Origin of the sequence: Kitasatospora sp. NPDC101176, from assembly GCF_044768035.1 — a bacterium.
In the GTDB taxonomy this organism is placed as follows: Bacteria; Actinomycetota; Actinomycetes; order Streptomycetales; family Streptomycetaceae; genus Kitasatospora.
This window is the reverse complement of record NZ_JBIWPA010000027.1, coordinates 1-57671: the sequence shown is the minus strand read 5'-3', so window position 1 is coordinate 57671 and position 57671 is coordinate 1. Positions and strand designations below refer to the sequence as shown.

The window sequence follows — 57671 nt, the reverse complement described above, 5'->3', positions numbered from 1 at the left end:
CCCGGTCGGGTTCTCGAACGGGTGCGCCGAGTTGGCGTTGAAGAAGCCGCCGCCGTTGGTGCCCAGCTCCTTGATGACCTCCTGGGAGGCCACCGGTCCGCCCGGGATCTTCTGCACGTCGCCCGCGAGGTTGGTCACCTCGTGGAAGCCGTGGAAGTTCTGGACCACACCGTTCGCCACCAGGACGAGCGCGAAGACGAACGCGATCGGGAGCAGCAGGCGCAGGTTGATCCGGACCAGGTCGACCCAGAAGTTGCCGAGGCGGTCGGTCCGGTTCCGGGTGAACCCGCGGATCAGCGCCGCCACGATGGCGATGCCCACGGCCGCGGAGACGAAGTTCTGCACGGCCAGGCCCGCCATCTGCACCAGGTGGCCCATCGCGGACTCACCGCTGTAGGACTGCCAGTTGGTGTTGGTGACAAAGGAGATCGCGGTGTTCCAGGCCTGGTGGCCCTCCATCTGCTGGACGCCCAGGTTCAGCAGCAGGTAGCCCTGGAGCCGGATCAGGCCGTACAGGAAGAGGACGGAGACCGCCGAGAAGGCCAGCACCGAGCGCAGGTACACCGGCCACCGCTGATCGGCGTCACCGTCGACGCCGATGACCTTGTAGATGCCGCGCTCGACTCTGAGGTGCTTCGAGGTGGTCAGGATGCGGGCGATGTAGTCGCCCAGGGGCCGGTAGCACAGGGCCAGCGCGCCGACGAGGGCGAGGGCCTGCATCCAGCCCGCGAGAGTGGAGCTCATGTCAGAACTTCTCCGGGTAGATCAGCGCGAGAATGAGGTAGCCGACGAGTGCGACGGCGACGATGAGACCTGCGACGTTCTCGGCGCTCACAGCTTCTCCACCCCCCGCGCGATCAGGGCGATGACGGCGAACACGGCGACCGTGACACCGACGTAGATGAGATCGGACATGGGCTCCACCTGGGTGGCTGAGGGGACGTACCCGTGAACGGGCCCGAGGGCCCACACGGCACCGGCGGAAGACCGGCGGGAGCAGCCAACCAGCCTCCGGGGGCGCGCAGCGCGTCCCTGATGCCGTCCATACGGGTGCTCCGGAAACATTGACGCGGCCCTTATGTCGGCGTCATTCATCCGAGACCGCGGATTGTCCTGAACGTTTCGACGAGGCCTGCCGACACGCCCCCTCACCTGCCTACATCCGCATCCGCAGTCGGCAGACCACCGCGTCGGTGTGCCGGCGCAGTGCGCGGTCGATCACGGCGCCGCGCCGGTTCTGCAGCGCCCGCTGCCACCAGTGGGCGGGCTCCACCTCCGGGATCAGCACGGTCAGCCGGTCGTAGACGTGCTCCGCCCCCAGCTCGTTGACGAAGTCGGCGATCGGCCGCCCCAGCCGGCGGTGGCCGTCCGGGATCTCCACCAGCGGCACGCCCGGCCGCCACAGCTCCCAGTCCCGGCGCAGCGCCTCCGCTGCGGTCGGCTCGTGCACCACCGTCACCGCCATGACCTCGTCGCCCAGCGAGAGCGCCGCCGACAGGCCGTCCCGGGTGAGCCGGGTGATCGCCGTCACCGGGACGACGACCAGGCTGCGCTGCCTGGTCACCGGGCCGGGCACCCGGCCCAGCTCCAGCCGCTCGCCGATCCGCCGGTAGCTGCGGTGGACCGCCTCGAACAGCACCACCAGCAGCGGCAGGGCCACCACGATGCCCCAGGCGCCCTCGGTGAACTTGGTGCCGGTGACGACCAGCGCCGCGACGCCGGTGAGCAGCGCGCCGAAGCCGTTCAGCGCGGTCTTCCACCGCCAGCCGGCCTGGCGGTGCAGCCGCCAGTGCCGGACCATGCCGACCTGGCAGATGGTGAAGCCGACGAACACCCCGATCGAGAACAGCGGCACCAGGCTGTTGACGTCCCCGCCGGAGCCGACCAGCAGCAGCGCCGACACGGCGGCCAGGAACAGCACTCCGTACCGGTACACCTGGCGGTCGGCGCGCAGCGCGAACACGTGCGGGAGGTGGTTGTCCCGGGCGAGCAGGTCGAGCAGCACCGGCAGCCCGCCGAAGGAGGTGTTGGCGGCCAGGCCGAGCAGCACCACGGTGGCGAACTGGACGACGTAGAAGCCGGCGCCGTGGCCGAGCGAGGCGTCGGCGAGCTGGGCGAGCACGGTGACGCCCTCGACCGGCTGGAGGTGGAAGCGCCCGATCAGCACGGCCAGCCCGATCAGCATCACCCCGAGCAGCGCGCCGAGCGCGATCTCGGTGTGCTGCGCGCGCCTGACCCGCGGGGTGCGGAAGGAGGGGACGGCGTTGGCCACCGCCTCCACGCCGGTCAGCGCGGAGCAGCCGGCCGCGAAGGCCTTGAGCAGCAGCAGCGCGCCGACGGCAGTGGCGTTCTCGGCGAGCACCGAGGCGTGTCCTGCGGCGGCCGCGGTGCTCGCCGGGGCCGACCAGAACAGGCCGACCACGATGATCGCCATGATGGCGAGGACGAACACGGCCGTCGGCACCATGAACCAGCGCGCCGACTCGGCGATCCCCCGCAGGTTCACCGTGGTGACCAGGGCCAGCACGCCCAGGCAGAGCCAGACCCGCTGGTCGTACAGGCCCGGCACGGCCGAGGTCAGCGCGGCCACGCCGGCGGTGACCGAGACCGCGACGTTCAGGATGTAGTCGATCACCAGCGAGGCGGCCGCGGTCAGCGCCGTCCGGCGGCCCAGGTGCGCCTTGGCGACCGCATAGGCGCCGCCGCCGTCCGGGAAGGCCGCGATCACCTGCCGGTAGGAGGCGACCAGCACCGCCAGCAGCACGGCGATCGCCGCAGTCACCGGCAGCGTGAAGCCCAGCCCGTACCCGCCGGCGGCGGCCAGCACCAGGACGATCGACTCCGGCCCGTACGCGACCGAGGCCATGGCATCCAGCGAGAGCGCCGCCAGCCCGCCGAACACACTCAACCGATGCCGCTCGTCGCCCGCGCCGGTATCCGGCGGCTCGGGCTCGGCCGCGACATTCGGAATCGTGGTCTCTGGCATTCCTGGCTCCTCGATCGTGATGCTGACGATCGTGGAGCCACCCGGGGCAGCGTCCTCCGCTTCCTACACACCCTTGATGTCGGCAGCACCGGCCTTGATGCGATCTTGACGCCCCGGACAACGACTCGGCCCCCGGGGCGCCGCCGGTCCGCACAGCCGGACGGCGGGCCTCAGGGGCCGAAGGGGTGCACCCGGTGCCGGTGGCACGCGGCACCGGGTGGGTCTGTCGGGTTACTGCCCGGGCTTGCGGCCGTGGTTCGCCTTCTTCTTCCGCCGGGCCTTCTTCTTACGGGCGCGCTTGGACATCGTGCTCTTTCTCGCGGTACGTGGGTTGGGGAGGTTCAGACGGCCTGGCCGACCAGCTGGTCGGCGAGCTTGGCCAGCCGCTTCAGCGAGCGCTCCTCCTGGGCGACGGCCGCGGTCGACGAGATGACGCCGCCGTCGAAGTAGGCGCCGTTCGCGACGACCGTCTCCGGCAGGCAGAGCCGGACGACGGCCGCCGCGCCCTCGGCGGCCGGCGCGCCGACCCGCCCGTACAGCGGCAGCAGCGCCGTGTCGCACAGGCCCGGGTTGACGCTGACGGCGGTGATGCCGGAGCCGGCCGGGGCCATGTCGGCGGTCGCCATGGTCAGGGCGAGCTGCGACTGCGCGTATGCGGCGACCCGCGAGTACTTCTTCACCCGGTGCGGGTCCGACCAGTTCATCGAGGCGGTGCGGTGCAGGGAGGAGGAGACGTTGACGATCCGGGCGTCGCCGGCCGCCGACAGCGGGGCGCGCAGCAGCTTCGCCAGCAGGTGCGCGGCCAGGAAGTTGACCTGCAGCGAGACCTCGTTGCCGTCGTCGGTGAGGGTGCAGCGTTCGGGCGCCATCGCGGCGGCGTTGTTCACCAGCAGGTCCAGCGCCGGGTAGTGCTTGACGACCGTACCGGCCAGCACGGCGACCTCGGACAGCTTGGTGAAGTCGGCTGCCAGTTCGACGAGTTGGTCGCGGCGGGCTCCTGCGGCGACCAGGCGCTCCACGGCATCCTCCGCCTCGGCGGTGGTGCGGGCGTGCACGAGCACGGTCGCACCGTGCCCGGCGAGGAGCCGGGCGGTCTCCCAGCCGATCCCCGACGAAGCGCCGGTGACGAGGGCGGTGCGGGCGGACAGAACAGCGTCGGACATGACCCATCCAAGGGTGGAAAGGCATCGGCGGGGTGCGGGGGCGACGCGGCACGAAGCCGCTCGCCACCGGGGCCACCGATGCGAGAAGGGTGTGTTGCGAGGGAAGGCTCGTCCGTCCCCTGGCCCCCGGAGCCGGTCGGGGCAGGGGACGGACGGCGGTGATCGGCACGGGCCGGACGAACGGCACCCGGCCCGTGCCCGCGGCCGGCGGCGAGCGGGGTAGTGGCTCGGTCCTACCGGACGGCGGCGGCGACCGCGACAGCGCCGATCCGCGGCCGGCTATGCGGCGGGCGGTCGTGGTGGCGTGTCGAGCGGTGCATGCCCTCCATCAAAGCCTCCCCCCGATGCCGGGGGCAAGCTCGTTCACCCTCCCTGACGAAGCCCTGACGCGCGGTCGACGCGTCGTTGATGCTCAGGCTCCTGGACCCGGGGTTCTGCGAAAGTCCAGGGCTTCCGACCCGGTACGACGCGTGATCCAATGAGCCCATGGGGGACAGGCCTGCTCGGCGGCCTGCCCGGTCCCTTCAAGGGACGTGGGGGTGGCCATCTCAGCATGACCCTCCGCCACCCTTACGAGGAACGGAAGCTGACCTTCGACCGGCACGCCGAGTGGTACAAGTCGACGCACGTCCTGCTCCTGGCCGAGCTGATGACGCAGACGGTCGCTGCCGGCGACGCTCACCGGCTCGGCGACGCCGACTGGCTTGAATGGGCGGTCGGGCGCTTGGAGCTCGTGACGTCCTGGCCGATCGGCAGCCAGCCGGCGGCAGTGGTGCGAGCGGCCCTGAAGGACTGACCAGCTCTCGTCAGGAGGGCAAGCGATCATTCATCGTGCATCTCGAATAGCACAGCGGTGACCAACCGCAGGAGCGAGATCGCCAAGGTTCCGTCAGCAAGAGCCCTGTCGCTGCCAGGCTTTCGTCAACAAGCCGACACCTGTCGGCCGCGGTCTGCCGTACTGGACGGATGTCCGTCACCGTTCCGCCCATCACCGACTGGTTCACCCCCGAACAGCCCGGCGCGAGTGTCCTGCCCGGCCACGTCGGACGGAGTGCCCACGGCGGCTGGTGGGCGGACGACCCCGACACCGTCCGGGCACTCCTGGTGCACTGTGGGCCGGAACGGCTGCTGCACGGAGATCCCGGACATCTGGACCCGAGCGTCCTCGCCCGCTACGGGCGCGGGCAGTTCCACGCCCCGGACCGCTTCCTTCCCCTGTTGGGGCGCACCTTCAGTCACATCACCCCGTGGATCCGCGTGCTGCACGTCCACACGGAGCAGGCTCGGCCGGTCTCCCGCAACACCGCAGCCTGGGTACGCCCGCTGAACTCCGCCGACGAGACCCACCTCGACCGGTTCGCCCGCCGCGCCTTCTCCGCAAACCGCCCGGGGCTCCCGCACTGGGTCGCCGAGACCTGGGGCGGCCATCGCGCGCTCGCGGCGAGCGGCTTCGCCTGGGGTGCGTTCCTCGGGCCGTACCTGGCCTCGCTTGCCTGCGGCTACCTCGCCGGACGGAACCACCTGGACATCGCGGTGGCGACCGACCCGGCGTTCCAACGGCTCGACCTCGCACTCGCCTGCGTCCGTGCCGCCACGACCGCCGCCCGCGCCCAAGGCCTCGTTCCGACCTGGTCGGCGCCGCGGAGCAACCACGCCAGCCGGGCCCTCGCCGGAGCTGCGGGCTTCCGGCCCGTGCGACAGGAGGTGGTGTACTGGGCCGGCCCGGCCGCCACTCCTTGACGAACACGTGCCCGATGGGACGTCAGGGAGCTGTCAAGGAAGCGGCGCCGCACGCCAAGTCGCCGTCAAGGCGGGCATGTCGTGTGAAGATCCGGTGCTTCGCTGTCCGGCGTTCCCCCGTCGTTCCCCGAACCGCCGCCCCTCTCCCGGGCGGCCCGGAAGGTCCCCGAGACGATGCGCCGTTCGGCCCTCACCCCACCGGACACCACCCCCGACCAGCAGAACTGGTTCCGCCGCCCGGACCCCGTACCCGAGGAGCCGCCGCAGCACGCAAGCCACCGGCCCACCGGCCCGAAGGGGCGCCGTCGGCTCATCACCCGACGGCAGCTGTCCGAGGCCCTGCCCGCCGCCGCCCGCAAGCTCCACCCGCGCATGATGATGCGCAACCCGGTGATGCTGGTGGTCGAGACCGGCTCCGCCCTCACCACCATCAGCGCTGTCATCCACCCCAGCGTGTTCGCCTGGGTCATCAGCTTCTGGCTCTGGCTGACCGTGCTGTTCGCCAACCTCGCCGAGGCCGTCGCCGAGGCACGCGGCAAGGCCCAGGCCGACTCACTGCGCCGAGCGCAGGCCGGGACGACGGCCCGGCGGCTGCTGCACTGGCGGGTCGGCACCCGCGACCACCGCCACGAGGTCATCCCCGCCGAACAGTTGCTGCTGCACGACATCGTCCTCGTATCCGCCGGTGAAGTGATCCCGCAGGACGGCGAGGTGGTCGAGGGGGTCGCCACCGTCGACGAATCGGCGATCACCGGGGAGTCCGCACCCGTCATCCGGGAGTCCGGCGGCGACCGCACCGGCGTCACCGGCGGCACGAAGGTGCTCTCGGACCACCTCGTCGTCCGGGTCACCTCCCGGCCCGGGCAGAGCTTCGTCGACCGGATGATCGCCCTGGTCGAGGGCGCGAACCGGCAGAAGACCCCGAACGAGATCGCGCTCAACATCCTGCTCGCCTCGCTCACCATCGTCTTCCTGCTGTCCGTGGTCTCGCTCCAGCCGATGGCCATCTACGCGAACGCGCCCCAGACCACCATCGTGCTGGTCGCGTTGATGGTCGCGCTGATCCCGACCACGATCGGCGCTCTGCTCTCCGCGATCGGCATCGCCGGGATGGACCGCCTGGTGCAGCGCAACGTGGTCGCCCTCTCCGGCCGCGCGGTGGAGGCCGCCGGGGACGTCGACGTGCTGCTGCTCGACAAGACCGGCACCATCACCCACGGCAACCGCCGGGCGGTTGCCCTGCACCCGCTGCCCGGCGCGACCACCGAACAGCTCGCCGAGGCCGCCCAGTTGGCCTCCGTCGCGGACGAGACCCCGGAAGGGCGCTCACTCGTCGAGCTGACCAACCGTCAGTACTGGGTGCCGCGCCGCTCCCCAGGTGAACTCGGCGAGCAGCAGCCCGTCCCGTTCACCGCGCACAGCCGGATGAGCGGCGTCGACCTCGCCTGGCCCGACGGCAGCACCTGCCTGATCCGCAAGGGCGCCGCGAGCGCCGTCGCCCGCTGGGTGGTGGACTCCGGCGGACGGCTCCCGATCGAGGCCAAGCCGCTGGTCGACCGCATCGCCGAAGCCGGCGGCACCCCGCTGCTGGTCGCCGTCCACGACCGGCACGGCGCCCGCGCACTCGGCGTCGTCGAGCTCAAGGACGTGGTCAAGGAGGGCATCGCCGAACGCTTCGCCGAACTGCGCCGCATGGGCATCCGCACGGTGATGGTGACCGGCGACAACCCGCTCACCGCCAAGGCCATCGCCACCGAAGCCGGCGTCGACGACTACCTCGCCGAAGCCACCCCCGAGGACAAGCTCGCCCACCTGCGCCGCGAGCAGGCCGCCGGCAACATGGTCGCGATGACCGGCGACGGCACCAACGACGCCCCCGCCCTCGCCCAGGCCGACGTCGGCGTCGCCATGAACTCCGGCACCCCCGCCGCCAAGGAGGCCGGCAACATGGTCGACCTCGACTCCAACCCCGCCAAACTGATCGACATCATCCGGGTCGGCAAACAGCTCCTCATCACCCGCGGAGCGTTGACCACCTTCTCGATCACCAACGACGTCGCCAAGTTCTTCGCGATCATCCCCGCGATGTTCGCGACCGCCTACCCCGGACTGCACCACCTCAACATCATGGAACTGCACAGCCCCACTTCGGCGATCGCCTCCGCGATCATCTTCAACGCCCTGATCATCGTCGCGCTGATCCCGCTCGCCCTGCGCGGTGTCCGCTACCAGCCCGCCTCCGCCACCGACCTCCTGCGCCGCAACCTGCGCGTCTACGGCCTCGGCGGGCTCATCCTGCCCTTCCTCGGCATCAAGGCCATCGACCTGCTCATCCAGTTCGTCCCCGGCCTCGGATAGCGGACCCGCCCGCCGCCTCCGGAACGACACCGAGGCGGCGGGCGGGCATCAACCGACGCGACGCCCGGCCCCGTCGCCCGCCGAAAGGCGCTCGACGCGGATCGCCCGGCGCGGCAACGCAGCGGGCAGGGAGAGCAGCAAGGCAGCGGCAGTGAAGAGGACGAAGTGCTCGCTCTCGATCTCCACGCCGGACCAGCCGAGCTCGGCATGGCGGTGCTCGACGAAGGCGTTGCAACACACCCACGCCGCCAGGCCGACCAGCGGCGCGGCCAGGGGCCGGGAGCAGGCTCCGGCCAGCGCGGCCAGTGCGATGTACGCGATGTACGGGAACCAGCCGGCGTGGAGCTCGCCCAGCCGGCCGAGGCCGAGCGCGAGTGCGCCCCCGGCGACCAGGGCCACGGTGACCGACACCGCGATCGGCAAGCGGTCGAGGACGGGGTGGTACCGACGGCCGCCGGGGCGGGCGGAGTACATGCGCATCGTCCTGTCCCAGCTTCGCCGCGAGTTCGTTCGAGGCCAGCAAACCGACGGGCCCACGGCCCCTCGCCCCGCGTTGACGAGATCCTTACGCCGACGCCCGGATTCACAACGCGATCTTGACGCCCCGGATCGCCGACCGGTCCGCGCCATCGGATCAGGCCACCGCGCGGACCAGGCTGATCACGTAGGCGGTACCGCCGCCCGGTGCCTCCTCGACGGCCAGCTCGCCGTTCATCGCCTCCACGAAGCCCCGTGCCACCTCTGGCCCCGCCCCCTCCCGACCGACGGTCTCGCCGCCGTGGACGGTGACCCGGACGTCCACCCGCCCGGCCACCGGGCCGGCGTCGACCGCCACCGGCCCTGCTCCCGCCGCTCCCAGGGCCAGGAGGTCCGCGAACGCCCGCTCCAGGAGCCCGGGATCGGCGAGCACCCGCGGCAGCTCCGACCCCAGGTCGACCCGCACGCCGGGCAACCCCTCGGCTGCGGCCCGCACCACCTCGGCTACCGCCGTCGGCCGCAGCACCACCGGCATCACCCCGGCTCGCAGCCGGCTCAGGTCCAGCAGGTTGGCGATCAGCCGCTCCATCCGTTCCACCTCGCTGCCGATCCGCCGCCCGTTCGGGTCCGGCATCCGCTCGGCCGCCCGACGCACCGCCGCCAGCGGCGCGCGCAGGTCGTGTCCGACGGCTTCCAGCAGCGCGGTGTGCAGCGCGTCGGCGTGCGCGAGCACCTCGGCCGCCGATGCCTGCGCGAACAGGCGTTCCCGCTCCCGGGCCAGCTTCAGCTGGGTGACGTACGGACCGAGCAGCCGGGTGTCCTCCTCGGTGAGCGGCGTACCCCGCAGGACGAGGACCGCCTCGTCCCCCAGGTCGACGGAGAACGACGCCTCGTCGGGCAGCAGCGGCACCTCCGCCCCGGCCGAAGCCGCCGGTTGCCAGAGCGCGCCCGTACGAACGAGTACGGCAGCCGCGTCCAGCCCGAAGACCTGCCGCAGCTCCGCCACCAGATCGGAGGACACCCGTGCCCCCGATTCCACCGTCTCGCCCGCCAGCCTGGTGAGAACGGCCGCCTCCGCGCGCGCCCGGTCCGCCTGCTGCGAGCGACGCGTCAGACCGTCGATCAGATGGGAGATCACCCCCGCCACCGCGAGGAAGACCAGCAGCGCCGCGACGTCAGCACCCTGTTCCACCGTCAGGCTGTACCAGGGCGTGGTGAAGAAGTAGTCCGCCGCCAGCGCCCCGGCCGCCGTACTGCCCGCGGCCGGCAGCAGCCCGCCCAGCCGGGCCGTCCCCGCCACCACCAGCAGCAGGCACAGCAGCACGCCGGACAGGCCGAGCGAGTCGCGCAGCGGCGACAGCGCCCAGGCCAGGGCGACCGCCCCGGCCGACCCGAGCAGCCACGCCAGTCGGCGCCGCCGGACCGGGACCAGCGCCGGGCGGCGCCTGCGGGGCGCGGGCGGCACCGTCAGCAGTCCCGGCTCCGGCGGCGGCAGCACACGCACGTCGATCGGGCCGGCCAGCCGGATCACCCGGTTGATCACCGAACCGGAGACCAGCTCGCGCAGCCTGCTCCGGCTGGTGGGCCCGAGCAGGAGCTGCGTGGCGCTCTCCGAGCGGGCGAAGTCCACCAGCGTCCGGGCCACGTCGTCGCCGCTCACCTCCACGTAGGTGCCGCGCAGCTCCCGGAGCAGCTCCCGCTGCGGCACCAGGCCCGGCGGCTCGCGCTCGACCGTGCCGTCGTCCAGGCGGACGTGCACGCCGATGAGGTCCCCGTGCACCCGGGTCGCCGTGCGGGCGCCCCGGCGGATCAGGTGCTCGCCCTGCGGGGCGCCGTTGAGGGCGACCATGATCCGTTCCTTGGTCTCCCAGGGCGCCCGGATGCCGTGCCGGGCGCGGTAGTCGGCGAGCTCCTCCTCCACCCGGTCCGCGAGCCAGAGCAGCGCCAGCTCTCGCAGCGCGCCGAGGTTGCCGGCCCGGAAGTAGTGGTCGAGCGCCACGTCGATGCGGTCCGGCGGGTAGACCTCGCCCTGCGCCATCCGCGCCCGCAGCGCGTCCGGGCTCAGGTCGACCAGCTCGATCCGGTCGGCGGCGCGGACCACCTCGTCGGGGATGGTCTCCCGCTGGGCGACGCCGGTGATCTGCTCGACGACGTCGTTCAGGCTCTCCAGGTGCTGGATGTTGAGCGTCGTCGCCACGTCGATGCCGGCGTCCAGCAGTTCCCGCACGTCCTGCCAGCGCTTCGTGTTCCGCCCGCCGGGCACGTTGGTGTGCGCGAGCTCGTCCACCAGGGCGAGGGCCGGGCGGCGCGCCAGCAGTGTGTCCAGGTCGAGCTCGGTCAGCTTCACGCCCCGGTACGACACTGGCCGCCGGGGAAGCACCGGCAGGTCCCTCAGCTGCTTCTCCGTCCCGTGCCGTCCGTACGTCTCGACCAGGCCGACCACCACGTCCAGCCCCTCACCGCGGAGCCGCCGCCCCTCCCGGAGCATGGCGTACGTTTTCCCGACCCCCGGCGCCGCTCCCAGGAACACCCGCAGCTTGCCGGTCACCGCCGTCCCGCCGCCTCTCTCCGCTTTCAGGTCCATGCTCCGCCCCTTTGTCGACAGAGGCTCTACCCGACGTGGACGCGCGGGCGCCGGGAGGGGTCCGGCTCCGCTTCGCGCAACACCTCGCGGGTGACGGGGGCGACCTCGCCCTGGCCGAACAGGAAGAAGCGCAGGAAGTGGCCGACCGGGCCGCCCTCGGTCCACTCGAAGTAGATGTGCGGGATCTGCCCGGTGCGGTCCCGGATCGTCAGCAGCAGGGCCGCCAGGGCGTTGGGGACGCTGGTGCTCTCCAGCGACAGCACCCGGTACCGGTCGTGCAGCACCTCGCCGTGCACGTCGAGCACCGACTCGAACTCCGACGGGTCGCGAACCGTCACCTCGACGAAGACCAGGTCCAGGTCGGCCGGGATGTCGTGGTGCGCCCGGATCTCCCGCTTCTTCTCCTGGTACTCCGCCAGCGCGCGGTCGTTCGGCTCGTTGGCGATCAACCGCATCGGCCGGTAGGTGTAGTCGCGGACGAACCGCTCGGCGGCCTCGTCCAGCACCACGTGGGTCACGCGCAGTTCGAAGGCCCGCTTGAGCCGGGACAGGAGGGAGACGAGGACGATCCCGCCGATGAAGCAGGCGCCGATCTTGACGCCGTCGGGCCGTTCGGCGATGTTCGCGCCCGTCGTGTACAGGAACACCGCCGCGATCACGGCGAAGCCGATGGTCCAGTTCCGCTGCCGGGCCTTGTGGGCGGCGATGGTGACGGCGATCGCGGCCGAGGAGATCAGTACCAGCACACCCGTCGCGTACGCGCCGCTCTGGGCGTCCACGTTCGCGTCGAAGAGCCATGTCACCAGGAACCCGATCAGGGTCAGCACGATCACCATCGGCCGCACGGCCCGCGCCCAGTGCGGCGCCATGCCGTACCGCGGCAGGTAGCGCGGCAGCAGGTTGAGCATCCCGGCCATCGCCGACGCCCCGGCGAACCAGAGGATCGCGATGGTCGAGATGTCGTAGACGCTGCCGAAGGCGCTGCCCAGGTTCTCATGGGCCAGATAGGCCAGGGCACGGCCGTTGGCCGGCCCGCCCGCCTCGAACGCCGCCTTGGGAATCAGCACGGTGGTGATGAAGCTCGTCGTGATCAGGAACGCGCTCATGATCAGCGCGGCGGTGGTGAGCAGCTTGCGGGCGCCCCGGATCCGGCCGGTCGGCCTCTCCTCGGTATCCTCCGGATCACCCTCGATGTGCGGCATCACCGCGACGCCGGTCTCGAAGCCGGACAGACCCAGTGCGAGCTTCGGGAAGACGACCAGCGCGACGCCGATCATCGCGATCGCGTTGCCGTGCTCGGCGGTCAGCGCGTCCGTCCAGTCCGTCACGACGTCCGGGTTCTGCAGCACGTGCCAGAACCCGTTCACCACCACGACGACGTTGAGCGCGAGGTAGACCCCGACCAGGAACACCGCCAGGCCGATCGCCTCGCTGAACCCCTTGAGGAAGACGCCGCCGAGCAGCGCGACCAGCAGCAGGGTGATCAGCATCTGCTTGCCGGACAGCGCACTGTGCAGACTCGGGTTCTCCACCAGGTGCGCGGTCGCGTCCGCCGCCGACAGGGTGATGGTGATCATGAAATCGGTGGCCGCGAAGCCGAGCAGCGCGAGGACGAACAGCTTCCCCTGCCAGAACGACAGCAGCCGCTCGAGCATCGCGATGGAGCCCTCGCCGTGCGGGCTCTCCTGCGCCACCCGCCGGTACACGGGCAGCGCACCGAACAGTGTCACGATCACCAGCACGACCGTCGCCACCGGCGACAGCAGCCCGGCCGCGAGGGCGGCGATGCCGGGCTGGTAGCCGAGCGTCGAGAAGTAGTCCAGGCCGGTCAGGCACATCACCCGCCACCAGCGCTGGCCCTTGTGCTCGACCGGCGCCTCCGCGTGCGGCCCCGGGTACTGCTTCGCCATGTCGGACAGGCCCTCCAGCAGCCACGCCCGAAACCTCGTCCGCCGCGTCGACGCAGCCGCACCCGACGAACTCACCCTGCGCCCCTGTCCTCGTCCCCGAACCCGGCGCCACCGAGGCGGCGGCAGGGCGAAACGCTATGTGGCCAGCCGCTTCGCTCCCGGCAACCGCCCGCACGATGTCGCCCCATTGGTCCAGTGGCCACCCAGCACACCGACAACCTGACGGGCCATCGGCAACGTCAGCACCGAGTCGGCATTGGTCCGACTAGGGTGCGTCCAGTCGACGTCGGGGCAGGCCCGGACGGCCCAGCGTGCGACCACCCGCCGGGCCACGGGACTCAGCCGTACGGGGCGTCCTGCGGCGTCTGCGGCTCGGGCGTACGCGTGGGGCCACTGAGTCACCGGGTCCGTGAAGCCGACGGCGACCTTGGCGGCGCCCTGGATCATGTCGGTGAGCTTGGCCGCGAGGCGGCGTCGGGCGTCCGAGGCCGGGCAGGCCGGGGTTCCGCTTGGTATGGCGGGCATGCGATACTCCGTGCTTCGTAGGAGCGTGCGCGGCGGTCCTCGTGCGAAGAAGTCCCGCTGCGCGCGTGGTTGTGAACGGCGCCTTCCGGGGCGCCGGGCCCGGCGTCCGGAGTTGGTAGCTCCAGGACGCCGGTCTCATTTCAGGGCTCGACCAGCCAGTCCTCCGTGCCGACCTCCCCTTCGCCCGCCGCCGGTGTCCGTGGCGGGAGCAGCACCATAGGGGCACAGCTTCGACAGATCCAGCCCGTTCCCGGGCCCTCGGTGCGCCCGGCCATGAGGGCGAGCACCTTGTCACTCACCGTGAGTCCGGGTTCCGCGCCATGCCCCCACGTCAAGGGAAATTCGGGCACCAAACGATCTCCGACCCAGCTGAACGTTCATTATGTGATTCCTCATCAAACGGACCCGGCGAGTCCGTGGCGCGATGAATACATTAGGTAGCGGGCCGCTTTTCGGTCAATAAATTCGGGCGTCTACGCGGGTAGGAGCCGCGCATTTTCGGAGACTGAGAAACGATCTTCCCTACCCTCGAAGCCAGGGATCTGCCAGCAAAGAACCCAGTCGCCACAGGCTCCGACCTTGGATGCTGACCGTGAGCAGGCAGCTGATTTCGGCAACTCAGCGTGACGTGATGAATACCACGTGCCATACTCTGTAGGGCTGTACCCCTATATGCGCGGACGAAATAGCCGTTCCCGGCGACGGGTATATTCGCTGTCCGGGGTCGTCACCGAGGGCCCCGGGAAAGCACATAAAATATCTAGGATTGAACAACATGCGCGCAATAGCCGTGCGGGAGTTCGGCGGCCCCGAGGTTCTGGAGCCGACCGAGATGCCCGAGCCGGAGCTCCGCCCCGGCTACCTCCGCCTTCGGACCCGGCTGGCCGGCGTCAACTACGCAGACATCCATCTCCGCGAGGGCACGTACCCGGCTCCCATGCCCGCCCCGTTCATCCCCGGCAACGAAGTACTCGGCGTCGCCGAGGACGGCCGCCGATACGTCGCCCTCAGCCGCGGCGGTGGCTACGCCGAGACGACGCTCGTCCACCGCAAGCTCAGCTTCGAGGTCCCGGACGGCGTCGCCGACCACGACGCCGTCGCCCTTACGCTGCAGGGCAACACGGCCTGGCACCTGCTCTTCACCGACCTGCGTGTGACCGCCGAGGACACCCTCCTCGTCCCGGCCGCCGCCGGCGGTGTCGGCTCGCTCGCCGTCCAGCTCGCCAAGCACGTCGGCGCGAAGGTCGTCGCGATGGCCTCCAGCGAGGAGAAGCGCCGAACGGCTCTCGGTCTGGGCGCGGACGCCGTCGTCGACTCCTCCACCACCGACGGCCTCACCGAACGGATCGTCGATGCCGCAGGCGGCCCCGTGTCCGCCGCCCTGGAGATGACCGGCGGCGACGTCTTCCACGCCACCCTCGCCGCCCTCACCCCCCGCGGCAGGATGTCCGTCTTCGGAGCCGTCACCGGAGTCGAGGGGCTCGTGCCCATCACCAGCCTGCTCGCCGGGTCGAAGGCCGTGAGCGGCTTCTGGCTCCCGAACCTCTACCCCTCGCGCACGCACCTCAAGGACTCGATGTCCGCGCTGTTCGCCGCGGTCGCCGACGGCTGGCTCAAGCCGCTGAACGGTCCGGTCTACAAGCTCGGGCAGGCCCGCCAGGCCCACCATGACCTCGCCGCACGCCTCACCACCGGCAAGGTCGTCCTTGACGTCGACTTCTGATCGACTGCTCACCCGCCTGTCTCGCATGCCCTCGTCCGACGGGTTATCGCGGAACACCGCCCTCACGCCGCCGAGCGGCGGCACGACCCACTCGGAACCACCCATGAAGATCAGCACCACGTCCGCGATCGCCGCCGTACCGGAACAACGGCAGAACGACGCGCCGAGCAAGCCACCCTCCTCCCTCGCGGCCCGCGCCTTCGCCGTCCAGCAGGCCTTCACCCGCCTGCCCGGCGACGTTCACTCGCTGCGCGCCATCGCAAACGCCGCCGGCCTCGACGACGCCACCACCCACCGCATCCTGCAGACCGGCGTCAGCGACGGCGTCTTCGAGCAGGTCAGCCGCGGTCGCTACCGCCTCGGCACCGGTACCGCCCGCGCCGGCGTCCAGGCCATGGCGCACTCACCCGGCGCCGCCTCAACCCACGGCGTCCTCGAACGCCTCCACCAGGCCACTGGCGGACTCGCCCTGCTCTACGTCCTCGCCCCCTTCGGCGGCGCGAAGCGGCTCTGTACCGACTACGTCATCGGCGACATGGACCCAGCCGAAGTCGGTATGTCCGCCGCCGACGTCGTCTCCGTCTCCCGCTCCCTGCGCACCGGAGCCTCCGGCCGCGTCATCCTCGCGTATCTGCCCCAGACCATCCAGGACCTCGTCCTCGCCGAAGAGGTTCCACCCACCGCCGGGCCCGGTGTCATCCGCGACAACGACGCACTCGCCGCGACCCTCGACGAGATCCGACAGCTCGGTTTCGGCGTCGGCCGCCAGGAGTGCATGCCCGGATGGGACTCCGTCGCCGCGCCGGTCCTGTGGCACGACTCCATCATGGGCGCCGTGCTCCTGCTCAAGCGCTCCAGCGAGATGCCGGCCGACCTGCGCCCGTTGATCTACCACACCCGCAAGGCCGCCGAGTACATCAGCGAGCTGACCGCGCGCCCTCTCCCGGCCGCGATGTAGGCCAACGACTGGCCCTCGGGAAACCGTTGATTTCACCCGGTCGAACGGCTGGAGCTCAAAGGCGGTCGCAGGGTGTTCAGATGACGGCCCGGTGCTCTGCGAACCAGGGAGCGCCGGGCCGTGTCCCACCGCATGGGACGGCGGGTACCTTCGCGGTACAGCGACGCACCAAGAAGGGATTCATCATGGCGCAGTCACGCGACACTGCCACGCCTCCGTCCACGTATCGGGGCCTGATCCTGGACTTCGCCGGGGTCCTGACCACGGATGCGCTTGAGGTGCACCGGGAGTGGTGTGTCCGTGAGGGACTCGACTCCGAGGCGTGGCGGCGCACACTGAACACGCACCCCGTGGTCCGGCAGCTGTACGTCGACCTTGAGCGGGGAGCACTGAGCCAGGCGGAGTGGAACCGGCAGGCGGCACCGTACCTCGGGCTGAGCGATCACGAGAATCTGATGGGCCGGGCGTGGGCCGACGTCCGGCCGGCGGTCGAGATGGTGGCTCTCGCCAAGGCCGCCCGCGAAACCGGGTACATGGTTGCGATGCTGTCGAACAGCTTCGGCCTGGACCCGTTCGACCCGTACGCCGCCTGCGGGGTGTGGGAGCTGTTCGACGTGACGGTGGTGTCCGAGCGGGAGGGTCTCGCGAAGCCGGACCCTGCGATCTACCGCCTGACGCTCGATCGCATGGGGCTTCCCGGTGAAGCGTGCGTGTTCGTTGACGACCATCCGGTGAACCTTCCGCCGGCCGAGGAACTCGGGATCACGACGGTGCTCGCCGACGGGGAGCCCAGCACCACTGCCCGGGTGGCGGCCCTGCTCGGCATCGGTGCCCGTGTCTGAGTCACTTGCCGACTGGCCACGCCCCGCACGTCAACTGACGCACGGGGCGTGACCGTTCTCTGTCATACCCCCACCCTGCGGGGGTACCGTCCCGGGAAGGCCACAACCTGAGACGGAGTCAGCCTATGACCCTCTGGGCGGAACGCACCACGGCAGAACGAGTCAAGATCCTGCGCGGCAGAGCCGTGACACAGGAGGCCTTGGCAGAGAAGTCGGGGGTTTCCCTCGGCACGATCCGGAAGCTGGAACAGGGCGGCAACCTGTCGCTGCCATCGCTGCTGAAGGTGGCCGTCGGCCTCGGCACGGACGTGTCGGTGATCCTCGGTCAGCAATCTCCTCGGCGGGGCATGGAGCTGGACGAACGCGCCGCCCTCCGGGCGGTCTCGGCGGCCGTACACGACACCGGCCTCGGCATCGGCACCGACGTGGAGCCCGGCAGCCTGGACGACCTGCGGCACGCTGCGCGGCAGGCGGACGCCGCGTTCTGGAACGCCCGGTACGTGGAGCTCGGCGCGATCCTCTCCCGGCTGCTGCCCGAGGCGTGGGCCCTCTACGACGTCGCCGGGCCCGACCGGCGCGAAGCCGCCGGCGGGGTGCTGGCCGACGCCTTCCAGACCGCCGCCGTCATGGCCAACGTCCTCGGTGCCCGCGACCTCGGGTACACGGCGATCACCCACGGCCGCAACGTCGCAGAGCGAATCGGCGACGATTTGCGGTCGGCCCATCTGATGGCCTCGCTGTCGTGGATCTGTCTCCGGGACGGCCATACGGCCAAGGGCGTTCAGGTCGCGGAGCGCGCTGCGGCCAAGGTGGAACCGAGGATGTCCGACAGCGACCCTGACCGGCTCAGCGTGTACGGGCAACTCGTCACCAACGCGGCCGTCGCCGCCTCTCGCGGCGGCGCGAAGGCGGACACCGCCCGCGACTACCTGAGCCAGGCCCACGCGGTGGCCGCGCGGCTCGGACAGGAACATGCCCGCGGCCATCAAGGTCAGCCGTTCGGGCCGGCATATGCGGCCACCCAGGCCATGTCAGTGGCAATGGCACTCGGCGACACCTCCGCGGCACTGCGGCTGATCCAGACAACCCGTCTACACCCGGAGATGCCCTTGGCGACCAGGGCGCGGTTCCACCTGGACGTAGCGCTGACACGCACCGAGACGCGGCAGTGGGAGGCCGCCGCAGCGGCCTTGAAGGAAGCATGCCGGATGGCCCCGACATGGGTGCGGCACCAGGCACTTCCCGGCGTGATCACGGACCGGATCGCGGACGTGTCGGTGTCGATGGCGCGCAGTGTCGCGCAGGCCGCCGGCGTCCCACTGGTCATCAGATAGGGACTATGTCGGGACGTGGTGCCGCCGCAAGCAGCGGGAACGCGCCGCTACCACGGTCCGTGGCACCCTGCCGACGACGTCCCAACGGGTACCACGGAGCGTGGTAGTCGGCCCTCCGCGACTTCGGTTGCTACCACGCTCCGGGTCTTCACTGACGGTGATGAGACAGTGACAGTGGTCTGCATGACCAGCGATCACCAACGAACGGTCGGCTGCGTCCCCGTCGCGATCTACCTCTGCGCCGGCGACGCACCCGCCGCCGATCTTCTCGCGGCTCACGTCCGTGACTTCGCCGAAGCCCGTCAGTGGACCGTGGCCCTGCTCGCGGTGGACGTCGACGCCACGGAGCCCCTCATCGCTCGCCCCGGTTGGCAGACCGTCACCGACGCACTGTCGGAGCACATCGTCGCCGGAGTCGTCACCTGGACGCGCGGCATGGTCCACGACGACCCCATGGCCACCCCGCACCAGCAGACCGCCGTCTTCGACCGGCTGGCGACCGTCCTGCGCGAGCGCGGAGCGTTCCTCGCCGTTGCTACTCGCCCTGCTGCCCCCGCCGACGCGATTCCGCCTCGCCGCTCCCCGGGCGACCACTGGCGACGGCGAGAGCTCACGTCCTCGGCCGTCGGCCTGTTCACCCCACGCCGCGCTGCCGGACTCGGCTCCGACCCGAGGGCCACCGGATGCTGACCCCGACGGGCGCTGGGCGACCCGCGTGGACCGTGCGATGACCACCACCCTGGAACTCGCTACAGGGACCGCCGAGGTGCCCTCGCCGGCGCCGCCGGGCCCGGCGACTTTGCGCCTGCCGTACGCCGCGGAGTCGGCCGCAGCGGCCCGCCGCCTCGTCCGCGCCAAGCTCACCGAGTGGGAGCTGCCCGACCTCGTCGACGACGCTCTGTTGATCATCTCCGAGTTGGTTGCCAACGCGGTTGGCACCGGCTGTCAGACGCACATGGTCGTCGCCATCCGACGCCCGACCGACCGCACGGTGCGGCTGCTGGTGTCTGACGGGTCGGCGTCCCTGCCCGTACGGATCGACGCCGGCCCCGACGCCGAGTCCGGACGTGGCCTCGACCTGGTCCACAAGCTCACGAATGCCAAGTGGGGGGTGCAACTCTGGCCCCGGGGAAAGGTCGTCCACGCCGACCTGCCTACCACGCATGCCTGGCGGTGCTCCGAGGGATCGAAAGCCGGGCCTTCTGCCTGACGCTCGTCTCCTCAGCACCCGCTCGGGCTCCCGAGCCTGGCATGCCCGTCTGCCCCGCGCCGGCAACCGGGAGCCACCCGGCCCCTGCCGCTTCCGGTCAGTGATCCAGATGATTGCGCTCCACATGGAGCGGCACCCCACCGCGCACCGCCTTGGTTCTGGCTCAAGGCGAGCCACCCACGACTTCAAGGGATGTGGTCTGCTGTGTTCACCAGTGTCCCGCCGCAGTGGAGATCAGGCAGCTATCTCGGCTCTCAGCTGCTCCAGAGCTCCGCCCGCCTGTTCCCTGACTTCGGGCAGACGTCGGCCGGCCCGGACCACGCGCTGGAGCTGGTGCGGCAGGCGGTGGAGGGTTGCGCCGTCGACCGCGGCGCTGAGCTGTTGCGCTGCGCCGGTCGGGTCTCCCTTCCGCAGCAGCACCTCACCGGCGGTGATCGCCGCGATGATCCGCCACTGGGACGTCGCTGCGAGACCGGTGGCCGGTGCCCGGTCGAGCTGCCGGACCGCCTCAGCGACCCGTCCGGTGGCCATGAGACCTCGAAGGCGGACTTCGTGGAGTGTGAACTCGGAGAACAGGGCGGTAGGCGTCACATCGTTCAGCAGCCGGCGGCCCTCATCGACAGCGGCGTCGAAGACGGCAGGGTTCCCTGCGGCTCCGGCGGCGCGGGCGAGCAGCACGATGGCCTCGGCGCGCTCGGTGGCGGTACGGGAGATGTCGCGTGCCTGCCCCAACCTCTCCAGTGCGCGAAAGTGCAGGCCGGACTTGCGAAGTTCGTTGCCGTGGTGGCGCAATGCGTGAGCGTGCAGGCCCGGATCACCCAAGCGCCGGGCGACGCTCAGTCCCTTGCCGGTCCAACGGGCTGCGGCAGCCAGGCGCTCTTCCGGGAGCACGTGACCGAGCGCGACGCCGAGGCCCACGCGGGCCCTCGCAAGCAGGCGCAGGGTGTCGAGGTCGGCGTGGCCGTCGGCGGTCCGGGCCTCCAAACGAGCGACCAGCGGCCACAGCTCGGCGACCGCAGTGGTGGCCTGCCCGGCCTGGCGGGCGACCTCGGCCAGACGCAGCACGGAGTCGGCGAGCTGGATCAGGAGTTGGTGGTCTCCGTCGGCGTCGTCGGTGATGCCGAGGCAGTGCGGCGGGAGGCCGAGGCGTTCGGCGATGTGGCGCAGGGCACCGATGTCGGTGATGGTGCGCGAGCCGGTCTCGATGCGGGAGACGTAGCTGGTGGAGTAACCGAGAAGGTCCGCGAGCCCCTGTTGCGGCAGGGCGTGGAGTTCGCGGTAGAGCTGGAGGATTTCGGGCAGGGCACGGCGGCGCAGGATGCCCTGGGCTCTGGGTGTGGTCCAGTGCCAGCGGATTCCGCCGTAGGGGTCGATCCCAGCCACGGGTCAGGCCTGGTCGTGTTGTTCGTACCAGCGGGCGATGGAGTCCTTGTAGCCCTGCGGCATGACCAGCCCGGGTACCTGGTCGCGGCGGAAGAGGCCGGCTTCCTTGTGCTCGTGGCTGACGACCGGGGCCCGGTGTGCGTCACTGGCGGTGCAGCCGTAGGTGACGATGAAGACCTTGCGGCCGGGGATCGGCTCGTACATCCACACGTCGAGCAGCGGACCGGCAGTCGCCGTCCAACCACTCTCCTCCTGGATCTCGGTGACCACCCGCTGCTCGGGCGTCTCCGTCCCCTCCAACTTCCCACCGGGCAGTTCCCATTCCTGGCGCTCGTTCTTCAGCAACAGCACTCGTTGCTGCGGGTCGAGCACGACGCCCTTGACGGAGATCGGGAAGGTCGGTGGCACGTAGGGCTGTTCTTTCTGTCCGGTCATCGCTTCTTCCGGGGCGCGCAGGCAGTCACGGGCCCGTCGAAGGTAGCAGTTGCGCGCTCGCGTGACGCCTTGCTTCCCCGTGATCGCAGTTTGACAATTTGTCACTTTCCATCCGGTCGCGGAGCGGTGGAGAGTGTGTCGCCTCCCACCCACCCAGTCCCATGAGGGAGAGACCATGCCGTCTTCCGACTCCAACGGCCCCAGCGGCGACGGGTTCACCGCGTGCATGCTGGACGGAAAAGCGCGCGAGCGCGCGGCAGCGGTGCTTCGCGAACACGGGATGCTCCGGCTTGCCAGGCTGGGTGGGCGCGACGACGTGCTCCGCGTCGCCAGTCGGCTGATGTCCTCGCTGTGGCAGCACCGGGATGCCGACCCGGACGGTCTGACCGTGATCCGCGACACCGGCCGCCACGACGGACGGCCGGGCTTCGCGGGGCTGGGACGCGAAGCCCTGGCCCTGCACACCGAGTGCGCACAGCACCCGGCTCCGCCGCGGCTGCTCCTGCTGGCGTGTGCGCGGGCCGGAGACGCGGGCGGCGAGAGCCTGCTGGTGGACGGCCGGGCCGTCCTGGCCGAGCTGGCTGCGCACCACCCGGCCGTCATCGAGGCGTTCGCCGGGGATCGGGCTGCCTACTTCGGCGGATCGAGCGGCCTCTTCGCCCCGGTCCTTCAGCAGTTGCCAGGCAGCCGCTGGCGGTTGCGGTTGCGGCAGGACGACTTCGCCCGCTTCTCACCCGACGCGGAAGCGCACCTGCCCGCCCTGCGCCAAGTCCTCGACCGGAACACCAAGCGGTTGCGCCTCGTGCCCGGGCAGGGCGTCGTGCTGGACAACCACCGTCTGCTGCACGGCCGCACCGCCTTCTCGGGGGAGCGGCTGATACTGCGCGCGCTGGGCGAACCGCACCCCGAGCTCGGTCTCGATCCGGGCTTCCTCGCGTCGTGCCCAACGCCGCGCGCCCGAACAGCCGGCCTGCGGGAAGCGTGAGCGACCAACTCCCACCGCAGCCCAGCCGAAAACCGACAGGCGGCACTGCCGCCCCACCGTCTCCTGGTGACGCGAGGCGCACCCGCGCCACGGCTCCAGGTCCCGTAAGGGAAACCCACGACAAGGAGAAGCCCCATGGCCCAGAAGATCACGGTCGAGTCCAGGACCACCACGCCCGCCGCCGTCGGCGACGAGTTCGACCTCGACGTCCGCACCGTCGAGACCGCCGACGCCGCGAGCCTGCAGGTCCTCACCGACGACGGCTGCGGCAGCACCTGCGGCGCCTGCACCACCGGCCTGCACTGACCCGGCCGGCCGGTGCCCCGGGAACAGCGTCCCTGGGCACCGGCCGCCACACCGTCCCGTCCTGTCTCCGACTGCGAGGTCCACGCCCATGCGCCCTCCCGCTTCCACGGCTCCCTACCGCGCCGCGAAGGTGGCGCTCGTACGTGCCGTTGCCAGACCCGATCTGCGGATTCCCGCGTGGCCGGACCTTGACGGCGACGATGCCACCGCCGTCGATCGCCGAGTGCGGTGGCTGCGTGCGGTATGGGCGGACCCGCTGCTCGCCCAAGGTCTCGGCTTGGCCAGCCCCGCTCTTGCCCGGCGCATCGTTGAGCTGACGGCTTCCCCTTCGCCCTCACCGCGAGACGTGCGGCGCGCTGCTCTGTCCACCGCCCGCTACCTGGTCCGTGCGGCAGGGCGCCCGACCCCGTTCGGCCACTTTGCCGGGGTGCAGGCCGCGCCGTTCGGAGCGTCCTGCGACCTGCGTTGGGGCGACGAGCACCACGCGGTCACCCGCGCCTCAGCCGCCCATCTCGCCCGGACGATCGAGCGGTTGGAGTGCTGTCCCGCCCTGCTGGCCCGTCTGGAGGTGACGGCGAACACCACCGTCCAGGTGCGTGGCGACCGTCTCGTCGTCCCCCATCGCCCGCTCGAACGGCCCGGTGGCGGCACGACGTCAGCCGAGACGACCCTGCGCCACACCCGGCCTGTCGCCTTCACCATCGCCTCCGCCCGCCACCCGATTCGATTCCAGGAGCTGGCCGCCAAGGTCCAGGCCGAGTTCCCCAGCGCGGCCCCGAAGAAGGTGTCCGGTCTCCTCTCCGAGCTCGTCGCCTTGCAGGCGCTCATCACGAATCTGCACGCGCCGGCGACCGATACCGATCCGTTCGGTCATCTGCTGGCTGCCCTGGAGGCCGCCGACGCCGACGAAGTCACGGAGGCCGCCGAGCCGTTGGCTGTCCTCCGCGATGCTGGCACCGCCGGGGACGACCGGCTCGCGGCCGCCGTGGACCTGCGGCTGGACGCCGACCTCGTCCTTCCGGCCGCGGTGGCCGATGAGGCCGCACGCGCAGCCCACCTGCTCGCCCGGCTCAGCCCGGCGCCCAACGGCACCGAAGCGTGGCGTTCCTACCACCAGCGGTTCTACGAGCGCTACGGCCGCGGCGCCCTGGTGCCGCTGCTCGATGTGGTCGCCGACAGCGGGATCGGCTGGCCCGACGGGTATCCCGGCACCGTGCCCGCCGAGAAGCCCCGCTTCGACGAGCGTGACAGGACCCTGGCCACGATTGCCCAACAGGCTGCTCTCGACGGTGCGCACGAGGTCGTCCTCGACGAGTACTTGCTGGCCGCACTCGACCTGGGCCCGACCGAACCCCGTCTGCCCCCGCACCTGGAAGTCGTCGCCCGCATTCACGCTCCCAGCCAAGAAGCGCTCGACCGGGGTGACTTCCGGCTGGAGGTCGTCTCGGCGTCCCGGGCCGCCGGGGTCTCCGTCGGCCGCTTCCTCCACCTCCTCGAATCCCGCCACCGGAGGGCTTTCACGGAGCTGCTGACGGACCTGCCGACGATGGACGAGCACGCCGTCACCGCCCAGCTCTCCTTCCCGCCGCTGGACGCGGCGACCGGCCACGTCGCCCGAAGCCTGCCGACGGGCCAGCTGGTGATCAGCCTCGCCGAGCACCGCCCCGCGGCCGACGGCGCCCTCGGTCCCGAAGACCTGGCGGTGGGCTGTGACGGAAAGCGCATGTACTTGGCAGCACCGGCGCTCGGTGTCCGGATCGAAGCCTCTGCCACCCATGCTCTGAACCTCCGTCATCACACCCCGCCGCTCGCCCGGCTGATCACCGAGCTGTCCCGCGCGCAGGCCGCGCAGGTCACACGCTTCGACTGGGGTGCGCTCCATTCCCTGCCGTTCCGGCCACGGCTGCGGCACCGGCGCGTCATCCTCTCCCCAGCAGCATGGCGGCTCACTTCAGCCGAACTCCGCTGCTACAGGGCCCCGCAGGACCAATGGGACCAAGCCCTCGCTTCGTGGGCGAGACGGCGCCGCGTCCCGCGGCACGTACTGCTGGCCGCCGACAGCCAGGGCCTGCCACTCGACCTCGATCACCCCGGTCACCGCGTCCTGCTGCGCGAACACTTGCGCTCGGGCGCGCACGCGCTCCTCGTCGAGGAGCCCCACCCGGCCGCTCTCGGCTGGGCCGGCGGCCGGGCCCACGAGATCGTGGTCCCGGTCACCGCAACCCGGACTGCGGCCTGGCCACGCCTGCCCAAGCCCACCCCGGCCCGCATTCTGCGGCGCGACCACGGCTACGCCCCCGGCACCTCACGGGTGCTCCTCGCCTCCCTCTACGGCGACCTGGACCGCCAGGACACCGTCCTCGCCCGGCACCTGCCCGACCTGCTGGAGCGCCTCGGCAACCCGAAGTGGTGGTTCGTCCGCTTCCGCGACCCGCGCCAGCACCTGCGGCTACGCATCGCCCTGCCCGACCCGGCCGCCTTCGGCCCCGCCGCCACCATGGTCAGCACCTGGACGGCCGAACTCCACCAGGCCGGACTGCTGTCGGAGGTGGTGTACCCGACCTCGTACGCGGAGACCGGTCGGTGGGGCGAAGGGCCAGCCTGGGCTGCGGCGGAAGAGGTCTTCCGCGCTGACTCCGCGACCGCCCTCGCCCAGCTGATCCAGTCTGCGCTGCCCGGCCGGCAGGCGCTGCTCGCCGCCCACGCGGTCGCCATCGCGGCCGGGTTCACCGGCTCGGCGACCGCTGGGTTGCGCTGGCTCGTCGCCAACGTTCCCTCCCGCGCCCCGGCAGCCATCGCCCGGCCGGTGTTCGCCGAGGCGATCCGTCTCGCGGACCCTGCCGACGGCTGGACCGCGCTGCGCGAAGAGCCTGGGGGAGCCGAGATCGTGCAGGGGTGGGGCGGCCGCGACATCGCACTGGACGCCTACCGCCGCCACTTCCCGGGGCCCGACACCCGGGGCGTGGACGCGGACGACGTCCTCGGCTCGCTACTCCACTGCTCGTACGTGCGCGCGCACCGCATCGACTTCGACGACGAGGCCCAGGTGCTCTACCTGGCGCGCGCTGCCGCTCTCGCCCGCCTGTCCCGGGACGGTGACCTGTGACCCCGCATCCTGCTCTCCGGCTGTCCGACCGGATCGCCGAGCGGCTCGCCGATCCTGCCCGCGTGTCCGCGGAGTGGTCGTCGCGCCCACAGTGGCGCCAGTCCCTGGCCCACGGCGCCCCGGGCATCGCCCTGCTCCACATCGAGCGTGCCGCCACCGGCCGAGGCCCGTGGGAGCCGGTGCGTGGCTGGCTGTCGGTCGCGACCGGATCACCGGTCACCAGCGGAGCGGACAGCTACCTCTACTTCGGCGCCCCGGCGCTCGCGCACGCCCTCACCTGCACCGCACAGGCCCGGCCCGGCTCCTTCCAGCGTGCCCTCGACCACCTCGACGAGGTCATCACCGCCGACGCGGTGCGCCGCTGCGAGCAGGCCGAGGCCCGGATGGAGCACGGTGAGCTGCCACGGCTCGCCGAGTTCGACACGATCCGGGGGCTGGCCGGCATCGGCTCGGTCCTGCTGCGCCGGGTCCCCGCCGGGATGGCGATTCGGCGCGTCCTGGCCTGCCTGGTCCGTCTGACCGAGGACGTCAAGCACGACGGGCAGGTTCTGCCCGGGTGGTGGACGCTCGCCGGCCCGTCCGGTGAGGTGGACGGGCGGTTCCCGGGCGGACACGCCAACAGCGGTCTTGCCCACGGGATCGCCGGGCCACTCGTGTTGCTAGCACTCGCGCTGCGGCGCGGTGTCGAGGTCGACGGCCAGCGCGAGGCGATCAGCACCGTCTTGGCCTGGCTGGAGCGCTGGCGCGACGGCCACGCCTGGCCGTACTGGGTCACCCCCGCGCACCTGACCGGCCCGGACTGCAGACCGCTCGCGCCGCAGCGGCCGAGCTGGTGCTACGGCACCGCAGGCATCGCCCGCGCCCAGCAGCTCGCCGCCCTCGCCCTCGACGACCAGCGGCTTCGCCACGATGCCGAAAGCGCCCTGGCCACCGCCCTGGTGGACCCGAAGACCCTGGCCACGATCACCGACCTGTCCGCCTGTCACGGGCATGCCGGGCTCGCCCATATCGCCCAGCGCGCCGCCACTGACGCCTCCCCGCGCAACGGTGGCCGGCTGCGCTCGGCCACGGCCCTGCTCCTGGACACCATCCACCCTCCGCACGTCGACCCCGACGAGCAGGCCCGCCACATCCTGGCGACAGCGGGGCCGGCGTTCCTCGAGGGCGCCGCCGGCACCGCCCTCGCCCTGCTCGCCCCGGCCACCGGCAGCACTCCCGCGACTCGTTGGGACACCTGCCTGCTCACCTCCTGACCACCCGACCGAGGACCAATCAGATGACCACCGGCTGGATCCAGCACGACCTCGCCTTCACCGACGCCGCCACCGTCGAACTGACCACCGCACACCACCTGGCGCCTGTGCTCGCCTTCGCCCAGGACAACGGCGAACTGGAGAGCTGGTGGTACATGCGCAAGAACGGTCTGCGGCTGCGCTACCGCGCGGCCACTCCCGTTGCCGTCGTCACCTCGCTCCTGGACACGCTCACCGAGGAACGCCTCATCGAGGGTTGGACCACCGTGATCTATGAGCCCGAGACCGAGGCGTTCGGCGGCGCCGAGGCCATGGAGATCGCTCACCGCCTCTTCCACGCGGACAGCCGCCACCTCCTGGCCCGGGCCGCCGAGCCGAACCCGCCCGCCCTCGGCCGCACCGAGAGCGTCATCGTCCTCGTCTCCGCCATGCTCCGCGCGGCCGGACTCGACTGGTACGAGCAGGGAGACGTCTGGGCCCAGTTCGCGACGCTTCGCGACAGCCCGGCGCCCATGACACCCGAACGGGCCACCGTTCTCGCCATAGCGATGCGCCACCTGATGCGCCTCGACACCTGGGCGCTCACCCGCGACACCGCCCCGCTGTCCCACCACGGTGACTGGGTCCACGCCTTCGAACAGACAGGCCAGGACCTCGCCCGCCTCGCCCGCGACGGCCACCTCACCCGCGGGCTCCGGGCAGTGCTCGCGCACCACCTCCTCTTCCACGCCAACCGCGCCGGCCTACCGGTCGACCACCAAGCCGCCATGGCCGCACGGGCGTTGGACGCCGTCTTCCACTCCGACGAGGGCCCCGTACCCTCGATGCCCACCATCCGCACCACTACTAGGGTCACCCACATGACTACGCTCAGCAGCGATACCGCCGACGCCACCCCGACCGCCGAGGAACTGCGCGCAGCCCTCACCGACCGGCTGCTCGCCCAGGGCGCCATCCGCACCACTGCGGTGGAGAACGCCTTCCGCACCGTGCCCCGCGAGCACTTCCTGCCCAGCTTCCCGCTGGAGACCGCGTACGCGGACAACCCCACCTACACCAAGGCTGACGGCTCCGGCACGCAGATCAGCGCCGCCTCCCAGCCCGCGATCGTCGCCCTGATGCTGGAGCAGCTCGACCCGCAGCCCGGTGAGCGGATCTTCGAGGCCGGTGCGGGCACCGGCGTCAACGCCGCCTACATGGCCACCATCGTCGGCCCCGACGGGCACGTGACGGCCGTGGACGTGGACGCCGACCTCGTCGACGGCGCCCGCAAGCACCTCGCCGACGCCGGGATCACCAACGTCGAAGCGGTGCTCGGCGACGGCGCGCTCGGCCACCCCGACGGCGCGCCGTTCGACCGGGTCATCGCCACCGTGAGCACCAGCGAGATGCCCACGCCGTGGCTGGAGCAGGTCAAGCCCACTGGGCGGATCGTCCTGCCGCTGCGCCTGCGCGGCACCGCCTCCCGAACGATCGCCTTCGAGCGCCGCGAGGACGGATGGATGTCGGTCGACGACCAGCTCGCCGTCTTCATGCCGCTTCGCGGGAGCATGGACGACGCCCGCCGCACCGTCGACCTCACCGGCACCGGTGACATCACCCTCCAGGTCCACAAGGACCAGAACGCCGCGCTCGACGCATCCCTGCTACTCGGTGTCCTCGACAGCCGGCGCCACGAGACCTGGACGGGGGTGACCATCCCCGGCGGCACCACGTACGAGTACCAGGACCTGTGGCTGGCCCTGACCCTGCCCAACTCCCTGATGCGGATGAGCGTCACCGGCTCCGCACGCGAGAGCGGAGTCGTCACCCCGATGTTCGGCTGGGGAGCCATGGCCACCGTCCGGGACGGCTCTCTCGCCTACCTCACCCTGCGCTCCGGCGAGCCCACCGCCGAGGGCCGCAAGACCTACGAGACCGGCGTCATCGGCCACGGCCCCGACGGCGCCGCCCTCGCCGACCTCGTCGCCGAGCAGATCCGCGCCTGGAACACCGGCTTCCGCGACCGCACCCTGCGCATCGCCCTCCCCGACACCCCCGGCACCGCAGACCCGGCCGCCGGCCGCTTCGTCCTGGAGCGCCCGAACCACCCGATCACCGTCACCTGGGAGTAGCCACCGTGCACCCGACCGGACCGATCACCCAGCGCTTCCCGCTGGTGCCCCGGATCCGGCCGGCGTGCCTGCCCCTGGATGCCCGTGTCGGCCGGCTCCGCGAGCTGGCCGACACGGCCTCCCGGCAGGCAGATCCCGGCCAGGCATCCACCGTCTTCAACCAGACCGCGCTCCTCGCCTCCGACCTCGGCCTGCCCGAGTACGCGCGCGAGCTGTGCCACCGTCACGCCGACCTCTACCTCCCCCGGGGGCCGCTGCCGGCGATGAGCACCATCCGCGGGCTGGAACCGATCGTCAACCTCGCCCGCCTCCACATCCGTGCCGGCCACCACCAGCGCGGCCACCAACTCCTCCTCGACCTCTACCAAGCCGTCACCACCTCCACCGAGACCGTTCTCGACGGCATCACCATCCCGGCCGAACTGACGGAGACGGACGAGCAGCGCGCCGAGGTACGGGCGTGGCTGTGGCGGATCGTGATCGCCGACGGCACCCGCGCCCTCACCGCCTCCGGCCACTGGAGCGAAGCCCTGCACCACATCGAAAAGCACCGCGGCATCGGCCGGCGTATCCTCGACGGCCGCCAGGTCGCAGTCCTCGCCCGCGCCACCACCGGCGACCTGCCCGGCGCGCTCGCCCTGCTCAAGGAGACCGAGCCGGGCGAACCGTGGGAGGACGCGGTCACCGCAGTGCTCACCGCGGTGTGCCGCCCCGGCGACCAGCGGGCAACCGACCGAGCGCTCGGCCACTGCCTCGCCCTCGAACCGGACGAGGGCCTGGCTGTCTTCACCACCCGCCTCGCGCTGACCGCCCTCGACGCCGCCGACCCCGACACATCCGCCGCCCGAAACCTCCTTGCCCGCCTGACCAGCCGAACCGGTGAATCCGGCGACGGCTACGCGCTGCGCGACCTCCTCAACCACGAAGGCGTCCGACGCCGTCTCGACCCGGTCCAGGGCGCGACACTCGAACGGGCTCTCGCCGCCTGCGCACTGGGCTCCGCCACACTGCCGGACGCCCTGCGCGACCGGCTGGAGGAAGCGCTGGAGCACGCACATGGGGTGCTCGAAAAGTCCCCGTTCGACCCTGGCTCGCCCGCAGGAAATCCGCTTGAGCAGCGCTTTTCGCCGGCTCCTACCGGCGCACTCTCTGACGCCGCGCGTCGGTGACTCGTCGTCGCCGTCACCCTCTGCGGCCTCGCGCCGGCCGACGCCCTGGCCGCCGATGTGGCCGGCGACGACGGTGGAACGCTCACCCCGTGCCGATTCTGCGGCCGGTGACCTCGGCGGGCCGGATGCGCACCCACAGCGGGCGGGAGCCGCCGGCCCACGGTGTGGCTCCCGGTAGCGCCGCGAGCCGGTGTTGCTCCTGCGGGTCGTCGATGTGGTGGGCCTCGCCGAGGATCAGGACGCTCCAGCCGTCGCTGCGGTGGTCGTCGATGTGGTCGACCTGGAACGAGGCGGGCGAGCCCTCGGCAGGGGCGGCGGAGCCCCTGGGGGCGGTGCGGTAGACGATCGTGCGGGCGTCCACCGCGTAGTTGACCGGGAGGACGACGGGTGCCGGCCCCACGGGCAGGCCGACCCGGCCCACGCCGTGGCTGCCGATGAGTTCCCAGCACTGCGGCTCGGTCAGGTGGAACAGTGGGCGCGGCTCGGCGTCGGCCTGTCCCGGCGGTGCGTCGGGGCGGTGGCCGGACAGCAGCTCCGGCCAGCTCGTCCCGAGCGCGGCGGCGATCCGGGCGAAGGCAGGCGGGTCGAACTGGGGGCCGGTGCTGAGGAGTTGACGCAGGTAAGCCGGTGCCATGTTCGCACGGTAGGCCAGTGTTGCTTCGCTCAGGCCGAGTTGGTCGCGGCGCTGGACGATCCGGTGGGCGATGGCGATGGCGACGGGGTCGGGACGTTCGGTCATGGTGGCGGTTCCTCCGTCCATGGCGGGTCACGTCCGGAAGAGCGCGACCTTGAGCGCGCCGGTGTCGGCCGCGTCGGCGAAGACGTCGTAGGCGTCCTGCATCTCGTCGAGCCCGAAGCGGTGCGTGACCAGCCCGCCGACGTCCAGTCGGCCGACGGCCAGCATGTCGAGCAGCAGCGGGGTGCTGTGGGTGTCGACCAGGCCGGTGGTGATCGTGACGTCGCGGATCCAGAGGTCCTCGAGGTGGAGCACCGCCGGCTTGCCGTGCACGCCGACGTTGGCGACCCGGCCGCCGGGGCGCACCAGGCGGGTGCACAGTTCGAAGGATTCGGGGACGCCGACGGCCTCGATGGCGACGTCGACGCCGAGTCCGTCCCGGGTGAGTGCCCGCACGGCCTCCGGGGTGGCTTCGGCGGCAGCGAGGGTCGTGTCGGCGCCGAACCGCTTGGCGGCGTCGAGGCGGCTCTGGGCGAGGTCGATCGCGATGGTGCGGGAGGGGCTGTAGAGCCGGGCTGTGAGGACGGCGGCGAGGCCGATCGGCCCGGCGCCGACGATCGCGACGGTGTCGCCCGGGCCGAGGCGGCCGTTGCGGACGCCGACCTCGTACGAGGTGGGCAGGATGTCGGCCAGCAGCAGGGCGTCCTCGTCGCTGACAGCGTCGGGCAGCTTGTGCAGGGAGGTGTCGGCGAACGGGGTGCGGACGTACTCGGCCTGGCAGCCGTCGATCAGGTGGCCGAGGATCCAGCCGCCGCCTCCGGTGCACTGCCCGTAGCTCGCGGTGCGGCAGTACGCACAGCGGCCGCAGGCGGAGATGCAGGAGACCAGGACGCGGTCGCCGGCGGTGACGGTGCGCACGCCCGGTCCGGTCTCGGTAACGGTACCGACGGCCTCGTGGCCCAGGACGCGGCCTTCGGTGACCTCGGGGACGTCGCCCTTGAGGATGTGCAGGTCGGTGCCGCAGATGGTGACGGCGTCCACCCGGACGACGGCGTCCTCGGGGTCTCGGACGGTCGGGTCGGGGGCGTCGCCCCAGGTGCGGCGGCCGGGTCCGTGGTAGGTGAGCGCTTTCATGGCTGTGGTGGCTCCTCTCGGGCGGCGGAGCCGGGACGGTTCCGTCCGCCCTTCCAGCGTTCTGCGCGGCGGGGCCCGTCGCCATGGGTCCGGCGGGTCCTCGGGGTGGGCCGTTGGACCCCCCTCGCACCTGCCACACCGTGACGGGCGCGCCTACCCTGGTGAGTGGGCCATGGGGGGCGAGCCAGGGAGGACCCCTTGGGCAGCGCGTCGGAAGGTTCCGCACCCGTTCCGAAGCTGCAGCTGGACGAGCTCCTGGACGAGCTGCAGGCCAGGTTGGACGCCGCTCGCGGGACCCGTGACCGGGTGCACAGCCTGCTGGAGGCGGTGCTGGCGGTCGGGCGTGATCTGGAGCTGTCCCAGGCCCTCCAGCACATCGTGGAGGCGGCGGTCACCCTGGTGGACGCCGAGTACGGCGCGCTCGGCGTGATCGGCGAGGACCAGCGACTGTCCCAGTTCATCCCGGTCGGGATCACCGACGACCAGGTCAAGTTGATCGGCGACCTGCCGTCCGGCCACGGCATCCTGGGGGAACTGATCCGCCGCCCCGAGCCGCTGCGGCTCAGCCGGATCTCCGACCACCCGGCCTCCTACGGCTTCCCGGCCAACCACCCGCCGATGCGCAGCTTCCTGGGGGTGCCGATCCGGATCCGCGGCAAGGTGTTCGGCAACCTGTACCTGACCGAGAAGCGCGGCGGTGGCGACTTCGAAGCCGAGGACGAGTCCGTCCTCGCCACCCTGGCCGTCGCCGCAGGAGTGGCCATCGACAACGCCCGGCTCTACGCCCGGGCCCGGCAGCGGCAGCGCTGGCTGCAGGCGAGCGCCGAGGTCACCAGCAGCCTGCTGTCGGGCAGCGCGGAGCAGGAGGTGCTGGACCTGCTTCTCGCCCGCGCGACCGAGATCGCCGGTGCGGACCTCGCCGTCGTCGCCGTGCCGCTGCCCGGCGCCGGCGAGTTGGAGGTGCGGATCGCCGCCGGCCTCGGCGAGGACGAGCACCGGGGTCTCGTGCTGCCGGTCGACGGCTCGTTCATGGGGACGGCCTTGCGCACCGGCGGGCTCGTGGTGAGCCCCGATGTCCTGCACGATCCCCGGATCACGGCCGGCCCACCGCGCTGGCGCGGCCTCGGCCCGGCACTCGCGGTCCCGGTCGGCACCGCCGAGCGCGGCATCCGCGGCGTTCTCCTCCTGGCCAGGGCCGCCGGTGCGCCACTGTTCGAGGAGGACGAGTCCGCTCCGCTGCTCGGCTTCGCCGGCCAGGCGGCGGTGGCCATGGAGCTGGCCGAGCGGCGCCGCGACTCCGAGCAGGTCGCACTGTTGCAGGAACGCGACCGGATCGCCCGCGACCTGCACGACCTGGCCATCCAACGCCTCTTCGCGACCGGGATGACCTTGCAGGGCGCCACTCGATTCATCGACCACCCGGAGGCGACCGGCCGCGTCCTGCGGGCCATCGACGACCTCGACGAGACCGCCAGGGCCATCCGCGCCACGATCTTCGGTCTCCGTCTGCGCGAGAAGGGCCCGGCAGCGGCCGGTCTGCGCTCCCGCGTCGTCGAGGTGCTCGAACGCGCCGCCCGTCCGCTCGGCTTCGCCCCGGCGCTGCGGATGAGCGGTTTGCTCGACGTCACCGTGCCTCCCGAGGTCGCCGACGCGGCGGTCGCCGTCCTGGAGGAGGCGCTGTCCAACGCCGCCCGCCATGCGCGGGCCTCAACCGTGGACGTCACCGTGACCGTCGGCGAGGAGCTGACCGTGACGCTCAGCGACGACGGAGTCGGCCTGCCCGAGGGCGGCCGCCGCAGTGGCCTGGCCAACCTCGCGGACCGGGCCACCGCCCTGGGCGGCACCTTCGCCGCAGGTGCGCGCCAGGAAGGGGGCACCGAACTGGTGTGGCGCGTCCCGCTGCCCGACAGGTAGGCGTCAGGCCTGGTCCAGCACGTCGCCGGGTGCCAGGCGGGGAGTGGGCGCGCCCTCGGGTCCGTAACCGAGGCGGATCAGGATCTGGACATAGCCGGGGCCGCGGCGCGGGTCGCGGGCCTCCCAGCGCAGGTTGGGCCACTCCATCGCCTGGTGCAGCAGAGAAGCGCGGACGCCGTGGGCGGTGGCCGCGAGCAGGACGTGTTCCAGGGCGAGACCGGCGCGCAGCCAGTCCTGCGGGGTGTCGTCCTCGGTGGCGAGGACGGCGATCCGCGGCTCGGCCTCGAAGGTGGCGGGAGCCTGGTGTTCGGCGGCGTGGATAGCGGAGTAGTCGCGCATCGGCAGGTGGCCGACGGCGTCCTGGGGTCCGAGCGCGTCGACCGGGATGCCGTAGGGCGGTGCCTCCCCGGTGCGGATCCAGCTGCGACTCTCGGTGCGTTGGGCCTCCTCGGTGGTGTTGCGGCGTTCGGCCTCGGCGGTGAGGTGCAGGAGTCGGATGGTCTCCTCGTGGTCGGGCAGGTGGAGCAGGGCTTCCTCGGCCCGTGCGGAGGTGGCGAGTTCGTCGAGGACGGCTTGTGGAACCGGCTTGCCGGTGAAGGGCGTCCGGGTGGAGTGCCGGTGCCAGATCGCCTCGTACAGCTTGTCGATGCCCCGGGTGCCTGCGGCGGCCGGGGCGTCCAGCCGGACGGTGGCGAACAGCTCCGGTTCGCCCGGGTCGGGCAGCAGGCGGACCTCGGGTGCCCATCCGAGGTGTCGGGCGGCGATCCGCAGGTTGAGGACGGCCGTACCAACGGAGATGTGCAGTGCCCGGCCCTGGGGATCTGCGGCCGGGACGGCCCGACTGCGGTCGGCCCACACCTCCAGGGTGGAGGTGTCCGGCTGGAGCCGGAAGCGCCAGGGCTGGCTGTTGTGGATCGAGGGAGCCGCGACCGCCGCGGAGACGAGCTTCTCCAGGGTCAGGGCGTCGAAGGCGAGGGTGGGCATGACCGCCTCCAGGGTGTGGTCGGTCGGAGTCAGCCGGAGACGGGCGGCTCACCGCCGCCACGCAGGACGTCCAGACGGGTCCGGTACTCGTCAGGGTCGATCTCGCCCCTGGCGAGGCGTTCGGCAAGCAGTTGTTCCGCGGTGGTCCGCTGGGGAGGCGCCACCGGGCGCACCGGGGCCGACGAGCTGTGCGGAGCCGTCCGGCCCAGATGCCGTACCAGCGCGACCACGCCGAAGATCACGAGCGCCCAGAAGAGCAGCATGCTCACGGTCATCAGGCCGATGCCCCAGCCGTTCATGCCGCCGTCGTTCCAGTACATCATCGCCGTCTCCTCAGCCGTGACGGGAGGTCGAACACCTCCACCGTGCGACGGGGGGGGCGTACCGCTTGGGCCGTTCGGCACCACCTCCGGGCCCACTCGGGCCCGGCTGCTCAGCGCGGGCCGGTCAGTGCGGGCGCTGGTGGTGCTGCGGATCGGGCTCGGCGTGAGCGGCGAGGACGGCCGCCTGGAGTCGACGCTCCACGCCCAGCTTGGCGAGCAGCCGCGAGACGTGGTTCTTCACGGTCTTCTCGGCCAGGTAGAGTTCCTTGCCGATCTGCCGGTTCGTTTTGCCCTCACCCACCAGGGCGAGGATCTCCCGCTCGCGCGGGGTGAGCCCGGCGAGCGCGGCATCGCTCTCACTCTCCTCGTGGTGGCGCAGGCTCTCCATCAGCTTGTGGGTGGTGGCCGGGTCGAGCATGGACTGGCCGGAGGCCACCGTACGGACGGCGCTGACCAGGTCGGCGCCCTTGACCTGCTTGAGGACGTAGCCGGCCGCGCCCGCCATGATCGCGTCGAGCAGGGCGTCGTCGTCATCGAAGGAGGTCAGCATCAGGCAGACCAGTCCGGGCATCTTGTCGCGCAGTTCTCTGCAGACGGTGACGCCGTCACCGTCCGGGAGCCGGACGTCGAGCACGGCGACGTCCGGACGCAGGGCGGGCACTCGGGCGAGGGCCTGGGCGCAGCTGCCGGCCTCGCCGACGACCTTGATGTCGTCCTCGGCTTCCAAGAGGTCGCGGACGCCCCGGCGGACCACCTCATGGTCGTCCAGCAGGAAGACGCAAACGGGCTGGGGCGCGTCCATGGCCGGCTCCGAGGGGTGAGCGGGATGTGACACCCCCGATTCTGCGCGTTCGTGCCGTCCGGCGCACCGCGTCAGTCGAACGGCACGAGGACGACCGGGCACCGCGCGTGGTGGATCACCGCTCTGGTGACCGGGCCCAGGTGGTGCCCGGTGCGGCCGAGCACCAGCAGCTCGGCCGAGGCTGCGGCAGCCGTGATTCCCTCGGGCACGTGCCCGTCCAGCAGAGCGGTGGTGATCTCCAGCCCGGCGTGATCCGCCCGTACCCGTTCGGCGGCGTCCGCCAGCATGCCGACCGCCCGACCGCGAACCTCGCTGACGCCGGGCAGTCCGGGCGCCGCATGCTGCAGCCAGGGCCAGGCGTACACCAAGCGGAGCAGCGAGCCGCGACGGACGGCCTCGTCGGCAGCCCAACGAGCAGCGGCGAGGCCTGCCGGACCTCCGTCGACCGCGACCAGCACGACCATTCCTGCGCCTCCGCTCAGGCCGACGCGGGGAGCCGCAGCTCGACGCCGACCACGCCGGGCACGGAACGCACCAGGCGTTCCAGGACGCCGACGGAGACGGTGTCCGGCAGGCCGCCGGTCAGGGTGATCCGCCCGTTCTCCGAGCGGACGTCGGTGTCCACCGCCGCACTCGGGCCGAGGCTGGCGACGAGCTCGAAGCGGACTCGGTCCGCGAGTTCGCGGTCGTCGCCGAGGTAGACCTTCAGCAGGTCGCCGCGGCTGACGATGCCGACCAGGTAGTCCTCCTCGTCGACCACCGGGAGCCGCTTGAGGTGGCCGCGGGCCATCGCCCGGGCGGCCTCGTTGAGCGGACTGCCGGGGTGGACGGTGACCGCGGGGACGGACATCATCCGCCCCGCGGTCAGGGCGGCGGCACGCTCGCCGTCGCGGTCCCGTGCGCTGAGCAGGTCGGCCTCGGAGACCACCCCGACCACCCGGCCGTCACCGGTCAGGACGGGGACGGCGCTGACCCGCCAGCGCTGAAGGGTCTCGGCGATCTCGCGGAAGTCCGCGTCGCGGCCGACGGCGACTACGGCGTGGGTCATGACGTCGGCGACAGTGCTCGGTGTGCTGGTCATGGTGGTCTCCTAGGACGCCGCGCGATAGGCGCGGGGGTGTTCCAGAGCCGGCTCGCTGTCGTCCTCGGTCCAGTCGAGGGTGGCGTGGACGGCGACCACACCGTCCACCGCCCGGCAGAGCCGTTCGGTGATCGGGATCAGGCTTCGGCGCGGCAGCCGCCCCTCCATCGTGACGACGCCTTCACGGACGGCGACCCGGACGTCTCCGGGGGCGAGCGAGAGGGTCCGACCCAGCACGTCGTGGTTGATCTCGTCGCGGATGGCGGCGTCGTGGCGCAGAAAGACCTGCAGCAGGTCCCGGCGGCTGACGACGCCGACCAAGCGGCCCACCGCGTCGACCACGGGCAGGCGCTTAACCTTGTGCTTGTCCATGGCACGGGCGGCTCGGGCACCGACCAGCCGGGGCGGGCGGTGACGGCGGGGCTGGTCATCAGCCCACCTGCGGTCTCGGCCTCGGCGCGGGCACGGTCCTTGGCGTCCAGCCAGCGGCCCGGATAGCGGCTCTCCGGATCCGGCAGGACGGCCTCCTTGCGGATCAGATCGGCCTCGGACACCAGGCCCAACGGTCGGCCCTGGTCGTCGATGACGGGGATAGCGGTGATGTCGTTGCGGTGGAACAGCGCCGCAACCTCCTTGACCGGCGTGTCCGGCCGAGCGGTGACGACTTCTCGGGTCATCACGTCGTCGACGCTGCGGTGCTGCATCGTCCTCACTCCTCCTCGGTGGCCCCTCCTTCACTGAACGTCGGCCAGTGGCGGCCGCACAGGGCCGGACGGTCCTACCGAAGGGCCGGCCCGGCCCAGGACAGCGAGGCCGGACGGCCGGACGATGGGAAGGACCTCGCACCCGCGCTGGAGGCGGCCATGACGACACACACCGGCACACCCCGGCCCGGCCTGATCACCTTCCTCGGTGGCGTGGGAACCGTCACCGGCAGCAAGTTCCTGGTCGAGACGGACCACGCCCGCGTGATGATCGACTGCGGCCTCTTCCAGGGCTTGGCCGAACTGCGCCGCCGCAACCGGCGCCCGCTGCCGCTCGACCCGGCCGACGTCCGCGCCGTCGTCCTCACTCACGCACACCTCGACCACTGCGGTTACCTGCCCCGTCTTGTCCGTGACGGGTTCCGGGGCCCCGTACTCACCACCCCGGACACCGCCCGGATCGCCGAACTCATCCTCCGCGACAGCGCCCACCTGCTACGCGAGGAAGCCGACCACGCCAATGAACACGGCTGGTCCAAACACCGGCCGGCCCAGCCGCTGTACGACGACAAGGACGTCGAAAACGCGCTGCGGATGTTCGACCCCATCCCCCTGGACACCGATGTCGAGATCACCGCGGGCAACGTGCTCCGGTTGCACCGCGCCGGCCACATCCTGGGCTCCGCCTGGGTCCACCTCACCTTGGAGGACGGCCACACCCTCGCCGCCAGTGGAGACCTCGGCCGCCCCGTCCATCCCCTGCTGCGCCCACCCGAACCGTTCACCGGCGCCGACGCGCTGCTGATGGAGTCCACGTACGGCCACCGTCGCCACGAGGAAGCGGCCGCCCGCGAATGGTTCGCCGCCGCACTGGAACGGACTCTCGCCCGCGGTGGGACGGTCGTCATCCCGTCCTTCGCCGTCGACCGCACCGAGGTCGTGCTGCACCAGCTCACCGAGCTGCGGCGGGCCGGCCGCTTGGCGGCCGATGTACCGGTGTACGTGGACAGCCCCATGGCCTTGGCCACCCTGCAGATCTACCGGGAGGCCTTCGCCGCCGGTTCCGACCAGCTGCGCCCGGCCGTCCTCGCCGAGGGCCCGACGGCCCTGGACCCGGAACCCTTCACCCTGATCCACTCCCTCCAGGACTCCCTCGCCCTCGACCGCGCCCACGGCCCCGCCGTCATCGTCTCCGCCTCCGGCATGGCCACCGGCGGCCGCGTCGTCCACCATCTCGCCCGCCTGCTGCCCGAGACCCTCAACACCGTGGTCGTGGTCGGCTACGCCGCCGAGGGCACCCGTGCCCGCGACCTGGTCGACGGCGCCCGCGCGTTGAAGATGTACGGAACCTACGTCCCGGTGCGTGCCGAGATCGTCAACGTCCCCGCCTTCTCCGCGCACGCCGACGCCGCCGAGATCATCGAGTGGCTGCGCCCGGCACCGCCGCCGAGCGCGGTCTACCTCGTCCACGGCGAGCCCGAGGGCTCGGAGGCGCTGCGCGACCGGATCGACCGCGAACTCGGCTGGACAGCCGTCATCCCGCGCTCGGGCGAGCGGGTCCTGGTCCGCTGACGAGGCCCGAGGTGGGCGAATCCCGGCCTGGAAGTCGCGCCCGCCGCTCGACCTGTGCACTCCTTCCGTCCGTCCGATGCCGAATGTGAACTCGGACCGCCGTGCCGCGGTCCCGATCGACGGAGGCACACCCATGGAGATCATCGCGTACGGCGTCTTGACCGACGAGCTCCCGCTGCTGGAGTCCGCCTTCCGCGAGTCGTTCCCCGGCAGCCTGCCGCTTCGCTGCCTGGATCTGGACCTCGACCGCTACACCGCGCCCACGGCGGCCGGATACGAGATCGTCCTCAGCAGCGTCAACGACACGCTCGACGCCGAGGTCCTTGGCGCACTCGCGGACGGCGGAACCCGGATGATCGCGCAGCGTTCCACCGGCTACAACAACATCGACCTGCACGCGGCCGAGCAGCTGAACCTGACGGTGGCCCGGGTGTCGTACTACTCCCCGTACTCCGTCGCCGAGTTCGCGTGGGCACTCGCCCTCGCCGTGAACCGCCGCATCGTCCGGGCCACCGTCCGGGCCCACGAGTTCGACTTCCGCCTCGACGGTCTGCTGGGCCGCGACTTCCACGGTCGCACGGTCGGCGTGCTCGGGACCGGCAAGATCGGTGCCGTCTTCGCGCGCATCGCCCACGGCTTCGGAATGCGGCTGCTGGGCTGCGACGTGGCCGAGAACCCCGAGTGCCGGGCACTCGGCATGACCTACGTGGACCGGAACGAGCTCTTCGCCGAGGCCGACCTGATCAGCCTCCACCTGCCACTGCTGCCGGACACCCGTCACGTCGTGGACGTCGTGGACGTCGCGGCGCTCGCGACGATGAAGGACGACGCGATCCTCATCAACTCCAGCCGCGGCGGCCTGATCGACACCGACGCGCTGGTCGACGCGCTGCGCGCCGGCAGGCTCGACGGTGTCGGTCTCGACGTTTACGAGGAGGAGGCAGGGCTCTTCCACCTCGACAAGTCGCTGGAGGTCATGACGGACGACACGCTCGCGCGCCTGATGACGTTCCGCAACGTCGTGGTGACCTCGCACCAGGCGTACTTCACCCGCGACGCGCTGGACCAGATCATCACGGCGACCGTGCAGAACATCCGGGACCACCTCGCCGGCCGCAGCGGCGACAACACCCTCGTCCGGCCGGGGCCGCACCGATGGTGACTACTCGGTGTCGTCGATGTCCCAGGACAGGTGGTCGGTGAGGGCGTTCAGACCGTCGATGCGGGCTATCTGGAGACACAGGGCGGCGGAATCGCTGCGCGCGCGGGTGCGGCCGGTCACCGAGACCAGGCCGCGTTCGCAGCGGACGTGCAACGTGCCGGGAACGACTCCGCTGCCCGGTGTGAGGGCGATGCCGAGCGCCTCCGAGCGGATGGCCTCGTCCTCCCTGCGCAGGGCGTCGAGCAGGTCGTGGGTGGAGAGCAGGCCGGCCAGGCGGCCGTCGGCGTCCACGACGGGCAGGTGGTGCAGGGAATGCTCGGCGACCTGGGCCACCGCTTCGGTGCCGCTCGCGCCCTCGGTGACGGTGACGGCCGGAACGGTCATGAGGTCGCGGGCCGGCAGCTCCTGTTTCGGGTGCTGCTCGGCGTAGGCGGCGAGGAGGTCCGAGGCGGCGACCACGCCGATGACGATGCCGTCGGTGGTCACCACGGGCACGATGCCGCGGCGGGTGGCGCTCAACACGGCGGCGACGGTGGCGAAATCGGTGCCGGGGGCGACCGCGATGCCGGGGCGGCTCATGCAGTCGCGGACGAGCATGCGACCCGGCGACGGTGCGGGGTCGGCGGACGGGAATGTGCCGGCAGCCGTGCCGTCGAGGATGCTGTGCTTCACGGCGGTCACATTCCTTCGGCGGCGGAAGGGCGCCGTAGCCGTCGCAGGTAGGGGTCGAAGGACGGGCGGCGTTCGACGCGCACCCGGGCGTCCACGCACACGGCGCCGTCGGGACGGACGATGACCGGGTTGAGGTCGGCCTCGACGAGCTCCGGGAAGTCCTCGGCGAGCCGGGACAGCCGGGCGAGGACGGCTCGGACCGCCGCGAGGTCGACGGGCGGTGCCGCGCCGCTGCCCATCAGCAGGGGCGCGCTGCGGAGTTCGGTGACCATGGTGGTCAGGTCCCGTTCGTTCAGTGGGGCGAGCCGGGCGGCCCGGTCGTCCAGGACGTCGGTGGCGGTGCCGCCCATGCCGAGGACGACGAGCGGGCCGAAGACCTGGTCCTGGACGACGCCCGCCAGCAGCTCGACGCCCGGCACGGCCATCGGTTGCACCACCGCCCCGGCCAGCTCCGCACCGAACTTCTCCGTGAACTCCCGGTAAGCGGCAAGCACTTCGTCGTCGGTGGCGAGGCCGGTACGGACGGCGCCGAGCGCGCTCTTGTGCACCTGCCCGGGCCAGTACGCCTTCAGTGCCACCTTTCCCTCGTGCCCGAGGCGGCGCAGCCCGTCCGCCGCGGCGACCGCCGTGTGCTCGTCGCGGGCCCACATCGAGGTGGTCAGCGGCAGACCGTAGGCCTCCAGGAGGTCGGCGGTGGTCAGCGGGTCGAGCCAGCCGCCGGCCGGGTGGGCGGTGAGGTAGCCGTCGATCAGGCTGCGGGCGGTGTGCCGGTCGCAGCCCGGGGCGTCGACGGGCACGGGCTCGGGCTCCGCGAGCCAGCGGGCTCGGTCGACGGCATGGGCGAGGGCGCGGGCGGCGGCGACGGAGTCCGAGTAGGCCGGCAGCATGCCGCCGTCGACGCAGGTGCGGTAACGGACGGGCACCTGCTGGTCGAGGAGCACGGCGGCGATCGGGAGACGCCGTCGGGCCGGGCCCTCCATCAGGGCGCGCGCCGGGTCCTGGCCGGGTGTGGCGCACAACGCCGTCGGGACCAGGCAGACCAGGAGCGCGTCGATGGCCTGCTCGTCCTCCAGCGCCCGGAGGAACAGGGCGAGTTCGGCCGGTCCCACCGCTGCGGTGGTGTCCACCGGGTTGCGGACGGAGGCTCCGGACGGCAGTAGCTTCCCGAGTTCCGCCGGGAGTTCGGGCAGTTCCAGCCCGGCCTCCGCGCAGGCATCGGCGGCCAGGATGCCGATGCCACCCGCGTTGGACACCACGGCGACGGCGCCGCGCGGTGCGGGCAGCGGCTGGGCGTGCAACAGGGCGGCGGCCTCGACGAGTTCGTCGATGCTGCGGGTAGCTGTGATGCCGGCCTGCCGGAACAGCGCCTCCCGGGTGACGGTGGGCGTCGCGGCGGCCGCGGTGTGCGAAGCCGCGCCCCGGCGCCCGGCGGTGGACCGCCCGGCGTCGACGGTGAGCACCGGGACGGTGCGGGTGACGCGGCGGGCGGTACGGGCGAAGGCGCGCGGGCTGCCGAAGGACTCCAGGTGCAGGAGCGCGAGGTCGGTGCGTCCGTCCGCTTCCCACCACTGGAGGAGGTCGTTGCCGCTGACGTCGTACTTATCGCCGAGCGAGACGAAGCTCGACACCCCGATGCCCAGCCAGGCCAGGCGCTCCAGCAGCGCGATTCCCACGCCGCCGCTCTGCACGGCCACACCGGCGGTGCCTGGCCGGGGGAAGGCGCCGCCGAACTCGGCGTCCAGTCGGACGGCGGGGTCGGTCTGGGCCGTGCCGAGGCTGTTCGGCCCGACCAGGCGCATGCTGTGCCGACGGCATGCGCGCATCAGTCCGCGGGCCTCCTGCACGTCGAGGTCGGAGGTGAGCACCACCAGGGCCCGGACCCCGGCGGCGCCGCATTCCTCGGCCACTCCGGGGACGGCGCCGGCGGGCACGGCCAGCACGGCGAGGTCCGGCACGGCCGGCAGCGCGCGCACGGACGGATACACGGGCTCCCCGTCGATCTCATCGGCGTGCGGGTTGACCGCCCAGACCGCGCCCGTGAAGCCGCCCCGCCGGATCTTCCCGAGGACGGTCCGCCCGACCGAACCCGGCCGCCGGGACGCCCCGACCACCGCGACCGAGCCCGGTCGCAGCAGACCCGCGAGGCTCGCGATGTCAGCGCGGCGACCGCGTACATCCACGGCCGAGCGGTAGCGCTCGTCGCTCTCCTCCAGCGGTACCCGGATCCTGACCTCGCCCTGCGCGTACCGGCGCTCGACGGGCAGCCCGAGGTCCGCGAAGACCTGATGGACGGCCTGGTTGCCGAACAGGGTGTCGGCCTCGAAGAAGCAGATGCCGTCCGCCCGGGCGCGGTGCACCAGGTGTTCTAGCAGCAAAGTGGCCACGCCTTTGCCGTGCCAGCGGTCGGCCACCGCGAGCGCCAGCTCGGCGGTCTGCGGCGGGTCGTCCACCAGCTCGCAGTCCGCCTCGCCGACCAGTTGGTCCCCCGCCCAGGCGCCGAGCGCCAGCAGATCGGGCCTCGGGGCGCACAGCCGGTCCGCGGCCTGCGCGGGCGCGTTGCGACTGACCCCGAAGAAGCGCAGCCGGCGGCTCTCCTCCGACATCCCCTCGGCGTGAAGGTCCAGCACCGCCCGGTGGTCGTCCGGGCCGAGCGGCCGCAGTTCGACCGTGGTGCCGTCGGCCAGAAGGGCTTCGGAGGTCCCGTGCGGCGGGTGGACAGTGGACATGACGCACCTCTTCGACTATTGCTTTCCCCACCTCTAGCGTCCTCGCGTGCGCTCCTCACCTCAAAGGGCCGACTGGCCCTGGCACGCTGCCGAGCGGCAGCGCCCTCATCCGGACCAACCCGCCGATTCCCTCGTCCGAGTTACACGGGCTGCGGTCTGGCAGGGACTATGCAAGTCTCGACAGTTAGTCTGACTAGAGGAATCACTATGAACATTTTGACGGACATCGACTACATGGATCACTCACATCAGCTTGTCGTGGAAGCCTCACAGCATCCAGTATCCATCGACAAGGTGCTTCACTTGTTGAATATCAGCTTCGAGTCCCAGGAAGACGATATTCAAACGCCTCCCGGTTTTAGTGTGGCGAGCGATGATGAATTCCATTCGGCTGAACTGTTTGCCCTTCCAGTTGATCATCCCCCCGAGGAGACGCCCGAGGCGAGCCCGCCAAAGAGCCATAGTGGAATTTGGCTCGAGGCTCGCTATTTCGACTCCTCTCGATCGAGAGGGATCGTCTTCCCGAATGACGCAAGACCGGAATTGCGCCTAATGCTCTTCCGCCCTGCGCGAAATTTGCAGGGCCAAGAAATCCTGCAGATCATTTCAACTGAAATTCGAAACATGAAAGGCCGTCGCGTCGCACAGGGAAAGCACATTGTCCGGCGTTCGTGCGATTGGGATAGAAGGGCGAAACGTTGTATTGGCGAATGCCCATCCGGCAGGCACTGCCACGGAAAGGTGATCTCGAGCGGGCCGAGCGGAGTATGCAGTGACTGCAAATGCACTTGACTTCATGGCAGTGAACACTTCCTTACCTCCGAACTGGCTTCAGATTGCAACCGATGTCGCGTTGATTTTCGGCGCCCTCCTCGCCCTGGGAACTGTTTGGGTGTACCGCCGGTCTGGTCCTCGGATTGACGTCCACGCGGAGGTGGATTCGCGAAACACCCTTCGAATCACGGTGATCAATGCGGGAAGGCTAGAGACGAAGGTCTTCGAAGTGGCAGTTGGCACTCTAAGGCGTCGACGCTTCAAGCACCTCTATAGACGCATTCCTGACGTGCTATTGCCGGACCCCGCCATCGAGGTATGCGACGGACCAATTCCTCCGTTCACGATTAAACCTGGCGAGGCAGAGGTCTGGCTGGCTTCCTGGCCGAATGTCACGGTCGAGGTCAAGTCCGAGTCTCGCCGCAGTGACAGCAGAATGCTGGCGTCTCGCCAGGTCGTTTCTCCAACAGACCGGCGCATCCGGGCAATCGCCTCCCTGAATGACCGCGCCATCGGGACGCGGATCAGGAAATGGCCAACTACGGCCGGGAACTTTCCGCTGCCATCGCGGCGAATTCATGAAAATGGAAACAACAATCCTGAGTCGGCAAGTCCATTTGCCTCCAAAGTTCACCAACTCTATCGCAGACTCCGCGGCGCCGGCCATTAGCTCTTGCGTGATTAGTGGAATCACCACCGCCCGTCTTTGCTCAGGTTTATAGTTGTTCCTATCCGTCGCTTTCGGCCGGAACGGATGCGCGCCGCAAGCGGTCTGGGACGGTGCGCAGGCGGGCGAGTAAACCGGTGCGCAGACTGGAGGCAGGCCAGTCGGCACGGGAGGTCACCTGTGGCACCAGACCCATCCGCGGGGAATCCCGACATACCGGATCCGTGGACGCTCCGCTACGAGGGCTTCGACCCGGTGGAGGAGGGATTGCGGGAGGCGCTGTGCGCGGTCGGCAACGGGTACGTGGTCAGCCGGGGCGCCGCACCGGAGTCGGTGGCCGACAGGGTGCACTATCCGGGCCTGTACCTGGCGGGCTGTTACGACCGGGCGGAGTCGACGGTCGCCGGGCGCGTGGTCACCAACGAGGACTTGATCAACGGCCCGAACTGGTTGCCGTTGACGTTCCGGCCGACGGGCGGGGCGTGGTTCACCGGACCGCCCGCCGAGCAGACGCTGGAGCTTGACCTGCGCCGGGGGCTGCTCACCCGCACCGCCCTCGTCGTCGACGAGCGGGGACGAAGGACCCGGCTCCTGCAACGCCGGTTCGCCAGCCAGGCCCGGCCGCACCTGCTCGCTCTGGAGAGCACCTTCACCCCGGAGAACTGTCCGGCCCGCTGGAAGTCCGCTCCGGCCTGGACGGCAACGTCGCCAACACCGGCGTCGCCCGCTACCAGGGGCTGGCCCGGCGCCACCTCGTCCCGACCGGTCAGGGAGTGGACGAGGAGGGACTGCTCCGGCTCGAAGTCGAGGCCGTCAACTCGCCGTTGCGGATCGCCCTTTGCGGCCGGACGACAACCGCTGCCGCAGAGCGGGTCACCGAGTGCCGCGAGGGCTGGGCGGCCCACATCCTCACCCTGAACGCCGAACAGCGCCGGCCCCTCACCGTCACGAAGACAGTCTCCGTGCACACCTCCCGCGACCGGGCGATCGAGACCCCGTTGCGCGCCTCCCGCCTGCTCGCCGCCGAGGCCGGCGACTTCGAGCAGCTGCTCGCCGAACACACCCTGCGCTGGGCGGAATTGTGGCGCCGCTGCGGGATCGAGGCGGACTTCGACGGCGCCGGTCCGCTGCACCTGAACCTGTTCCACCTGCTCCAGACCTACTCCGAGCACTCCGTCGACCTCGACGTCGGCATCCCGGCCCGGGGACTCCACGGCGAGGCGTACCGGGGACACGTCTTCTGGGACGAGCTGTTCGTGCTGCGGGTGCTCAGCCTCCGCTTCCCGGAACTGGCCCGCGCCGTGCTGCGCTACCGCTACCGCCGGCTGGATGCCGCCCGCCGGGAAGCCCGCGCGCTCGGCCTGCACGGGGCGATGTACCCATGGCAGAGCGCCGGCGACGGCCAGGAGGAGTCCCAGCAGCTGCACCTGAACCCATTGTCCGGTCGCTGGCTGCCCGACCACAGCCACCTGCAGCGGCATGTCGGATCGGCCGTCGCGTACAACACCTGGCAGTACTACCAGTCCACCGGAGACCGGGACTTCCTGGCCACGGCCGGCGCCGAGACGCTGGTGGAGATCGCCCGCTTCTGGTCCTCGGCCGCCTCCTACGACCGGCCCCGGGAGCGCTGGTCGATCCGCGGCGTCCTCGGCCCCGACGAGTACCACGACGCCTACCCGTGGGCGGACCGGCCGGGACTCGACGACAACGCCTACACCAACGTGCTGGCCTCCTGGGTCCTGGCCCGCGCCCAGGACGCCCTGGACGTCCTGCCCGGCTACCGCCGCGACGAACTGCGCGAACGCCTGGCCCTCGACGACGCGGAGCTGGAACGCTGGCAGGACGTCGGACGACGCCTGCACGTCCCCTTCCACGAGGGCGTCCTCAGCCAGTTCGATGGCTATGAGCGCCTCGCCGAACTCGACTGGACGGCCTACCGGTTCCGCTACCCCGACCTGCGCCGGCTCGACCGGATCCTGGAAGCCGAGGGCGACACCGTCAACCGCTACAAGGCGTCCAAGCAGGCCGACGCGCTGATGCTCTGGTACCTGTTCTCCGCCCGCGAGGTCCGCGACCTGCTACGGCACCTCGGCCACCCGGCCGGTCACGAGCTTCTGCGCCGCACGACCGACTACTATCTGCGGCGCACCGTCCACGGCTCGACGCTCAGCTCGGTGGTGCACGCCTGGGTGCTCACCCGCTCCGACCGCCGCGCCTCCTGGCGCCACTTCCGTGACGCCCTGGTGGCGGATCTCCGGGACAGCCAGTACGGCACCACGGCCGAGGGCGTCCACCTCGGGGCCATGGCGGGTGCGGTCGACCTCCTCCAGCGCTGCTACACCGGCCTGGAGATCCGCGAGGACGCCCTCTGGCTCGACCCGCACCTGCCCTCCGCCCTCAGCCGCATCGACCTGGACCTGCGCTACCGGGGGCACTGGGGCCTCACCATCGCCGTCGACCGCCGCACGGTCACGGTGGGTCTGCGCGAGGACCGCCAGGAACCGGTCCGCATCCGCCTGCGCGGCACCGAGTCGACGATCCGGCCGGGCGAGACCCGGCGCTTCCATCTGTAGCCAGGGCTTCACCGCCGCCCGGACCAGCCGGGTTCCACCTGCTCCCACTCGGACTCCCAGTCCGCCTCCGACCGCCGGTCCAGCCGATGGCGGCGCAGGGCGACCCAGCCCTCCGTACCGAATCCGAGCGTGGTGACCGTGGCCAGACCCACCAGGACGGCGTCCGAGACGATCAGTCCGTTCGACCGGGGGGCGCCGAGCGGCTGCCCGGCGTCGTTCAGGCCGACGCGGAGCGCCGTGCCGGTGGTCGTGCCGTCCGGCACGGGGACGCTGCCCGCACCGGGTCCGACCGGGTACGTCCACCGCGCTGGGGCGTGCTCCCGCGCGCTGCCCCTCGGGTCGTCCGACTGCGCGGGGCCCGTCGTGACGGCGGTGACGACGTGCCAGTGCCGGGCGGCCCGTGCCGCATCGTCCGCCTCCGTGCGGTACAGCAGCAGGGCGGCGACCACGGCCAAGACCACGGCGACGAGCACCATCAGCGCCGTGCCGGTCACGAGGCGGCTGTACGCCCGGTCGAGCGGACGGCAGAGCGGGTTGTTGTCCCGGCCGGCGGCCCGGCGGAGATGCCCGCGCAGGGTCGTGCGGGAGGCGGGGTGCAGGTGCGCGGCGGCTGTGGCGGACATGACGCGCCTCCTCGGTGCCGGGACGGCTTCAGCCCTCGCCGATCAGTCTGGCGAGCCCGCTGCCGTTCCCCGAGGGCCTGACGGGCCGTACACCGAGGACCGACCGGCCCCAGCCGGAGCCCGTGGTCCGGTGGTGCCATGGAAGGAGTACGGCGGCCGGCCGGCCCCGCACCGAGCCAGGGAGGACGCCATGAGAGCCGACGTGGGAGACCGCATCATCGTCCAGGGCACCCGACCGGGCACAGCGCGCAGGGACGGCGAGATCGTCGGCCTGCACCACCCGGACGGCAGCCCGCCGTACGACGTGCGCTGGTCGGAGAACGACCGGGTGACGGAGTACTTTCCCGGTCCGGACGCCCGGATCCACCACTACCGAGACGAGGACGAGGCCGCCCCGCCCCATCCGCACCTCTTCGCCGATTGACTGGCCACCGCCGTGACAGTCGCTGCCCACGCCCCCGCGGGCGGACTCACCGGTACCGAGGCCGCGAATCTGCTCGCCGAGCACGGCCGCAACGAAGTCGCGGCCGACCGGCGGGTGCCGCTGTGGGCCCGGGTGGCCGCCCAGCTCCGGGATCCCCTGATCACCGTGCTGCTCGCGGCCGTCGCCCTGACACTGGCCATCGGCGACCACCCGGACGCGATCGTCATCGCGCTGGTGATCGTGATCAACACCACCGTGGGCGTGGTCCAGGAGGTCCGGGCGGAGAACGCCGTCGCTGCACTCTCCCGGCTGTCCGCCCCGGCGGCGCGGGTGGTGCGCGACGGAGTGCAGCGCACGGTGCCGTCGGCCGAGATCGTCCCGGGAGACGTCGTCGTCCTCGCCGAAGGGGACATCGTCCCGGCCGACGCCCGGCTCATCGAGGCGGCGGCGCTCCTGCTCGACGAGTCGATGCTGACCGGCGAGTCCCTGCCGGTGATCAAGTCGGTCCAGTCCGAGGCCCCGGAGGACGAAAGGGTCCAGGCGGGGACGACGGTGCTGAGGGGCCGGGCCCTCGCCGTGGTCACGGCCACCGGCGCCGGGAGTGCGCTCGGCCGGATCGCCGCCATGCTGCGGCCCCGGCCCGAACCCACACCGCTCCAGCGGAGGCTGGCCGGGCTCGGACGGGTGCTGGCCGCCGTGGCGGTCGGACTCTGCGCGGTGGTCTTCGTCCTCGGTCTGCTCCGCCACCAGCCGCCCGGCGAGATGGGCGTGACGGCCATCAGCCTGGCGGTCGCCGCCGTGCCGGAGTCGCTGCCCGCCGTCGTCACACTCGCCCTCGCGTTGGGCGCGCGTCGGATGGCCGCCCGCCACGCCGTGGTCCGACGGCTGCCGGCCGTCGAGACGCTCGGTTCGGTCACCGTGCTGGCGACGGACAAGACCGGCACCCTCACCGAGGGCCGCATGGTCGTCGAGCGCCTCTGGACACCGCATTCCACGGCCATCGTGACCGGCCTCGGCTACGGACCGGCCGGTGGGATCCGGCTCGCCGGAACCGCCGACGAGGAGGTGAAGAGCTTGCTCACCGCCGCCGCGCTGTGCAACGACGCCACCCTGCGCCGACCGTCCGGCGGCGCGGACGGCGAATGGGGAGCGCTCGGAGATCCGACCGAGGCCGCCCTGCTGACCGCCGCCGGCAAGGTGGGCCTGGACCACCAACGGCTACGGGAGACGCACCCCCGGGTCGCGGAAACGCCGTTCGACAGCACCCGCAAGCGGATGAGCACCGTCCACCACGGGCCCGACGGCGGCCTGCTGGCCTGTCTCAAGGGCGCCCCGGAGGCGGTCCTCGAACCCGTCGTCCTGGCCGACCCTCCCGAGTTGCTGGAGCGGGCCCGGCACGCGGCCGCCGGCCTCGCAGCCGAGGGTTACCGGGTGCTCGCCGTAGCCGGGCGCCGCCTCGACCGCATGCCGGAGCGACCCGATGCGGTGGAGCGGGGCCTGCGGCTGCTCGGCCTGACCGCGCTGGCCGACCCGCCCAAGTCTTCGGCGGCCGCCACCTTGGCCTCCTGCCGGCGCGCCGGAATCCTGCCCCTCCTGGTCACCGGGGACCATCCGGCCACCGCCCGGGCCCTGGCCGTTCGGATCGGCCTGCTCGAACCGGGCGCCGGACCGGAGGTCGTGGTGAACGGACAGGCCATCGCCACCGGTGCGGTCACCGATCTCACCCGGGCACGGATCTTCGCCCGTACCGATCCCCGCCAGAAACTCGACATCGTGCAGGCCTGGCGTGCCCGGGGCGCCGTCACCGCGATGACCGGCGACGGCGTCAACGACGGTCCCGCCCTGCGCCAGGCGGATATCGGCGTGGCCATGGGCCGGCGCGGCACCGAGGTCGCCCGTCAGGCAGCCGACCTGGTCCTCGCCGACGACGAACTCGCCACCGTGGTCGGCGCGGTGGAGGAAGGCCGACGGGTCTACGACAACATCCGCCGCTTCCTGGTCTTCGGGCTGGCCGGCGGTGCGGCCGAGATCCTGGTGATGCTCGCCGGACCGCTGTTCGGCCTCGCGCTGCCGCTGCGGGCGGGCCAGATCCTCTGGATCAACCTGCTCACTCACGGCCTCACCGGCGTCGCCATGGGCGCCGAGCCCGTCTCCCCGGGCGCGATGACCCGGCCCCCGCGCCCACCCCACCAGCACATCCTCGGTTCGGGCGTGTGGCAGCGGGTGCTGTTGCTCGGCCTCGTAGTCGCAACAGCCTCGCTCGGCGCCGGGCTCTGGGCCCACGGCGGTGACCGCCCGTGGCAGACCGTCCTGTTCCTCGCCCTGCTGGCGGCCCAGCTCGGCACCGTCCTCGGGCTGCGCGAACGCCTGCTGACCCGCGCGAACCCCTTCCTCCCGCTGGCGGTCCTCGCCTCCGCCGCACTCGCAGCGGCCGCCCTCTACCTGCCGTTCCTGCGCGACGTACTGGACACCGCGCCGCTGTCCTGGAGCGACCTCACCGCCCCGGCAGCCGCCGGGCTCGCAGGCTTCGCGACGGCCCGGCTGCGAAAGCAAGGCATCTAGCAACCCTGAATCGCCACCCGCTTCGACGGTCCGGCATCTTGCCGGGCGCGGGTGCGTGGCCAACCACTGCGACGGCCGACGGGCCGCGCGGCGCGGCCTCGTTCAGTCGTTCGTCGTGCGGCTCGATTCATCATGCACGGCCCGCGTCGGCGGACGGCCTCCGCTCAGGCCGGCTTGGCGTCGGCCGTGCCGTGCCGATGTGCGCCGGCGGCGGATCGGACAGTTGGAAGAGGCAGACGGCGCGGCGCTCGGCTCAGTAGGGCAGCCGGCGGCCGGACGGCGTCCGCAGGTCGAGCGGCGGGGGTTCGTGCGGGCGGGTCGGCCTGGTGACGACCTTGATCCGGACCATCGTGCCCACCTCCTCGTTCGGCTTCGCGTTCCACCTTGCCGCCTGCGGATGCAGCGCCCCAGGGCCCCGGGGCCGTCCCGGGCCGCCGGGCGGTGACGTGTCGGCTGGGCCCGACGGTCTGCTGCGGCTGGGCCGGTCGTCCCTCGTGGCGGGCTCGGACCGGTGCCTACCGTGGAAACAGGCCGTACAACGCCGAACCCGAGGAGGACCGCCATGACACCCGCGAGCTCCGACAGCCCCGGCCGTTCCGTCGTCCTCGGCGTCGACACGCACGACACCGGCCGGATGACCGCGGCCTGGGCCGCCGACGAAGCCGACCGCCGGGGCCTGTCGCTGCGGCTGGTGCACGCCGTCCCGCCGCTGTACCGGGAGTTCCGGCACTTCGACGGGGACCGCTACCACAAGGCCCTGCTGGCGCGGGCCGAGCGGGCCCTCGACTGGGCCGCGTCCGTGGCCTGGGAGCGGCACCCGGGGCTGGCGCTGACGACCGACGCCCCCGAGGACCTCCCGGCGCCGGCGCTGTGCCGCGAGTCCCGTACCGCCGCGCTCGTCGTGCTCGGCTCCCGCCGGCTGGGCCGGGCCGAGGAAGCGCTGAGCGCCTACTCGGTCGCCGTCCCGGTCAGCGCCCAGGCCCGCTGTCCGGTGGTCGTGGTCCGCGACCCCGAACACACCACCCAGGACCCGCCGTACGTCGTGCTCGGCGTGGACGGTAGCCCGTCCTCGGAGCGGGCCGTCGACTTCGCGTTCGACCTCGCTGCCGAACGCCGGGCCGCCCTGCGCGTCCTCTGGGTCTGGCATCGGTCGCCGGTCGGCAACCTCGACGAGCACGCCACGGAACAGATACTGCGCCGGCTGCTGTTCGAGTCCACCTCGGGGCGCCGCTATCTCCACCCGGATGTGACCGTGACCCACGAGCTGATCCAGGGCCACCCGGTCGAGGAGCTGGCGAAGGCCTCCGAGCACGCCCTCGCCGTCGTCATCGGCCGCCGGGGCAGCGGCGGCTTCACCGGCATGCGGCTCGGCTCCGTCCCGCACGGTCTGCTGCACCGCGCCCACTGCCCGGTCATCACCGTGCCCGCCTCCCGGCGCTGAGACCGGTCGGTCCGCTCGGTGTCGATCATCGGCCAACCCGGGGAGAACATTGTGAACGGTCCCGTCGTCGTCGGATTCGACGGCTCGCCGGAGAGCCTCGCCGCGACCCGGTGGGCCGCCGACGAGGCCCGAGTTCGCGGGCTGCCCCTCGAACTGCTCCAGGCCTGGCCCTGGCCGAAGCTGGACGTGGTCGGCTCGAACGAGGTCTACGTCCGCAGCCGCGAACAGCTTGTAGCCCTGGAATCGGACCTGCGCGTCGACCACCGCGACCTCCAGGTCTCCGCCGTCCATCTCCCCGCCGACCCGGCCGAGGCGTTGGCGGTCGCCGGACGGAACGCCACGCTGCTCGTGCTCGGGTCCCGAGGCCTGGGCACCGTCCACGGGTTCCTGGTCGGCTCGGTGAGCCAGGAGGTGCTGCGCCGGGCCACCTGCCCGGTGTTACTGGTACGGGCCTCCGGGGGTGGAACCGGCGGCCCCGTGCTGGTGGGCTTCGACCTGGGCCGTCCTGCGGACGAGGTGCTCGCCTTCGCCTTCTGGGCCGCCGCAGCGCGGACGGCGCCGCTACGAGTGGTGCACGTCTGGGAGCCTCCGGCGGCCATCAAGTACCTGTCCTACGACGCCACCGGCCACGCCGGGAAGGACCTCGCCCCTGAGGAGAGGGCCCGCCTCGACGGCGCCTTGGAGCCCTGGCGAGCCCGTCACCCCGAGGTGGACGTGACGGCCGACCTGGTCCACGGCAACACGGCCGTCGAACTCACCGCGGCCGCGCAGACGGCCCGGCTGCTCGTCCTGGGCCGCCGGATCCGGCAGATGCCGCTCGGCGCCCACCTCGGTCCGGTGGCCCACGCCGCGATCCACCACGTCGACTGCCCGGTCGCGATCGTCCCGCACGGCTGATGGGACCGTCCGGCGACCGGATCGGGTCCAGACGGCCCATGCCCGCCGGCGATCTCCAGCGTGAGCCTGGAGGTGACGAAAGGTGGAGACCATGCACACCGTGATCGTGTACGAGAGCATGTACGGCAACACCCGCGAGATCGCCGAGGCAATCGCCGAAGGTGTCCACCAGGCCGACCCCGGGGCGGCCGTGGACTGCCTCCCGGTGGCCGAGGCCGACGCCGAACTCACCCGCTCCGCGGACCTGCTGGTGGTCGGCGGCCCGACCCACATGCACGGCATGTCCTCCGGGCTCAGCCGCCGGATGGCAGCCATGGCCGAGGCACACGAGGAAGGCCGCGAAGAGGCCGCCGCCGAGGCACGAGAGACCGCCGAGGGCCCGGGCCTGCGCGCTTGGTTCCACGACCTGCCGAAGAGCGGAGACGGTGTCCACGCCGCCGCGTTCGACACCCGGGTCGACATGCCCCGGGCCGGCGGTGCCGCCAACGGCATCGCCCACCGGCTCTCCCACCGCCACTTCGACCTCGTCGCCGAACCCGAGGGCTTCATCGTGGAGCGCAACGACGGGCCGCTGCGCGACGGCGAACTCGACCGCGCCCGTGCCTGGGGCGCGAAGCTGGTCTGACCACCGGTGCGCCGGAACCGACCGGTCGAGCCGACCGTGGCCGACAACGTCCGGGCCGCGTTCCCGGCTGCCCCGCCGCCCGCCGACGAGGCGACCCCGGAGCCCCGTGAGCCCCTCGCCCTGCTCTTCCGCGACCTGCGGACCTCGTCCGACGGCCTGAGCGAGCGGGAGGCTTCCCGCCGGCTGACCGTGTACGGGCCCAATGCGCTGGTACGCCGGGAGGGCCGGCGCTGGCCGCGGGAACTGGCGCGCCAGTTCACCCACCCGCTCGCCCTGTTGCTGGCCTGTGCCGCTGGGCTGGCCGCGATCAGCGGTGCCCCGAACCTGACGGGCGCGATCCTCGCGGTGGTCGGGTTGAACGCCCTGCTCGCCTTCGCGCAGGAGCGGCAGGCCGAGCGCGCGGTGGAGGCCCTGGCCGGGTTCCTGCCCGACGACGCCACGGTGGTCCGCGAGTGCCGACGGCGGTCGGTGCCGGCGACCGAACTGGTACCGGGTGACGTCCTGGTGGTGGAGGAGGGTGACCGGGTCTCGGCGGACTCGCGGCTGCTCTCGGGCGGGGTGGAGGTCGACCTCTCGGCGCTGACCGGCGAATCGGTACCGGTGTTCCGCTCCGCCGAGTTCACGGAGGGCCCCGGCCCGTTGCTGGACGCCCGTGACCTGCTGTTCTCCGGCTCCGTGTGTACCGGCGGAGCCGCCGTGGCGCTCGTGACGGCCACGGGCATGCACACCGAGCTCGGCCGGATCGCCGCCCTGAGTCAGCGCACCCGGCGTGAGGAGAGCCCGCTGGAACAGCAGGTCAAACGGGTCGCCCGGCTGATCGCGGTGATCGCGGTCGGCGGGGGGCTCGCGTTCCTGCCGATGGGACTGGCGGCCGGACTCTCCCTCACGGCATCGGTGGCCTTCGCCGTCGGACTGCTCGTCGCCAACGTACCCGAGGGCCTGCTGCCGACGATCACCCTCGCCCTCGCCTCGGGCGTGCGCGACCTCGCCCGGCGCGGCGCCGTGGTCAAGCGGCTGTCCGCCGTGGAGACGCTCGGCTCGACCACGGCGATCTGCACGGACAAGACCGGCACGCTGACCGAAAACCGGATGAGGGTCACCGAGACGTGGATTCCCGGAGCCACGACGGCCGGTGTCTCCACGAGAGTCGACGCGTCCGCGAGGGGCGACGAAATCCTGACGCTCGCCGACGCCGCCGCCACCTGTACGACGGCCGACCCGGCGGCGGGCCACGGAGACCCGACCGAACTCGCCCTCCTCGACCTGGCTGCCCGCGCCGACACCGGCCGCGCACCGGCTCGACGGGACGCGGAGCGCCGGGCACTGTTCCGCTTCGACCCGCGCATCAAGCTCATGACCACCGCGGACGCCCGTGACGGCTCGGTCGTCCTGCACACGAAGGGCGCCCCGGAAGAGGTGCTCACCCACGCCACCCGGCTGCTCGACCACGACGTCGAGCGCCCGATCAGCGCGGCCGACCGCACGGAGGTGGTCCACGAAGTCGGCGAGCTGGCGGCGCGCGGCCTGCGCGTCCTGGCCGTCGCGCGCCGTGCCCTCGCTCCCGGGCAGCCACTCCCGACCCGCCGCGAGGACGCCGAGCACGACCTCTGCCTGATCGGCCTGGTCGCCATGTCCGACCCGCCGAGGCCCGAGGTGGCCGACGCCATCCGGAGGGCCCACCGGGCGGGGATCACCGTCCACGTGGTCACCGGCGACAACGGCCTGACCGCCGCCGCCGTCGCCGAGCAAGTCGGCATCGGCCACCGCGGCATGCGCATCGTCACCGGCACGGAACTCGACGCGATGGGCGACGAGCGCCTGGACGCGCTGCTGTCCCGGGGCGAGGAGGTGATCTTCGCCCGCACCTCGCCCGAGGCCAAACTGCGCATCGCCGACGCCCTGCGGGCCGAGGGCCACACCGTCGCCATGACCGGCGACGGCGTGAACGACGCGCCCGCCCTGCGCCGCGCCGACATCGGCGTCGCCATGGGCCGCTCCGGCACCGAAGTCGCCCGCGAAGCCGCCACCATGGTGCTCACCGACGACGACTTCGCCACCATCATCGCGGCCGTCGAGGAGGGACGACGCACCTACGAGAACATCCGCAAGTTCATCGTCTACATCTTCACCCACGCCGTTCCGGAGGTCGTCCCGTTCCTGGTCTTCGCCCTCGCCGGCGGAGCCGTGCCGCTCCCCTTGACGGTGATGCAGATCCTCGCCATCGATCTCGGCACCGACACGCTCCCGGCCCTGGCCCTCGGCCGCGAGCGCGCCGAACCGGGCCTGATGGACCGGCCGCCGCGGCCCCGGTCGGAGAAGGTGATCCGCCCGGCCATGCTTGCCCGGGCGTGGGGATTCCTCGGTCTGATCTCCGCCGCCCTGGTGATGGGTGGCTACTTCCTCACCCTCGGGCGCGCCGGCTGGCACCCCGGTGACCCCACCGGCGCGGGCGCCGCCCTCCACCTGCCGTATCAACAGGCCACCACCGTCGCTTGGTTGGGAATCGTCGCCTGTCAGATCGGCACCGCCTTCGCCGCCCGGACCGACCGGGCATCGCTGCGGGCCGTCGGCGTGTTCGGCAACCACCAACTGCTCGGCGGCATCGGCTTCTCGCTCGCATTCGCCGCCGCGGTCGTCTACCTTCCGGCGCTGCAGCGGGTCTTCGGCACCGCAGCCCTCAGAGGGTGTTCGATACCGATTTAGGCTGCCGCGAGGAGTTTCGGGCGGAGGTATTGCCCGATTCTGTCCGGGCTGGCGGTCAGTCGGGTGGCCAT

45 protein-coding genes and 2 pseudogenes (1 of these 47 running past the window's edge) are annotated in these 57671 nt (G+C 71.8%); 27 read left to right on the top strand and 20 right to left on the bottom strand.

What is annotated here, in order from left to right; translation table 11 throughout:
• The 4 genes from kdpA to ACIRS1_RS29260 all read right to left on the bottom strand — a co-directional run.
• Positions 1 to 744, bottom strand: the beginning of a protein-coding gene (gene kdpA / locus ACIRS1_RS29275; protein WP_402844992.1) for a potassium-transporting ATPase subunit KdpA. 921 nt of this gene lie to the left of the window's left edge; the window shows 744 of its 1665 coding nt (coding positions 1–744); the start codon lies at positions 742 to 744; its stop codon lies beyond the left edge, outside the window.
• 1 nt (position 745) lies between these two features.
• Positions 746 to 835 carry a K(+)-transporting ATPase subunit F gene (kdpF, locus tag ACIRS1_RS29270; protein ID WP_033352920.1) on the bottom strand — a complete coding sequence of 30 codons (90 nt, stop codon included), beginning with the start codon at positions 833 to 835 and terminating at the stop codon, positions 746 to 748.
• A 321-nt stretch (positions 836 to 1156) separates the two neighbouring features.
• Positions 1157 to 2986: an APC family permease gene (locus tag ACIRS1_RS29265; RefSeq protein ID WP_402844989.1), complete on the bottom strand. Its 1830-nt coding sequence runs from the start codon at positions 2984 to 2986 to the stop codon at positions 1157 to 1159.
• Between the two features lie 341 nt (positions 2987 to 3327).
• A complete protein-coding gene (locus ACIRS1_RS29260) occupies positions 3328 to 4149 on the bottom strand; it encodes an SDR family NAD(P)-dependent oxidoreductase (RefSeq protein ID WP_402844987.1) in 822 nt (273 codons plus the stop codon).
• A gap of 553 nt (positions 4150 to 4702) precedes the next feature.
• On the opposite strand from ACIRS1_RS29260, the gene ACIRS1_RS29255 reads away from it, so the two are divergent.
• From ACIRS1_RS29255 to kdpB, 3 genes are all read left to right on the top strand, one after another.
• Positions 4703 to 4945, top strand: coding sequence for a hypothetical protein (locus ACIRS1_RS29255; RefSeq protein WP_402844985.1), 243 nt, complete (start codon positions 4703 to 4705; stop codon positions 4943 to 4945).
• Positions 4946 to 5115: 170 nt separating this feature from the next.
• A complete protein-coding gene (locus ACIRS1_RS29250) occupies positions 5116 to 5889 on the top strand; it encodes a GNAT family N-acetyltransferase (protein ID WP_402844984.1) in 774 nt (257 codons plus the stop codon).
• 174 nt (positions 5890 to 6063) lie between these two features.
• Positions 6064 to 8247 (top strand): potassium-transporting ATPase subunit KdpB, encoded by a 2184-nt coding sequence (gene kdpB / locus ACIRS1_RS29245; RefSeq protein WP_402844982.1) that lies wholly within the window; start codon positions 6064 to 6066, stop codon positions 8245 to 8247.
• A 48-nt stretch (positions 8248 to 8295) separates the two neighbouring features.
• Here kdpB and ACIRS1_RS29240 read toward each other — a convergent pair whose 3' ends face one another.
• The 3 genes from ACIRS1_RS29240 to ACIRS1_RS29230 form a co-directional block, all read right to left on the bottom strand.
• On the bottom strand, positions 8296 to 8727 hold the full coding sequence (locus tag ACIRS1_RS29240; RefSeq protein ID WP_402844981.1) for a hypothetical protein: 432 nt from the start codon (positions 8725 to 8727) through the stop codon (positions 8296 to 8298).
• A gap of 154 nt (positions 8728 to 8881) precedes the next feature.
• Positions 8882 to 11308, bottom strand: a complete 2427-nt coding sequence (locus ACIRS1_RS29235) for a DUF4118 domain-containing protein (protein ID WP_402844979.1) — start codon at positions 11306 to 11308, stop codon at positions 8882 to 8884.
• A 26-nt stretch (positions 11309 to 11334) separates the two neighbouring features.
• On the bottom strand, positions 11335 to 13218 hold the full coding sequence (locus tag ACIRS1_RS29230) for an amino acid transporter (RefSeq protein ID WP_402844977.1): 1884 nt from the start codon (positions 13216 to 13218) through the stop codon (positions 11335 to 11337).
• A 1300-nt stretch (positions 13219 to 14518) separates the two neighbouring features.
• On the opposite strand from ACIRS1_RS29230, the gene ACIRS1_RS29225 reads away from it, so the two are divergent.
• The 6 genes from ACIRS1_RS29225 (at position 14519) to ACIRS1_RS29200 (ending at position 19810) form a co-directional block, all read left to right on the top strand.
• Complete coding sequence (locus tag ACIRS1_RS29225; protein WP_402844976.1) at positions 14519 to 15466, top strand: zinc-binding alcohol dehydrogenase family protein; 948 nt, start codon at positions 14519 to 14521, stop codon at positions 15464 to 15466.
• A gap of 103 nt (positions 15467 to 15569) precedes the next feature.
• Positions 15570 to 16424 (top strand): IclR family transcriptional regulator, encoded by an 855-nt coding sequence (locus ACIRS1_RS29220; RefSeq protein ID WP_402844975.1) that lies wholly within the window; start codon positions 15570 to 15572, stop codon positions 16422 to 16424.
• Positions 16425 to 16609: 185 nt separating this feature from the next.
• Complete coding sequence (locus ACIRS1_RS29215; protein WP_402844974.1) at positions 16610 to 17266, top strand: HAD-IA family hydrolase; 657 nt, start codon at positions 16610 to 16612, stop codon at positions 17264 to 17266.
• Between the two features lie 125 nt (positions 17267 to 17391).
• Positions 17392 to 18600, top strand: coding sequence for a helix-turn-helix domain-containing protein (locus tag ACIRS1_RS29210; RefSeq protein WP_402844973.1), 1209 nt, complete (start codon positions 17392 to 17394; stop codon positions 18598 to 18600).
• Positions 18601 to 18783: 183 nt separating this feature from the next.
• On the top strand, positions 18784 to 19290 hold the full coding sequence (locus tag ACIRS1_RS29205) for a hypothetical protein (RefSeq protein WP_402844971.1): 507 nt from the start codon (positions 18784 to 18786) through the stop codon (positions 19288 to 19290).
• A 37-nt stretch (positions 19291 to 19327) separates the two neighbouring features.
• Entirely contained in the window at positions 19328 to 19810 is a 483-nt protein-coding gene (locus ACIRS1_RS29200; RefSeq protein ID WP_402844969.1) for an ATP-binding protein, read from the top strand.
• A 234-nt stretch (positions 19811 to 20044) separates the two neighbouring features.
• On the opposite strand, the gene ACIRS1_RS29195 is transcribed toward ACIRS1_RS29200, so the two are convergent.
• Both ACIRS1_RS29195 and ACIRS1_RS29190 read right to left on the bottom strand, forming a co-directional pair.
• The gene (locus tag ACIRS1_RS29195; RefSeq protein ID WP_402844967.1) at positions 20045 to 21193 is read right to left on the bottom strand and encodes a helix-turn-helix domain-containing protein; all 1149 of its coding nucleotides are present in this window, start codon (positions 21191 to 21193) and stop codon (positions 20045 to 20047) included.
• Between the two features lie 3 nt (positions 21194 to 21196).
• A complete protein-coding gene (locus tag ACIRS1_RS29190; protein WP_402844966.1) occupies positions 21197 to 21628 on the bottom strand; it encodes an NUDIX domain-containing protein in 432 nt (143 codons plus the stop codon).
• A gap of 175 nt (positions 21629 to 21803) precedes the next feature.
• On the opposite strand from ACIRS1_RS29190, the gene ACIRS1_RS29185 reads away from it, so the two are divergent.
• The 6 genes from ACIRS1_RS29185 to ACIRS1_RS29160 all read left to right on the top strand — a co-directional run bounded on the left by ACIRS1_RS29185 (position 21804) and on the right by ACIRS1_RS29160 (position 30561).
• A complete protein-coding gene (locus tag ACIRS1_RS29185) occupies positions 21804 to 22613 on the top strand; it encodes a TauD/TfdA family dioxygenase (protein WP_402844964.1) in 810 nt (269 codons plus the stop codon).
• Positions 22614 to 22748: 135 nt separating this feature from the next.
• On the top strand, positions 22749 to 22919 hold the full coding sequence (locus tag ACIRS1_RS29180; protein WP_402844962.1) for an FxLD family lanthipeptide: 171 nt from the start codon (positions 22749 to 22751) through the stop codon (positions 22917 to 22919).
• A 130-nt stretch (positions 22920 to 23049) separates the two neighbouring features.
• Positions 23050 to 26025, top strand: coding sequence for a lantibiotic dehydratase (locus tag ACIRS1_RS29175; protein ID WP_402844961.1), 2976 nt, complete (start codon positions 23050 to 23052; stop codon positions 26023 to 26025).
• Positions 26022 to 27278 (top strand): lanthionine synthetase C family protein, encoded by a 1257-nt coding sequence (locus ACIRS1_RS29170; protein ID WP_402844959.1) that lies wholly within the window; start codon positions 26022 to 26024, stop codon positions 27276 to 27278. The genes ACIRS1_RS29175 and ACIRS1_RS29170 overlap by 4 nt, the downstream gene beginning before the upstream one ends.
• Positions 27279 to 27301: 23 nt before the next feature.
• Complete coding sequence (gene fxlM, locus ACIRS1_RS29165) at positions 27302 to 29392, top strand: methyltransferase, FxLD system (protein ID WP_402844957.1); 2091 nt, start codon at positions 27302 to 27304, stop codon at positions 29390 to 29392.
• Between the two features lie 5 nt (positions 29393 to 29397).
• Positions 29398 to 30561: a hypothetical protein gene (locus ACIRS1_RS29160; protein ID WP_402844955.1), complete on the top strand. Its 1164-nt coding sequence runs from the start codon at positions 29398 to 29400 to the stop codon at positions 30559 to 30561.
• A gap of 82 nt (positions 30562 to 30643) precedes the next feature.
• Here ACIRS1_RS29160 and ACIRS1_RS29155 read toward each other — a convergent pair whose 3' ends face one another.
• Both ACIRS1_RS29155 and ACIRS1_RS29150 read right to left on the bottom strand, forming a co-directional pair.
• On the bottom strand, positions 30644 to 31300 hold the full coding sequence (locus ACIRS1_RS29155; RefSeq protein WP_402844954.1) for a helix-turn-helix domain-containing protein: 657 nt from the start codon (positions 31298 to 31300) through the stop codon (positions 30644 to 30646).
• Between the two features lie 27 nt (positions 31301 to 31327).
• Positions 31328 to 32371: a zinc-dependent alcohol dehydrogenase family protein gene (locus tag ACIRS1_RS29150; RefSeq protein ID WP_402844952.1), complete on the bottom strand. Its 1044-nt coding sequence runs from the start codon at positions 32369 to 32371 to the stop codon at positions 31328 to 31330.
• Positions 32372 to 32569: 198 nt separating this feature from the next.
• Here ACIRS1_RS29150 and ACIRS1_RS29145 point away from each other — a divergent pair, with 198 nt between their 5' ends.
• Positions 32570 to 34285: a GAF domain-containing protein gene (locus tag ACIRS1_RS29145; RefSeq protein WP_402844950.1), complete on the top strand. Its 1716-nt coding sequence runs from the start codon at positions 32570 to 32572 to the stop codon at positions 34283 to 34285.
• Positions 34286 to 34288: 3 nt separating this feature from the next.
• Here ACIRS1_RS29145 and ACIRS1_RS29140 read toward each other — a convergent pair whose 3' ends face one another.
• The 6 genes and pseudogenes from ACIRS1_RS29140 to ACIRS1_RS29115 all read right to left on the bottom strand — a co-directional run bounded on the left by ACIRS1_RS29140 (position 34289) and on the right by ACIRS1_RS29115 (position 38179).
• The gene (locus tag ACIRS1_RS29140) at positions 34289 to 35269 is read right to left on the bottom strand and encodes an Acg family FMN-binding oxidoreductase (RefSeq protein ID WP_402844948.1); all 981 of its coding nucleotides are present in this window, start codon (positions 35267 to 35269) and stop codon (positions 34289 to 34291) included.
• A 29-nt stretch (positions 35270 to 35298) separates the two neighbouring features.
• Positions 35299 to 35592 carry an SHOCT domain-containing protein gene (locus ACIRS1_RS29135; protein ID WP_402844946.1) on the bottom strand — a complete coding sequence of 98 codons (294 nt, stop codon included), beginning with the start codon at positions 35590 to 35592 and terminating at the stop codon, positions 35299 to 35301.
• A 124-nt stretch (positions 35593 to 35716) separates the two neighbouring features.
• The gene (locus ACIRS1_RS29130; RefSeq protein ID WP_402844944.1) at positions 35717 to 36394 is read right to left on the bottom strand and encodes a response regulator; all 678 of its coding nucleotides are present in this window, start codon (positions 36392 to 36394) and stop codon (positions 35717 to 35719) included.
• A 71-nt stretch (positions 36395 to 36465) separates the two neighbouring features.
• Entirely contained in the window at positions 36466 to 36858 is a 393-nt protein-coding gene (locus ACIRS1_RS29125; protein ID WP_402844942.1) for a universal stress protein, read from the bottom strand.
• 14 nt (positions 36859 to 36872) lie between these two features.
• Positions 36873 to 37475 (bottom strand): CBS domain-containing protein, encoded by a 603-nt coding sequence (locus ACIRS1_RS29120; protein WP_402844940.1) that lies wholly within the window; start codon positions 37473 to 37475, stop codon positions 36873 to 36875.
• Positions 37476 to 37484: 9 nt separating this feature from the next.
• Positions 37485 to 38179, bottom strand: a pseudogene (locus ACIRS1_RS29115) (CBS domain-containing protein).
• A 159-nt stretch (positions 38180 to 38338) separates the two neighbouring features.
• Between ACIRS1_RS29115 and ACIRS1_RS29110 the strand changes: the two are divergent.
• Both ACIRS1_RS29110 and ACIRS1_RS29105 read left to right on the top strand, forming a co-directional pair.
• Positions 38339 to 39751, top strand: coding sequence for an MBL fold metallo-hydrolase RNA specificity domain-containing protein (locus tag ACIRS1_RS29110; RefSeq protein ID WP_402844938.1), 1413 nt, complete (start codon positions 38339 to 38341; stop codon positions 39749 to 39751).
• Positions 39752 to 39884: 133 nt separating this feature from the next.
• Entirely contained in the window at positions 39885 to 40913 is a 1029-nt protein-coding gene (locus tag ACIRS1_RS29105) for a 2-hydroxyacid dehydrogenase (protein ID WP_402844936.1), read from the top strand.
• Here the strand turns inward: ACIRS1_RS29105 and ACIRS1_RS29100 are convergent, their stop codons facing one another.
• Both ACIRS1_RS29100 and ACIRS1_RS29095 read right to left on the bottom strand, forming a co-directional pair.
• Positions 40914 to 41585 carry a CBS domain-containing protein gene (locus ACIRS1_RS29100; protein WP_402844934.1) on the bottom strand — a complete coding sequence of 224 codons (672 nt, stop codon included), beginning with the start codon at positions 41583 to 41585 and terminating at the stop codon, positions 40914 to 40916.
• A gap of 5 nt (positions 41586 to 41590) precedes the next feature.
• Positions 41591 to 44311, bottom strand: a complete 2721-nt coding sequence (locus ACIRS1_RS29095; RefSeq protein WP_402844932.1) for a GNAT family N-acetyltransferase — start codon at positions 44309 to 44311, stop codon at positions 41591 to 41593.
• A 207-nt stretch (positions 44312 to 44518) separates the two neighbouring features.
• Between ACIRS1_RS29095 and ACIRS1_RS29090 the strand changes: the two genes are divergently transcribed.
• The 3 genes and pseudogenes from ACIRS1_RS29090 (at position 44519) to ACIRS1_RS29080 (ending at position 48325) form a co-directional block, all read left to right on the top strand.
• Complete coding sequence (locus ACIRS1_RS29090) at positions 44519 to 45103, top strand: hypothetical protein (RefSeq protein WP_402844930.1); 585 nt, start codon at positions 44519 to 44521, stop codon at positions 45101 to 45103.
• 4 nt (positions 45104 to 45107) lie between these two features.
• Positions 45108 to 45755 carry a hypothetical protein gene (locus tag ACIRS1_RS29085; protein ID WP_402844928.1) on the top strand — a complete coding sequence of 216 codons (648 nt, stop codon included), beginning with the start codon at positions 45108 to 45110 and terminating at the stop codon, positions 45753 to 45755.
• Between the two features lie 210 nt (positions 45756 to 45965).
• Positions 45966 to 48325 (top strand): annotated as a pseudogene (locus tag ACIRS1_RS29080) (glycoside hydrolase family 65 protein).
• A gap of 8 nt (positions 48326 to 48333) precedes the next feature.
• On the opposite strand, the gene ACIRS1_RS29075 reads toward ACIRS1_RS29080, so the two are convergent.
• The gene (locus ACIRS1_RS29075; protein ID WP_402844926.1) at positions 48334 to 48948 is read right to left on the bottom strand and encodes a hypothetical protein; all 615 of its coding nucleotides are present in this window, start codon (positions 48946 to 48948) and stop codon (positions 48334 to 48336) included.
• A 190-nt stretch (positions 48949 to 49138) separates the two neighbouring features.
• Between ACIRS1_RS29075 and ACIRS1_RS29070 the strand changes: the two genes are divergently transcribed.
• The 6 genes from ACIRS1_RS29070 to ACIRS1_RS29045 all read left to right on the top strand — a co-directional run bounded on the left by ACIRS1_RS29070 (position 49139) and on the right by ACIRS1_RS29045 (position 57600).
• Positions 49139 to 49372, top strand: a complete 234-nt coding sequence (locus ACIRS1_RS29070; RefSeq protein ID WP_402844924.1) for a DUF1918 domain-containing protein — start codon at positions 49139 to 49141, stop codon at positions 49370 to 49372.
• A 12-nt stretch (positions 49373 to 49384) separates the two neighbouring features.
• Positions 49385 to 51934: a cation-translocating P-type ATPase gene (locus ACIRS1_RS29065; RefSeq protein ID WP_402844922.1), complete on the top strand. Its 2550-nt coding sequence runs from the start codon at positions 49385 to 49387 to the stop codon at positions 51932 to 51934.
• Between the two features lie 562 nt (positions 51935 to 52496).
• Entirely contained in the window at positions 52497 to 53375 is an 879-nt protein-coding gene (locus tag ACIRS1_RS29060; protein WP_402844921.1) for a universal stress protein, read from the top strand.
• A gap of 51 nt (positions 53376 to 53426) precedes the next feature.
• A complete protein-coding gene (locus ACIRS1_RS29055) occupies positions 53427 to 54272 on the top strand; it encodes a universal stress protein (RefSeq protein ID WP_402844919.1) in 846 nt (281 codons plus the stop codon).
• A 91-nt stretch (positions 54273 to 54363) separates the two neighbouring features.
• Entirely contained in the window at positions 54364 to 54897 is a 534-nt protein-coding gene (locus ACIRS1_RS29050; protein ID WP_402844917.1) for a flavodoxin family protein, read from the top strand.
• 36 nt (positions 54898 to 54933) lie between these two features.
• Complete coding sequence (locus ACIRS1_RS29045; protein WP_402844915.1) at positions 54934 to 57600, top strand: cation-translocating P-type ATPase; 2667 nt, start codon at positions 54934 to 54936, stop codon at positions 57598 to 57600.
• The last annotated feature ends 71 nt before the right edge of the window (positions 57601 to 57671 follow it).

Coding starts and splice junctions, on each gene's coding strand:
- ACIRS1_RS29265 (WP_402844989.1), bottom strand. CDS start 2,986: ATGCCAGAGACCACGATTCCGAATGTCGCGGCCGAGCCCGAGCCGCCG.
- ACIRS1_RS29260 (WP_402844987.1), bottom strand. CDS start 4,149: ATGTCCGACGCTGTTCTGTCCGCCCGCACCGCCCTCGTCACCGGCGCT.
- ACIRS1_RS29255 (WP_402844985.1), top strand. CDS start 4,703: ATGACCCTCCGCCACCCTTACGAGGAACGGAAGCTGACCTTCGACCGG.
- ACIRS1_RS29250 (WP_402844984.1), top strand. CDS start 5,116: ATGTCCGTCACCGTTCCGCCCATCACCGACTGGTTCACCCCCGAACAG.
- kdpB (WP_402844982.1), top strand. CDS start 6,064: ATGCGCCGTTCGGCCCTCACCCCACCGGACACCACCCCCGACCAGCAG.
- ACIRS1_RS29240 (WP_402844981.1), bottom strand. CDS start 8,727: ATGCGCATGTACTCCGCCCGCCCCGGCGGCCGTCGGTACCACCCCGTC.
- ACIRS1_RS29235 (WP_402844979.1), bottom strand. CDS start 11,308: ATGGACCTGAAAGCGGAGAGAGGCGGCGGGACGGCGGTGACCGGCAAG.
- ACIRS1_RS29230 (WP_402844977.1), bottom strand. CDS start 13,218: ATGGCGAAGCAGTACCCGGGGCCGCACGCGGAGGCGCCGGTCGAGCAC.
- ACIRS1_RS29225 (WP_402844976.1), top strand. CDS start 14,519: ATGCGCGCAATAGCCGTGCGGGAGTTCGGCGGCCCCGAGGTTCTGGAG.
- ACIRS1_RS29220 (WP_402844975.1), top strand. CDS start 15,570: ATGAAGATCAGCACCACGTCCGCGATCGCCGCCGTACCGGAACAACGG.
- ACIRS1_RS29215 (WP_402844974.1), top strand. CDS start 16,610: ATGGCGCAGTCACGCGACACTGCCACGCCTCCGTCCACGTATCGGGGC.
- ACIRS1_RS29210 (WP_402844973.1), top strand. CDS start 17,392: ATGACCCTCTGGGCGGAACGCACCACGGCAGAACGAGTCAAGATCCTG.
- ACIRS1_RS29205 (WP_402844971.1), top strand. CDS start 18,784: ATGACCAGCGATCACCAACGAACGGTCGGCTGCGTCCCCGTCGCGATC.
- ACIRS1_RS29200 (WP_402844969.1), top strand. CDS start 19,328: ATGACCACCACCCTGGAACTCGCTACAGGGACCGCCGAGGTGCCCTCG.
- ACIRS1_RS29190 (WP_402844966.1), bottom strand. CDS start 21,628: ATGACCGGACAGAAAGAACAGCCCTACGTGCCACCGACCTTCCCGATC.
- ACIRS1_RS29185 (WP_402844964.1), top strand. CDS start 21,804: ATGCCGTCTTCCGACTCCAACGGCCCCAGCGGCGACGGGTTCACCGCG.
- ACIRS1_RS29180 (WP_402844962.1), top strand. CDS start 22,749: ATGGCCCAGAAGATCACGGTCGAGTCCAGGACCACCACGCCCGCCGCC.
- fxlM (WP_402844957.1), top strand. CDS start 27,302: ATGACCACCGGCTGGATCCAGCACGACCTCGCCTTCACCGACGCCGCC.
- ACIRS1_RS29155 (WP_402844954.1), bottom strand. CDS start 31,300: ATGACCGAACGTCCCGACCCCGTCGCCATCGCCATCGCCCACCGGATC.
- ACIRS1_RS29150 (WP_402844952.1), bottom strand. CDS start 32,371: ATGAAAGCGCTCACCTACCACGGACCCGGCCGCCGCACCTGGGGCGAC.
- ACIRS1_RS29140 (WP_402844948.1), bottom strand. CDS start 35,269: ATGCCCACCCTCGCCTTCGACGCCCTGACCCTGGAGAAGCTCGTCTCC.
- ACIRS1_RS29135 (WP_402844946.1), bottom strand. CDS start 35,592: ATGATGTACTGGAACGACGGCGGCATGAACGGCTGGGGCATCGGCCTG.
- ACIRS1_RS29130 (WP_402844944.1), bottom strand. CDS start 36,394: ATGGACGCGCCCCAGCCCGTTTGCGTCTTCCTGCTGGACGACCATGAG.
- ACIRS1_RS29125 (WP_402844942.1), bottom strand. CDS start 36,858: ATGGTCGTGCTGGTCGCGGTCGACGGAGGTCCGGCAGGCCTCGCCGCT.
- ACIRS1_RS29120 (WP_402844940.1), bottom strand. CDS start 37,475: ATGACCAGCACACCGAGCACTGTCGCCGACGTCATGACCCACGCCGTA.
- ACIRS1_RS29110 (WP_402844938.1), top strand. CDS start 38,339: ATGACGACACACACCGGCACACCCCGGCCCGGCCTGATCACCTTCCTC.
- ACIRS1_RS29105 (WP_402844936.1), top strand. CDS start 39,885: ATGGAGATCATCGCGTACGGCGTCTTGACCGACGAGCTCCCGCTGCTG.
- ACIRS1_RS29095 (WP_402844932.1), bottom strand. CDS start 44,311: ATGTCCACTGTCCACCCGCCGCACGGGACCTCCGAAGCCCTTCTGGCC.
- ACIRS1_RS29090 (WP_402844930.1), top strand. CDS start 44,519: ATGAACATTTTGACGGACATCGACTACATGGATCACTCACATCAGCTT.
- ACIRS1_RS29085 (WP_402844928.1), top strand. CDS start 45,108: ATGGCAGTGAACACTTCCTTACCTCCGAACTGGCTTCAGATTGCAACC.
- ACIRS1_RS29075 (WP_402844926.1), bottom strand. CDS start 48,948: ATGTCCGCCACAGCCGCCGCGCACCTGCACCCCGCCTCCCGCACGACC.
- ACIRS1_RS29070 (WP_402844924.1), top strand. CDS start 49,139: ATGAGAGCCGACGTGGGAGACCGCATCATCGTCCAGGGCACCCGACCG.
- ACIRS1_RS29060 (WP_402844921.1), top strand. CDS start 52,497: ATGACACCCGCGAGCTCCGACAGCCCCGGCCGTTCCGTCGTCCTCGGC.
- ACIRS1_RS29050 (WP_402844917.1), top strand. CDS start 54,364: ATGCACACCGTGATCGTGTACGAGAGCATGTACGGCAACACCCGCGAG.